Here is a 57,671-nt window from a genome sequence, read left to right as displayed (position 1 = left end):
ATCAACCATTTCCTTTCTCCTCATTCATATGAAAGTTGTAGTAATAATAAGGTTACTATTTAAATATCAACTATCAAATTTCGCTCATTTATAGAGTTATTCGTCTTTTTACGTCATTTCCCTATAAGGTCATCGACCTGGTAATGAGGTGAGTAAACCGCGACACGTCAACGTGGGAAAAAGCTCCTTGTAATGGTATCCCTATAATCAATGCCATCACCTTCAACAATAATGATAAAAATTAAAAAATTATCCACCCACGGATTTATGTTAATATTCCGTATACGCCAGCTCCCACAAACACAGCCAATAACTAATTGTGATTCGATTCACATTTAAACAATTTCAGCATAGACAAATTCCTTGAGTATTATACTGTAGCCTCGTGTCTTTCGAGGATAAGTGCATTATGAATATCTTACATATATGTGTGACCTCAAAATGGTTCAATATTGACAACAAGATTGTCGATCACCGCCCTTGATTTGCCCTTCTGTAACCATCACCAAAGCCAAACCGATTAGATTCAATGTGATCTATTTGTTTGCTATATCTTAATTTTGCCTTTTGCAAAGGCTGTCTCTCATTTATTTACTTGTTTTAGTAAATGATGGTCCTGGCATATATAACTGGCGAATTAATAGATATTGCAAATATCATATTCACAGGGATCACTGTAATTAAAATAAATGAAGGATTATGTAATGGAAAACTTTAAACATCTCCCTGAACCATTCCGCATTCGTGTTATTGAGCCAGTAAAACGTACGACTCGCGCTTACCGTGAAGAGGCAATTATTAAATCCGGTATGAACCCGTTCCTACTGGATAGTGAAGATGTGTTTATCGATTTACTGACCGACAGCGGCACCGGGGCAGTGACGCAGAGTATGCAGGCCGCGATGATGCGCGGCGACGAAGCCTACAGCGGCAGCCGCAGCTACTATGCGTTAGCCGAATCAGTGAAAAATATCTTTGGTTATCAATACACTATTCCGACTCACCAGGGCCGTGGTGCAGAGCAAATCTATATTCCAGTTCTGATTAAAAAACGCGAGCAGGAAAAAGGCCTGGATCGCAGCAAAATGGTGGCGTTCTCTAACTATTTCTTTGATACCACGCAGGGCCATAGCCAGATTAACGGCTGTACCGTGCGTAACGTCTATATCAAAGAAGCCTTCGATACGGGCGTGCGTTACGACTTTAAAGGCAACTTTGACCTTGAGGGATTAGAACGCGGTATTGAAGAAGTTGGCCCGAATAACGTGCCGTATATCGTTGCAACCATCACCAGTAACTCCGCAGGTGGTCAGCCGGTTTCACTGGCAAACTTAAAAGCGATGTACAGCATCGCGAAGAAATACGATATTCCGGTGGTCATGGACTCCGCACGCTTTGCCGAAAACGCCTATTTCATCAAGCAGCGTGAAGCAGAATACAAAGACTGGACTATCGAGCAGATCACCCGCGAAACCTACAAATATGCCGATATGCTGGCCATGTCCGCCAAGAAAGATGCAATGGTGCCGATGGGCGGCCTGCTATGCGTGAAAGACGACAGCTTCTTTGATGTGTACACCGAGTGCAGAACCCTTTGCGTGGTACAGGAAGGCTTCCCGACATATGGCGGCCTGGAAGGCGGCGCGATGGAGCGTCTGGCGGTAGGTCTGTATGACGGCATGAATCTGGACTGGCTGGCTTATCGTATCGCGCAGGTGCAGTATCTGGTCGATGGTCTGGAAGAGATTGGCGTTGTCTGCCAGCAGGCGGGCGGTCACGCGGCATTCGTTGATGCAGGTAAACTGTTGCCGCATATCCCGGCAGATCAGTTCCCGGCACAGGCGCTGGCCTGCGAGCTGTATAAAGTCGCCGGTATCCGTGCGGTAGAAATTGGCTCTTTCCTGTTAGGCCGCGATCCGAAAACCGGTAAACAACTGCCATGCCCGGCTGAACTGCTGCGTTTAACCATTCCGCGCGCAACCTATACCCAAACACATATGGACTTCATTATTGAAGCCTTCAAACATGTGAAAGAGAACGCGGCGAATATTAAAGGGTTAACCTTTACCTATGAGCCAAAAGTATTGCGTCACTTCACCGCAAAACTGAAAGAAGTTTAATTAATACATTCAGAGTGGCTATAAGGATGTTAGCCACTCTAACTCCCTACATCTTCAATAACAAAAATAGCCTTCCTCTAAAGGTGGCATCATGACTGATCAAGCTGAAAAAAAGCACTCTGCATTTTGGGGTGTTATGGTTATAGCAGGTACAGTAATCGGTGGAGGTATGTTTGCTTTACCTGTTGATCTTGCCGGTGCCTGGTTTTTCTGGGGTGCCTTTATCCTTATCATTGCCTGGTTTTCAATGCTTCATTCCGGGTTATTGTTATTAGAAGCAAATTTAAATTATCCCGTCGGCTCCAGTTTTAACACCATCACCAAAGATTTAATCGGTAATACCTGGAACATTATCAGCGGTATTACCGTTGCCTTCGTTCTCTATATCCTCACTTATGCCTATATCTCTGCTAATGGTGCGATCATTAGTGAAACGATATCAATGAATTTGGGTTATCACGCTAATCCACGTATTGTCGGGATCTGCACAGCCATTTTCGTTGCCAGCGTATTGTGGATAAGCTCGTTAGCCGCCAGCCGTATTACCTCGTTGTTCCTCGGGCTGAAGATTATCTCCTTTGTGATCGTGTTTGGTTCTTTCTTCTTCCAGGTCGATTACTCCATTCTGCGCGATGCCACCAGCACCACGGCGGGAACGTCTTACTTCCCGTATATCTTTATGGCTTTGCCGGTGTGTCTGGCGTCATTTGGTTTCCACGGCAATATTCCCAGCCTGATTATTTGCTATGGCAAACGCAAAGATAAGCTAATCAAAAGCGTGGTTTTCGGTTCGCTGTTGGCGCTGGTGATTTATCTCTTCTGGCTCTATTGCACGATGGGGAACATTCCGCGAGAAAGCTTTAAGGCGATTATCTCTTCAGGCGGCAACGTTGATTCGCTGGTGAAATCGTTCCTCGGCACCAAACAGCACGGCATTATCGAGTTTTGCCTGCTGGTGTTCTCTAACTTAGCTGTCGCCAGTTCGTTCTTTGGTGTCACACTGGGGTTGTTCGATTATCTGGCGGATCTGTTTAAGATTGATAACTCCCACGCCGGGCGTTTCAAAACCGTGCTGTTAACCTTCCTGCCACCCGCGTTGTTGTATCTGATCTTCCCGAACGGCTTTATTTACGGGATCGGCGGTGCCGGGTTGTGCGCCACCATCTGGGCAGTCATTATCCCCGCAGTGCTGGCAATCAAAGCTCGCAAGAAGTTTCCCAACCAGATGTTCACGGTCTGGGGCGGCAATCTTATTCCGGCGATTGTCATTCTCTTTGGTATAACCGTAATTTTATGCTGGTTCGGTAACGTCTTTAATGTGTTACCTAAATTTGGCTAATCCGTTTAAGAAGCCAGCGAAATAGCTGGCTTCTTGCCTGTCAGGAAATCACTTATGTCCAAATGGCAACTCGCCTGATTCTGCTTCACCACGTATGCTTTGCGTCACCTTACTATCAGGACGCTTTAGCCCATGTCCCGCTTTTTGATTTGTAGTTTTGCCCTAGTTTTACTTTATCCCGCCGGGATTGATATGTACCTCGTTGGTTTACCGCGCATCGCCGCCGATCTCAATGCCAGCGAAGCGCAGTTGCATATTGCGTTTTCCGTTTATCTGGCAGGTATGGCGGCAGCGATGTTATTTGCCGGTAAAGTGGCCGATCGTTCAGGGAGAAAGCCTGTCGCCATACCCGGCGCGGCGCTATTTATTATCGCCTCGGTGTTCTGTTCACTGGCTGAAACCAGCACGTTATTTCTTGCAGGGCGATTTCTACAGGGGTTAGGCGCAGGCTGTTGTTACGTGGTGACGTTCGCCATTTTACGTGACACACTGGATGATCGACGTCGGGCAAAAGTGCTGTCGTTACTCAACGGTATTACCTGCATCATTCCGGTGTTAGCGCCAGTGCTCGGACACCTGATTATGCTTAAATTCCCGTGGCAGAGTCTGTTCTGGACGATGGCAACGATGGGCGTCGCAGTACTGATGTTGTCTTTGTTTATTTTGAAAGAAACGCGCCCTGCCGCCCCCGCAGCTTCGGACAAACCACGAGAGAATAGCGAGTCGCTGCTTAACCGATTTTTCCTCAGCCGTGTTGTTATCACCACCCTCAGCGTTTCGGTGATCCTCACCTTCGTGAATACGTCGCCGGTATTGCTGATGGAAATCATGGGTTTTGAGCGCGGAGAATACGCCACCATAATGGCGTTGACCGCAGGGGTCAGCATGACCGTTTCATTCTCCACGCCATTTGCACTGGGGATCTTTAAGCCACGTACGTTGATGATCACCTCACAGGTGTTATTTCTGGCGGCAGGTATCACTCTTGCCGTTTCACCTTCCCATGCGGTTTCTCTGTTTGGTATCACACTGATTTGCGCCGGTTTCTCGGTAGGTTTTGGCGTAGCGATGAGTCAGGCGTTAGGGCCGTTTTCATTACGCGCGGGCGTAGCCAGCTCGACCTTAGGTATTGCGCAAGTTTGCGGTTCGTCACTGTGGATTTGGCTGGCAGCGGTGGTTGGTATCGGCGCATGGAATATGCTGATCGGGATTCTGATTGCCTGTAGCATAGTGAGCCTGTTGCTGATTATGTTCGTCGCGCCTGGACGCCCCGTTGCCGCTCATGAAGAAATCCATCACCACGCTTGATCTCAATTTACTGCTCTGCCTGCAACTGCTGATGCAGGAACGCAGCGTGACCAAAGCGGCTAAGCGGATGAACGTGACGCCTTCGGCGGTGAGTAAGTCGCTGGCAAAGTTAAGAGCGTGGTTTGACGACCCGCTCTTTGTGAACTCACCGCTGGGCCTGTCACCCACACCGCTAATGGTCAGCATGGAGCAAAATCTGGCGGAGTGGATGCAAATGAGCAATTTGCTGCTGGATAAACCGCACCACGAAACGCCGCGCGGTCTTAAGTTTGAACTGGCGGCGGAATCGCCGCTGATGATGATCATGTTCAATACGCTGACTAAGCAGATCTACCAGCGTTACCCCCAGGCGACGATCAAATTGCGCAACTGGGATTATGATTCACTGGATGCGATTACCCGTGGCGAAGTGGATATTGGTTTTTCCGGTCGCGAAAGCCATCCCCGTTCGCGGGAGCTGCTAAGCTCGCTGCCATTAGCCATTGATTATGAAGTGCTGTTTAGTGATGTGCCCTGCGTCTGGTTGCGCCAGGATCATCCGGCACTGCATGAAGCGTGGGATCTGGATACCTTTTTACGTTACCCACATATCAGCATTTGCTGGGAACAGAGCGATACCTGGGCGCTGGACAATGTGTTACAGGAGCTGGGGCGCGAACGCACGATTGCTATGAGTTTGCCGGAATTCGAGCAGTCACTGTTTATGGCAGCGCAGCCCGACAATCTGCTACTGGCGACCGCACCACGCTACTGTCAGTACTACAATCAACTCCACCAACTGCCGTTGGTTGCTCTACCTCTCCCGTTTGACGAAAGCCAGCAAAAAAAGCTGGAAGTCCCTTTTACCCTACTGTGGCATAAACGGAACAGCCATAATCCGAAAATCGTCTGGTTACGGGAAACCATTAAAAATCTTTACGCGTCGATGGCATAACCGAATCGTATGAAACGCAACCCTATTTCACAATAAAATGTAAAATAGTTGTAATAAGATTGTCTGAATCGAACTTTTAGCTGCTTTAGTCTGTCCATCATTCCAGTAAATGATTACTCTTGTATTCATAATGGACCATTAAGCATGGAGCGAAAAATGGCGACTCACTTTGCCCGAGGGATTTTAACGGAAGGACATCTGATTTCTGTTCGTCTCTCCTCCCAGTGTCATCAAGAAGCCCGAAATATTCCCCCTCATCGTCAAAGCCGTTTCCTGGCGTCCAGAGGTTTACTCGCAGAACTGATGTTTATGCTGTATGGCATCGGCGAATTACCGGAAATCGTCACCCTGCCGAAAGGAAAACCGGTTTTCAGTGATAAAAATTTGCCCTCGTTTTCTATTTCCTATGCCGGGAATATGGTTGGCGTGGCGCTAACAACCGAAGGTGAATGTGGCCTCGATATGGAACTGCAGCGTGCGACGCGCGGGTTTCATAGCCCACACGCGCTCGATAACCACACCTTTTCCAGCAATGAATCGCTATGGATCAGTAAACAAAACGATCCTAACGAAGCGCGGGCGCAACTCATCACGTTGCGCCGAAGCGTGCTAAAACTAACCGGTGATGTTTTGAATGACGATCCGCGCGATCTGCAGCTGCTGCCCATTGCCGGACGCCTGAAATGTGCTCATGTAAATCATGTAGAAGCGTTATGCGACGCGGAGGACGTGCTGGTGTGGTCCGTGGCGGTCACGCCCACAATTGAAAAGCTCAGTGTCTGGGAGTTAGATGGCAAACGCGGCTGGAAAAGCCTGCCGGATATTCACAGCCGCGCCAACAATCCTACCAGCAGGATGATGCGTTTTGCCCAACTCTCTACCATGAAGTCTTTTTCGCCAAATTGATAGACAACCACAGGAGTCATCATGTCTGAAAAATTGAAGGTGGTTACGTTACTGGGGAGCCTGCGCAAAGGCTCATTTAATGGCATGGTTGCACGTACCCTGCCGAAAATTGCTCCTGCTAGCATGGAAATCAATGCATTACCTTCCATTGCCGACATTCCCCTGTATGACGCTGATGTACAGCAGGAAGAAGGTTTTCCCGCAACGGTAGAAGCTATGGCGGAGCAGATCCGTCAGGCTGACGGTGTGGTGATCGTCACGCCGGAATATAACTACTCGGTACCGGGCGGGCTGAAAAATGCCATCGACTGGCTTTCCCGCCTGCCGGATCAACCGCTGGCTGGTAAACCGGTGTTGATTCAGACCAGCTCAATGGGCGTGATTGGCGGCGCGCGCTGTCAGTATCACCTGCGCCAGATTCTGGTTTTTCTCGATGCAATGGTGATGAACAAGCCGGAATTTATGGGCGGCGTGATTCAGAACAAAGTTGATCCGCAAACCGGAGAAGTGATTGATCAGGGTACGCTGGATCACCTGACCGGGCAATTAACCGCATTTGGTGAGTTTATTCAGCGAGTTAAGATCTAAATAAAAAACCCGCCAGCAATCATGCATGGCGGGTTTTTAACGCGCTATCGATTTTAGTGAGCGTCGATAAACACAATCTTCAGGATAAACAGCAGCGCAACGATGATTACGCACGGGCTTAGATCACGCAGACGTCCGGTACCGATTTTCATCACGCAGTAGGAGATAAAGCCCAGTGCGATACCTTCGGTAATCGAGAAGCTGAACGGCATCATCACGGCGGTAATAAACGCTGGAACGGATTCGGTAAGATCCTGCCAGTTCACGCGAGCAAGACTTGAGGTCATCAACACGCCAACGTAAATCAGCGCGCCAGCTGCGGCATATCCCGGCACCATTCCCGCCAGCGGCGACAGGAAGATAACCAGCAGGAACAGCAGACCAACAACCACTGCCGTCAGACCGGTACGACCGCCAACAGAAACGCCGGAAGAGGACTCAATATACGCCGTAACAGAAGAAGTACCGATAAACGAACCGGTCACGGAAGAGATACTGTCGACATACAGCGCCTGCTTCATGCGCGGGAATTTACCTTTCTCATCCGCCAGACCTGCTTTATCGGTCACGCCAATCAGCGTACCGGAGGAGTCAAACAGGTTGACCAGCATGAAAGAGAAAATCACCCCTGCCAAACCGAGGTTAAACGAACCGGCTAAATCGACATGACCCACTACTGTCATTACGCTCGGTGGCGCAGACACGATGCCGTTGTAGTGCACATCACCCAGCATCCAGCCCAGCAGCGTCGTCACCACAATAGAAACCAGCACCGCCGCGTGAATATTGCGCGAGGCCAGAATAGCGATGATGAAGAAGCCGAGGATACCCAGCAGCACGCTGTGAGAAGTCAGGTTACCGATGCTCACCAGCGTTTCGGGATTCGCGACAATCACGCCCGCGTTTTTCAGCCCCATCATGCCAATGAACAGGCCGATACCGCTGGTGATGCCCACACGCAGACTTACCGGAATGTTAGCAATCATCCAGTAGCGAATGCGGAAAACTGTCAGTAACAATAGACCAATCGCGCCCCAGAAGATTGCGCCCATCCCGACCTGCCACGGCAAGCCCATCGCCTGTACAACCACAAAAGCGAAGAATGCGTTCAGGCCCATTGCTGGTGCCAGTGCAACTGGCAGATTAGCAAACAGTCCCATCAGAATGCTGCCAAATGCAGCAATCAGACAAGTGGTGACGAAGACGGCGCTGGTGTCCATGCCAGCAACGCCAAGAATTTGCGGGTTAACAAAAACGATGTAAACCATCGTCAGGAAGGTGGTAAAACCGGCGATCACTTCGGTCCGAGCCGTCGTGCCATGTTCGCGCAGTTTAAACACGCGTTCCAGCATCCCCTGACCAGAAGCCTGGGTTGTGTGTTGTTGACTCATTATCTATTTCCGAACTAAGGAGGGAAAATCCGTCGCTATCGTATACCAAAATGAGACAATATGGACGGCTGAAGTTAACTTTTTTTCATTGTATTTGCTTATACGGCAACGATTGCGTTGTGCAAATTTGCATGACGAAAACGTTAAACTAATGATAAAGGAAAGACATGTCCCAGATAGAAGCGGTATTTTTCGACTGCGATGGTACGCTGGTCGATAGCGAGGTCATTTGCTCTCGCGCCTATGTCACGATGTTCAGGGAATTTGGCATTAACGTTGACCTGGAAGAGATTTTTACCCGTTTTAAAGGCGTAAAACTCTATGAAATCATCGATATCATCAGTAAAGAGCAGGACGTGACGATGGTCCAGGCCGATGCAGAGCACGTTTACCGCGCAGAAGTCACCCGCCTGTTTGATAGCGAACTAGAGGTCATCACGGGAGCGAACGAATTGCTGGCGAGCGTTAACGTGCCGATGTGCGTGGTTTCTAATGGCCCGGTGAGCAAAATGCAGCATTCGCTTGGTAAGCTCAATATGCTGCACTACTTCCCGGAAAAACTGTTCAGTGGTTACGACATTCAGCGTTGGAAGCCTGACCCGGCATTAATGTTCCATGCGGCAAAAACGATGAATGTGAACGTTGAAAACTGCATTCTGGTCGATGATTCCAGCGCCGGTGCGCAGTCAGGGATAGATGCCGGTATGGAAGTGTTTTACTTCTGCGCTGACCCGCACAATAAGCCGATCGTTCACCCGAAAGTCACCATCTTTACCGAGCTGGCGCAACTGCCTGCGCTCTGGAAGGCACGCGGCTGGGATATAGCGCGTTAATTGCTCCGAACTTTAACGCTTACACATCAGTCACGCTGGTTTGAGATAAAGACTACCAAGTGTCTGATGAGTAAGCGTATGTTTCCCTTTCAAAAATTTATGTCGTTATTCGTCCAGTCAATCACTCTCTGCTTAGCTAAGCCTGGGTTATATTTTTCACAATATCGGGATATTTATCGAACCATGTAATAATATTCAAGATTATTTCACTGAGTTTTTTATACTTTTTATATTTTTTCTCCCGACTATAATTTTGAACAATATCCTGGTAAGTTCGTATTTCATCATCTATTTTATCAATATCAATCTTAAAGTTATTTAATTTTCTTTGTATATCATTACGCGTCAAATTATCTTTGTTTTCACTAACTAGTTGTGCTTTCTCTTTCACAATTTTATTATGATCATTTGTTAATTCGTTAATTTTTTGCAATATGTCCTCGTAACCCTCATTGGACTCTTTTACTACCTGATAATATTGGATTAAACTTTCCTTGTTAATTTTAAATATACCTGCTAGATTTTGAAAATCGAAAGCAAAATTATTGAGTGCTGAGTCGTAAAATTCTTTAAAAGATTTTATTTTTTCTAGTTGATTTTTTAGCGCTTTAATGTTGTCTATATTAACATCGTCAAATAGGGGGACAAGATCTTTAAATTTAAAATTTAAATTTCTATCAAATTGGTTATGAGACTCTTGCCTTTCTTTTCGGATAAATCCTTCTGAATATTTAGGATCTTCTTGTGCATTTGACTGCGAAATTATTTCTTTTATGACAGATTCAACAAAGTTAATTCTGTCACTTCCTATCATATTGTTAATGATATGTTGTGCCCTACCATGCATATCTTTGAAAATAAAAAAATTAACTTTTTCAATATCAAAAGAAAATTCCTCTTTAAACGATCCTTTTTCATTATAGAGTGCGGACAAAAACGACTGTAATTCTGCAAATGCTTTTTCATATATTAGCCGAGTATTTGGCAAGGATTTTCTAAGTTCCACTATGTCTTTATATAGAGCATCTGCCTGACTTATGAAATTTGGTATTTGTTCTTTACTTATAGCTCCGTCTATATTCATATAAATGTATTTTTTATCGGTAAGACTACCTTGTGAATAAATTGTAGCAGAATCGATAGAACAGCCTTCGAGTCTGTCCTCTCTGTAACAATAGCCCAGTTCCGCCCCGCGCAAACGACTATTTTTAAAGAAAACGTTATTATTCTCTGTATTTTCATTGCTATATGAAGAGTTAATACCTTTATTAATATTGTCTGCACATTTAATAAAATTATCATCTAACTTAAGAGTTCTCGATCTTCTTTCAATGCGTTCAGAAAAATACTCAATGGGGTTAAACATATATTTACCTGAACCAGCTTCACCAAGACCACTGTTTATTTTAATATAGTTCAAAGTACAATTATTAAATACTAGCCCATGATCCCTCCCCCTGATGTAATTATTATTAGACTTGTTGAATGAGTTTGCCAAAAATTTCATTCCAGGAGCTTCAAGTCCTGTGATATCACAGTTATAAAAATGACTCAGAAGTATACTCGATCCAGGACAACTACCTCCCTGAATTGTACAGTCTTGAACAAAAGACTGCATAAAGAGATAAGCCCCTAATTTTTCTTGGATATTGACGGGTTGTTTAACGGTGTAGACTTGAGACGTCTCACAACTATATTGTTTTATTTCGCATTTAGAAATAAAACAACCTTTAAACATACCTATTATTGATTTTTCATTTCCTGACTCTGCAGTTTTTTCATTAGGATCATAAAAATGTATGTTGTTGAACTTACAATCTTCGAAATAACAATTTTCAAAAACTGGGCCTTCAAGGGTCGGAGTTTCTATATTTCCTAAAAAAGTTACATTTTTAAAACTACAATATTTTAATGAATTTAATACATCTTTAGGCAACGAAGTTAAATTGATAGTTGTATCAAAAATAGGGATTTTATTTTTAATAAGCGTCGTAAGTTTTACAGCATTATCAGAAAACTTTAATCTCTTCATGGGAGAATTATCAAAATGTAAATCATCAAGATAGTTATCAAGAGTGAATCTTTCAGAAAAAACTTGATGCTTATCGGCCTCATTTACAGTCTCCCCTGTGTAGAGATTAAAAGATCTACACACAACCACTTCATTATTTTCATTTGTGGTAAAATCTGTAGTAGTACTAAATCGCCATTGTTCTTCTGTTTTGGCCAGAGATTTAATATTTTTGAACATCTCCGCTTTATTATCATTTTTTGTCACAAAATCGTAAATTAAGCTTTTAACTTGTTTAATATGCGATCCGGGAAAAAGATCGAGAATAAACTCCCACAGTGTACGTTTTTTAAATAATGCCCCATTACCATCCAGAATATTTTCAATATCCTTAAAATTTACATCGTATTTCTTATTATTAATATCTAAAGTAACCTTGTCAGAATATCCGTTATGCTTATGCTTCTCATTTTTCACTTCTGAAAAGGGATTAGTATTTATAAGAACATCTGATCTTAATTTAGCAACCATAAATCCTCCGATGTGCAATATTGGGGTGTTTAAAAATAACGACATCTAGATTGTTAATTAACACTACCGCTAGCCAGGTTAGCAACAAGTGTTACTTATATTACCAGTGAATACTGTAAAAAATAGCTCATTTCCCTCGATTTAATCCAGGGTGTTTACCCTGGATTCCCAATTTTTAGGCATAACGAACCATCCCTCAGGTAAACCGCAATATCCGAAAATGAGCGATTTTTTATAGCTGGTTATATTGTCAATGTTAGAATAAAGAGATTTTATTAAATTTTATCAAGGTGATTTATGGATAATCTTATTGGCACACCACCAAACCACGCAGTTCCCCATAAGTATATAGACATGGAGCAAATGGAATATTTATGTCATATCAATCGTTTTTCTAAAATACCTGACGATTTTTTGATAACTGGTCAGAGAGAGGACCTTTTTACATATAAATATATTTTAGATGGCTCATTTTCAAATTTACAGCATTTACTTCCCAAAGGACAACTACAGAAGATACAACAGAGATTAAGTTCTCTTATGCATAAAAATAAGTTCCATTGTTTTCATATTTTTTTATTAAAACTATGCTCAATTGAAAATATTCCAGTCCCAAATGCCGATTACGCTTTCTTTGATGACGAAATGCCATTGACATTAACTGATGAACAGATCGAAAATATTTCTTTTTTAAACGCATATCACAAAGAAAAGAAAGAAAACAACGACATTGTTACATTTGATTTCATGAGCGCTGATCACCACCATAATTTTAGCACAACCATAGCTTTAACAAATGATAGCTTCCATATATCTTCAATAAACAACCATAACTCACAGGTTATATTCGATGAAAACATCCATTTACATCCCTATGAATTACCAGAATCATCACAATGGTGTTATCAGTTAATAAAAAACATGATTTCTTTACATTGCAGATATAATAACAATTTCAAAATAAAAAAAACCTTTTGTTTTGATTTTAAAAATAAATCTTTTTGTAATGCCAGGTTGCAATATATAACGTTTATTGCATGTTTATTTTCACATGCAAACATGAAATATTCGACATTTCATGATGTTAACCTTGATATGTGTGAGATAAAGAATTGCAATTTTGACAATTCAGAGATGAATTTCATTTCGTGCGTCGGGACAAATTTTAGCGGTTCTACATTTAACAATGTAAAAACAACAACAGCGCAACTAATTAAGACACCAACAAAGTGGACGAATAATACTCTAAAATATTGGTTCTCCAGTTGTAATAAACGTAATATCATCTTCACTTTTAATACAATATCTGATAGAAATATGAAATTAAAAGGTATCAAGGATATATTACTGTCGTTGGTTGACCAAAAAGTCAATATTTATAGTGTAAGGCAAGAGCTTCTGGATTTTCTTAATAATGATTTATATAAAAATAATGGAGAGATTCTCTCTTATAAAGAATCAATAATGTTGTTTTGTGCTGTGTAGCCGAAAAATAGATGATTCAGATTAACTACCGCACTCTATGTTGTGTTTATATCCATGTCAGGTAACAGGTCATTTGTGAATCCTGACACCAGACTATGACTATCGCCCAGGGATAATCCACAACCGCTGGAAGTAGTCTCATTTCTGCAGGATAAAACCGTAGAGTGCGATTGCGATGAATAATAAATACAGGCTTATTATTCCAGTCTTTTTTATTGCGTTGGTTGTTTCAAATGGCTCGGTTAGTAAAATGCACCATTCGCTCGGAAAACTCAACATGTTGCACTCTTATACGCCGTCTGGAAAAGGCGTAGGAGTGGTATAACCATTTAATCGCCTCCCAACGTCAACGCTTACACATCAGCGACACTGGTTTAATTAAAGCATACCAAATTTCTGATGAGTAAGCGTCTTTTCGTATAACCTCATTGTCACAGGAACGACTTGATCCGTTTATTTATTCGCCATGTTATTCAGTATCAATTTTCTTAATGGCTTTCACCATATTTTCATTTTCTTTTAGCCAACTCCTGATATTTTGAACTACATCATTAAGTGTATTTTCTTGTTGATACTCTTTCTCCAATCTCTCTGTTTCATCCTTAAGATGTAGAATCTCTTTACTTATATTTGGTATTTTTCCATCTATCACCTTTATTATCCCCTTAATCTCATTAATTCTTTCCGCATCTTTTTTATCTTTATTGTCTTTATTATTTAAGTAAAAATCCTCTTTAATCAATTGATCCTTAGTATCGACTAAATCATTTCTTTCGACAATAAGTTTGGCATATTTGTCTTTTATATCGCCATAATTTTCCTTATTATAGTCATTATTTTTCTCAATTACCCACCGTAAGTATTGCTCAATGCCAGAGAATAAATCGACTTTATCATCTACATATTTTGATACTTTTCTATAATCCCTATAATTTATTTTCGTTCTTTCCTTAAATTCATTCAATGCTAAAAAAATCTTTTGCATTTTATCAAAACTATCATCTTTATGATTTTTATTATATTCTTTGTAAATATTTCGCAAATCATTAAAATCAAAGTGGAAGTGAAATGTTTTGCTGTTTGAAATAGCAGAACGATTTATTTTTAAATAGTTACGTTGATCGTAAGGTCTTTGCCAAAAGAATCCAGTATAGAGCTTATGCATGAAATTCACTTTATCAATATCTATTTCATTGGCTATATCTTTTTCTATATTGTACAAAACTTTTAATATAATATACTGGATAGCTTCACCATTAAGTTGATATTTTTTTCCTTCATCATCAAGATTGAAGCGCCCCAGCTTGACCAACAAAGATTGTAAATATAATAGTTCCTTTTGGTAATGACTTTCCGCATCCTTGCCATAATTATTAAATTCTTCTACCCATGAATTAATTTCCATTAAATTTTTCATGAAATCTGAAATGCCATTTTCAGCTATAGCTCCTTTCATGTCCATATAAACAGGAATTCTAATCTGGGTGTTCGCAGCAAGATTACCACTTAACCAAGTGGTTAAATGATCAATAGCACAATCATCCAATTTAATTCCATTGATTGACTCGCCCAAACAAGTTTTAAGTAAATTGCAATTACTAAGTTTTAAATATTTATCTATATCATCAGCAACGTATTTATCATTTATATAACGACCGCCACTCATATTAGGGAAAAGATTAATGTAGATAAGGTCAGAAATGCGTTTATCCAGATTAAGTTTACCTCCATCCTTTTTGAAATACTCTCTGGGATCAAAATCCAGTAAATCTTTGCGAATTCCATTTCGCTTGTATGTCATATCAGAGGAGCTAAAATCACAATTATAAAAATGATTATCATATTTTAATTCACATTTATATTTGTGATAAAACGAAGTCCCTATGAAATCCATTTCAGCACCATTAAGCTTTGCTATTTTACAACATAACAAACTGCTTGCAATAACACTTGCATTTTTACACACTCCATCCTGAAGAGTACACTCATCTACAAATGACTGCATAAACAGATATGCACCAACTGGCTTACCCACATTGGGATCTTGATTTACAGAGTATATTTTTGATGTATCTATGTTAAAATTTTTTATTTCACATCGATACAGAAAACACTCTTTAAACACGCCGTAAATAGGTATTTCATTATTTGGTTTTACTCGATACCTGGAGCTAACAAGTGACACATTCTCAAAAATACAGTCCTCAAAAAAACAATTTCCAAATACTGAACCATTAAGATTTTCGTAAGATATAGCACCAGTGAATGTCACTTTTTTAAAGTTACAATATTTTAGAGATGCCAGGGCTTCTTTTTCCAGCGCAGATAAATCGATTGTGATATTTTCAAAGGGGATTTTATTTTTTAAATATACGCTAAGCTTTTCATTATCATTTGGGAACTGTATTTTCAGCATCCCTGATTGAAAAGCCTTCTGATCAAAATGAATATCATGCTTATAAATATCCAAGCTGAGTTCTTCAGAAAATAAAGAACGCATTGTGTTTTTTTCAGCATCATTATGATAATCTTGCGCATTAATATTTATATTAAATACTCTACTAACAATAATGTCTTTATTTTCATCTACAGTAAATTCTGTAGTCGTATTAAAGCGCCATTGTTGATCTTGATCGGCGAGAGATTTAACTCTATTAAACATCTCAACTTTATCATCAGTTTTCGTCACAAAATCTACAATGGCTTGTTTAGCCTCCTTAATATGAGACATGGGAAAAAGATCGAGTATAAACTCCCAAAGACTTCGTTTAAGAAAAGATTGACTATCACCAGCTAAAATATTTGTTATATCTTTATGAGTTACTGAATACTTACCCACATCATCAAGAGACAAACCAATTTTTCCTGAATATTTTTGCGTTCTATTTTTTTCATTCAGATTTTCATCTGGCATTTTAGTCAGAGTAGCAAATTTATCTGTAACTGTACTAAATGATGATATAGCCATAATCATTTCTCCTGAACACAATATTTATTCGCCCGCTCACAATACATAACCGTTTTGTATAAAAAAGAACACTTTGGTGTTGTTTTGATACGATTATGACTAAACCACCTATGGATACTGTAAAAAATCGCTCATTTTTTATGTTCCGATATAGGGCTTTTACCCTGGTTTTTTTGTTTTCTTTTCCATTTTCTGTGCGGGTAACGATATAAATGAAAGGAATAACAAAAAAATTTTATAACGGGGCACTACATTAAAAGTAAAATAATTCAAATGAAATAATATATTTGCATTGCACTGGGGAGAGTTTCGAGGTGAGTTTGTGTGGCAATATTTCAAGGAGAAAGTTTATCAGCCCGGTAACTATGTATGACCGGGCTGATTGCCAGATGCGGCGTAAAAGCCTTATCTGACCTACAGTTAGCGTTACTCTTTCGGGTCTTTTCCGGCCAGCAGTTTATCCAGCTCATCACCGCCTACGTGACGGAAATCCTGACCTTTCACGTAGTAGAAGATGTATTCACAAATATTCTGGCAGCGGTCGCCGATACGTTCGATTGAACGCGCACAGAACAGCGCGGTAAGGACGCTCGGAATGGTGCGCGAATCTTCCATCATGTAGGTCATCAGTTGACGAACAATACCTTCGTACTCCTGATCGACTTTTTTATCTTCCCGATAAATTCGCACCGCTTCGTCAATATCCATTCGCGCGAACGCGTCCAGCACGTCGTGCAACATCTGGATGGTATGACGGCCCAGCGACTCCAGACTTACCAGCAACGGCTGATGCTGCTGGGAGAATTTCTCCAGCGCAGTACGGCAGATTTTATCCGCCACGTCACCAATACGCTCCAGCTCGGCAATGGTTTTACTGATCACCATCACCAGACGCAGGTCGCTCGCCGTCGGCTGACGTTTGGCGATAATTCGCACGCAGGCTTCATCGATCGCCACTTCCATCATGTTGACGTTCTTGTCGCCTTCGATGACTCGCTTCGCCAGATCGCTGTCCTGGTTATGCATCGCGGTGATCGCATCAGAAAGCTGCTGCTCCACCATGCCGCCCATGGTCATCACCTGCGTGCGGATGCTTTCCAGTTCGGCGTTGAACTGGCCGGAAATATGTTTATTAAGATTGAGACTGTCCATAACGCACTCCTGAATCAACCGTAACGACCGGTGATGTAGTCTTCTGTTTGTTTCTTCGCTGGCTTGGTGAACAGATCGTCCGTGTTGCTGAACTCAATCAATTCGCCCAGGTACATAAACGCCGTGTGGTCGGAACAACGCGCCGCCTGCTGCATGTTGTGGGTGACGATCACTACGGTGTAATCCTGCTTCAGTTCGGTGATCAGCTCTTCAATACGCCCGGTAGAGATAGGGTCGAGCGCCGAACACGGTTCGTCGAGCAGCAGCACTTCCGGGCGAATGGCGATACCACGCGCAATGCACAGACGCTGTTGCTGACCACCAGAGAGAGAGTAACCGCTCTGGTGCAATTTATCTTTGGTTTCGTTCCACAATGCGGCTTTGGTCAATGCCCACTGCACGCGCTCGTCCATGTCGGCACGGGAGAGCTTCTCAAACAGACGCACGCCAAAGGCGATGTTGTCGTAAATGGACATCGGGAACGGCGTCGGTTTCTGGAACACCATGCCCACTTTCGCACGCAGCAGGGCGATATCCTGAGTGTTAGTCAGGATGTTGTCGCCATCGAGCAGAATCTCACCTTCCGCACGCTGCTCCGGATACAGTTCAAACATTTTATTGAAAGTACGCAGCAGCGTCGATTTACCGCAGCCGGACGGCCCGATAAACGCCGTAACCTGGTTTTTGGCGATATCCAGGTTGATGTTTTTCAGGGCATGGAATTTGCCGTAGTAGAAGTTCAAATTACGAACCTGAATTTTACTCGGGGCAGTTTCAACCATACTCATTGCAATCTTTTCCTCATCGTGCCTGATGCACTTCGCTAATCAGGCTTACCGTAGGCCGGATAAGGCGTTCACACCGCATCCGGCAAAGTGTTAACCGTGTTTATTCTTCGCAAAAACAACGCGCGCCAGAATGTTCAGCAGCAGGACGCACAGGGTAATAATCAACACCCCGGCCCAGGCCAGTTGCTGCCATTCTGCAAATGGGCTCATCGCAAACTTAAAGATCGTCACCGGCAGGTTGGCGATCGGCTGCATCATGTCCGTGCTCCAGAACTGGTTGGAGAGCGCAGTAAACAGCAGTGGCGCGGTTTCACCAGCAATACGGGCAATCGCCAGCAGGATACCGGTCATAATCCCGGACACCGACGCTTTTAGCGTAATCGCGGAGATCATCTTCCACTTCGGCGTACCCAGCGCATAAGCCGCTTCACGCAGGCTGTCCGGCACCAGTTTCAGCATGTTCTCGGTGGTGCGGATAACAATCGGTACCTGCAACAACGCCAGGGCAATCACGCCCGCCCAGCCGGAGAAGTGCTCCATTTGCGCCACCACGATGGTGTAAACAAACAGACCAACCACAATCGACGGCGCGGAGAGCAGAATGTCGTTAATGAAGCGAATAACTTCTGCCAGCCAGGATTTACGTCCATATTCCGCCAGGTAAATCCCCGCCATAATGCCCAGTGGCGTACCGAATACCGTGGCCCACAAAATTAACAGGCCGCTACCCGCCAGGGCGTTCGCCAGACCACCGCCTTCCGTATTTGGCGGCGGCGTCATTTCGGTGAACAGCGCCAGCGACATACCATCGATACCGCGAGTGATGGTGGACATTAAAATCCAGATCAGCCAAAACAAACCGAAAGCCATCGTCGCCATTGAGAGCGTCAGTGCAATACGGTTTTTGAGGCGGCGACGCGCCTGCATTTTGCGGCGGGATTCTGCCAGCGCCGCAGTGGTTTGCGTTTCAACCATAGCCATTAGCGTGCCCCCTCATTCTTAGCCAGGCGCATAATCATAAACTTCGATGCGGCGAGGACGATGAAGGTAATCACAAACAGGATCAGGCCCAGTTCCATCAGTGCAGCAACGTGCAGGCCGGATTCCGCTTCCGCAAATTCGTTCGCCAGCGCAGAGGTGATACTGTTGCCCGGCATGTACAGCGAGGCGCTGTCGAGCTGGTAGGTGTTACCGATGATAAAGGTCACCGCCATGGTTTCACCGAGCGCGCGCCCCAGCCCCAGCATGATGCCGCCGATAACCCCATTTTTGGTGAACGGAAGAACGATACGCCAGATAACTTCCCAGGTGGTGCAGCCGATACCGTAGGCTGACTCTTTCATCATCACCGGGGTTTGCTCGAATACATCGCGCATTACCGCTGCAATGTACGGAATAATCATGATGGCGAGGATCACGCCTGCCGCGAGGATGCCAATACCAAAGGCCGGGCCGGAGAACAGCGCGCCAACAATCGGGATATTCGACATGATATTGCCGACCGGCTCCTGGAAGTAAACGGCGAACAGTGGCGCGAAGATAAACAGGCCCCACATGCCGTACACGATACTTGGAATGGCTGCCAGCAGCTCAATGGCGATACCCAGCGGGCGCTTCAGCCAGCCAGGCGCAAGCTCGGTCAGAAACAGGGCGATACCGAAACTCACCGGGACGGCGATCAGCAACGCGATAAACGAGGTCACCAGAGTACCGTAGATCGGCACCAGCGCCCCGTAGATATCGTTCGGCGCATCCCACTCTTTGGTCCACAGGAAAGCCAGACCAAATTTCTGAATGCTCGGCCAGGAGGAGATGATCAGAGAGACAATAATGCCACCCAACATCAATAGCACAATCAGCGCCGCCAGTTTTACCAGCACGCTGAAAATTATGTCGCCCTTTTTACCCGGTGGGTTAAAAGCAGGCTTGGTTGCAGCCATAAGTTACTCTTCAGTTAAACGCGTTTACAAAGTCATTTTGTAATGCCGGATAAGCTGTTAATGCCTTATCCGGCATGGTGTTTTATTAGTACAGTGGCTTGCCGCTACTGTCTTTAATATTGGTCTTCCACGCAGCGCGAACTTGTTCAACTACGCTATCCGGCAGGCTGGCGTAATCCAGGTCGTTAGCCTGTTTAGCCCCGGTTTTGTACGCCCAGTCGAAGAACTTCAGCACTTCTACACCCTGCTCAGGTTTCTTCTGATCTTTGTGGACCAGAATGAAGGTGGTAGAAGTGATAGGCCATGCATCTTCGCCTTTCTGGTTGGTCAGATCCTGAGCGAATGTTTTGCTCCAGTCTGCGCCTTTTGCTGCATTAGCGAAGTTTTCTTCGGTCGGACTAACTGGTTTACCATCAGCGGAGATCAGTTTGGTGTACGCCAGGTTGTTCTGTTTAGCGTAAGCATATTCAACGTAACCAATTGCCCCCGGCAGACGCTGAACGAACGCGGCGATACCGTCGTTACCTTTACCGCCCAGACCGATCGGCCATTTTACGGTAGAGCCAGTACCAACGTTGTTTTTCCATTCTTCGTTCACTTTTGCCAGGTAGCTGGTGAAGACGAAGGAAGTCCCGGAGCCATCTGCGCGGCGCACTACAGCAATGTTCTGTGAAGGCAGTTTCAGACCCGGATTCAGTTTGGCGATGGCTTCATCATCCCACTTTTTGATTTTGCCCAAGTAGATGTCGCCGAGGGTTTTACCATCCAGCACCAGTTCGCCAGATTTTAGCCCCGGAATGTTAACCGCCAGCACCACGCCGCCAATTACGGTCGGGAACTGGAACAGACCTTCCTGAGCCAGTTTTTCGTCAGACAGCGGCGCGTCAGAAGCACCGAAATCAACGGTGTTGGCGATAATCTGTTTTACGCCGCCGGAAGAACCGATACCCTGGTAGTTAACTTTATTACCGGTTTCTTTCTGGTAAGTGTCAGCCCATTTGGCATACACCGGCGCAGGGAAGGTTGCACCTGCACCTGTCAGGCTTGCTTCTGCAAACACAGAGAAAGCGCTCATCGATAAGGTCGCGGCGACAACAGTTGCGACGGTGGTACGCATAACTTTCATAATGTCTCCTGGGAGGATTCATAAAGTATTGTTTGTTGGCTACGAGAAGCAAAATAGGACAAACAGGTGACAGTTATATGTAAGGTTTATGACAGTTTTATGACACAACGAGATTTATGCGTAATTTATTGATTTTTATAACCAGACAAAAAGAAAACTCATGTCATCTTTTTGTCATGTCATGTGCAAATAGGTTAGAAAGAGGTGTCTGATGACAACGGCGCGTGGAGCACCGCTGTCAGTTTGATTAGCGAACAATTTCGATGGTGATAGTTGCTGTAGCGGTAAATGTTCCTGGCGCGGGTCGTGCACCAGTGAGGCTCGCAGGCGCAGCAGAAAAAGTTACATTGCCAGCTTTCTCACCAATAACGCTTGTTGCTCCCATATCAGTTGGTAGTTCGCCACCGTTTACGTTGATTTCCCTGTTATTTTTATCGTAGACTTTTATCCCTACATTTGGGTTTGATGTTACAACCATCGAATTATCGCTACTGGGTTCAGTAGCATAAAAAGAGGTAGTGATATCATCCGTATTCATTATTCCTAAATACTCACACTTAATAGTGACAGTTTTGGTGATTTTATGCGCTGACACAGCACTCCCGACAACAGATGAAAAATCTGCGGCTGGAATAGTACTAAAATCAAAATTAATTGGCTGTAAACTATTAATTTCACAACTTTGTGGCGCAGTGATGTCTCCACGAACATAAACATCAGCCATCGGCTGCGAATAATCAATCGGTGTGTCACGGCTGATAGTTCCGTACAACTTCGCAACAAGCGTTGTGGGAATAGTTACCTTTCCCGCAAAGGGTTTTTTAATATAAAAATAAATCTTAGCCTTGGCACCACTAGAAATATCTAATGGCTCCTCTCTTCCACACTTATATACTGTAGTTACATCAGGATCATTAGCATGATACTCGAATGGTGCATTAACAAATCCGACCCCCAAAAGATCAATTGCTATACCCACATCCAGATGTGGATTAAGATTATAGTAATTTACATTAGAATGAACCCCAGCATAACTTAAAGCATCATTTATTTTTGCCGTGTAGTAAATATAGGGAAATTCACCGACCTTTCCTGTATTACAGTGACAATGTGCCGGATAAGACCCGCCATTAGTTACTGTTGTATTAAATGTGGTCCCCGCTTTATTCTGAGTTGCCGTAATAACATATCCAGGAAAATCAAGCACACTATGAAAAACGCCATTATCCGGAGTACAGATACCTTGAGGGGCCGCAAGAGTCGTACTCGTGTAAAAAATGGCGACAATAGAAAAACACCACAACAGAATATTATTTCTCATAAAAAACCTTTAATTACAGGTGACACTCTGCTCAATTAAACCATTCTCATTTTCTGGTACTGAAAGTGAGTAGCCAAAGGTACATTTCGTGACTGCGTCTCCTCCCCAGGATAAAGTGACCTGCCCTTTATCTGACAGACCCGAGAGATAAAGCTCACCAGAATCACCGACTATTCCTGAATCGGCGGTACTTGTGTTTTGAACTGAGGCAATGGCGCCAAAAGGTGCCGGTTTACCATTTGCATTTACCACTCTGAAGAGAACGCGGTAACCCACATGCGTCACAAACTCCGCTTTAACCACCGCGCCGCGGGTAGGAACCATCGTAACGACGGTATTATCGAGTTCAACATTCGACTTAGAGAAATAGTTGTCGCTGATCGCTACCCGGTTTTCATCATAAGGATTTAGCTGTGTCTTAACCGTGTAACCACGCCAGTCTGTTGCCGCCCCGCGCATATTATCAATTTCCAGACCTGCGGCTCCCGGTGCTTTAATAAGGGCAATGGTTTCACCCAGTTCCTGGCTAAACGTTATCCCTTCACTGTGCGCCAGAATGCCACCCCGGATACCATAATTGAGTCGCTGAGAATTTTGGCTGTAGTTATAACTGCCGTTTAACGTGCCGTAGGTACCGTCATAGGTCAGCGACATATTACCGCCTACTTGATCATCGCGGCTGTTATAGGACTGCATGAGATTCCAGGAGAGATTATTTTTCTCCAGCGCCGTACCGCTTAGGCCAAGTTGATGCGAGCTACCAGAATCATCATTTTGCGAAACCGAATAGGTGGCATAACTATTTCCCCACCAGCCCGATAATGGAACTGATAAAGAGAGCATGTAGATTTGTTCGCTGGTGTTATCATTGGCATAACTATTACTCGTCCCTTGCCGGGCCGTATTGGAATAACTCCATGAGACGTTCCACGAGAGGCGCTTCCAGCTACTGCTGTAACCAAATTGGATTAATCGTTCGACATCATCTGTGTGCCAATATTGCTGGCGGCTTAATGTCAGGTATAAGTTGCCATAATCTCTGCCCAGCGATTGCGTTAACGTTCCTTCCACACGGCTGCGACGGTTTCCGGTTTGCCAGAAATCTTCGGGACTATTTTGCCGGGATGCCCATTCATTGAGGGTATAGTAGCCTTCGGTGGAGTAACGATAGCCAACCAGGCGTAAGCTGGTGTCTGTATCGTCAAAACGTTTTGAATACAGAAAACGATATGACTGACCCGTTTCCGTATCATCATCTGCAAATTTCGCTCTGGCATGTGTCGCATCTAAAGAGATGGCTCCCAGAGCACCGAGATCTTTACCTACCCCCAAAGCAACAGAACCATACTTTTCAGCAGCCTGTACGCCACCATACAAGGTAAAACCGTGGGGCAAGCCATGAAGGATCTGTGCCTGAAGCACGTCAGGAGTAAAACCATCTTCATCGCGCAGTTCCCCCACGCTAACATCTACATCGGTCTGACCTTCACGTTTGAGAATAGCCAGCGACGCATAAGGCTGGGTGAATCGTTGTTCACTACCATCTTCTTCCTTGATAGTCACATCCAGGTCGCCGCCTGAGCTGGCAGTATTGAGGTCGGTGATTTCAAAGGCGCCTTGTGGCACGGCTGACTGATAAATTACGTAGCCGTTCTGTCGAATGATGACGGTGGCGTTGGATTTTGCAATCCCATGAACCACAGGCGCGAAGCCATTCTGGCTGGCGGGTAACATATCTTTATCAGTATAAAGTCGTGCACCACGGATTTGCGTGCTGTCGAAAATATCGCTCGCCGTCCACGTATCGCCGATCATAATCTGGCTTCTTAACGCAGCAATATCACGTTGTATCCAGGTACTGATAGAGTTGTATTCCGCACGACCATCGGTGGTGTTCAAGGTGCTGTAATTGCGGAGTCGCCACGGCCCAATATTGAGTCCGTTACGCAGGTTGAGATAACTGGTATCGGTCTCCTGTGAGCTGTAATCCGAGCGCAGAGTATGTGAACCGGAAAAATCGTAGTTGATAGTCAGTGCGTTAATTCCCTCATCCCAACGCGTGGGGCTTATGTAATCGTAAGCCATCGCATCCATATAGATCTGGGGAATGGTGATATTCAGTTGCAGCTTATCGCTGTCCAGTTGCCATGTTGAGCCTTCAATGCGTGGTGCAGGGTCAATACAGGCCTGGTCATCCACTTTATTGAGCGATTTCAGCGCGTCAACTTTTACACCAAAGGAAGTCAGCGTTTTTTTAACCGCGACAAAGCAGGCGTGCAGATCGGCATCAGGGTTATCCTGAACAAAAGTCACATCCTGCCGTTCGAACATTTTGCCATTGATAAAAATATCAACACTGTAGACGCCGGGAGGTATGTGATTCGCTTTGTTAAACTGGCGAATATCGACTCCGGATTGATGGTCTATTTCCAGCAGCGCCGGATTAAATATGCTGACCTCGGCCATCACACTTTGCGAGAAAACGAGACATGTCCCTGCCGTCAGACCAACTGCTATTCTGGTCGTAACCATAATTCGCCTATCCTTATGCAATGCTTACAACGCTTGCTTTAATGGTTCACTTATCGCACCGTAATCATTAATAAATCGCCAGGTCATTTGGCTACCCGAAGAATTAGCAGGCAACGGTAACGTGAGCGTCTCGAAAGGGCGGATCATGTTAAGAGGTACATCATGGCCATTAACAATGACATCCATCACGCTGATATGAATCGGGTTAGGGTTCTCAGCAATAAGATTTCGGCCTTCCCGATGCCACTTCACCTTTGGTGCGGCATCTTCGGGAATCATGCGGATAGATGCCGGTCTCCAGAACAGCTTAATTCGCGTTTTAACGGCGATTTCCAGCGAGTTCGCTTCTTTGCTGCTCGCAGAGGGTGGAATATTTTTGATATTTAGCCAGAAGACAGACTCTCGATCCTCTGGTAATGACAAACCTTTAGTGTGGACAATACGTAATATTTTTTCTTGCGCGGGTTCTAACCGTGATACCGGAGGAATAACAATAAATGGCGCTTTAGTTTTATCATCTTTATTAAACGGATCCACCCATGCCTGGATGAGATAAGGAATTTTTTCTTCCTTACTAAATACAGAAATAGATTTATCAGCATTATTACTCAAATAAACAACCCGTGTACCGCCAATGACAACACCTGCACAGGTCAATGTCGGCTGGAGGAAAAAGATGCTTAGAATAATAATCCTCAATAAATTACACGAAATTGTTGTTTTAAAGAGCCTGATTAAACAACTTTTTCTGGACATAACGACTCCCTGGCCAAAGCCAACTGAATAAAAAGGCCCTGTATTAATTATTTCTTATATTCGACGGTGAATTGTGAATCCGCGTTTGCTGTACCCGCCGTTACGGTCGCATTGGTAGCAACATAGCGTGCAATAAACTTCATTTCAGCCTTACCGTCAGCGTCGATTGTGCTATAAGCAGAGTCGTTATAAAGTTTAACCTGAGAATTATCCGCCCGGTTAAAAATACGAATACCGACGCCGGTTGCCGCAATCGCTTGTCCTGTACCGGTAAAATCGCCAGGTGTACCTGATGTCAGCGGTGTACCCACTTTCAGGTCACCGTCTCCGCCAGGTGCTTCAGTACCATCGAAACGGACGGCTGCCTGAGTATAGGTTGCTGGGCAATTTTCCAGTTTAATACTAAATTGCTGTGGTGACGCCAGGCTGCCTACTCCTGAAAACGCACTTTTACTGACCTTACCAAGAGGTACTGTTTGATCGGCGGTATCGGAAGTCACTTCGCATGTGCTATCGACAATTTCACCGACAAAGTGAACAACGCCATCTTCTGCAAGTGCATTTCCGGCTAACATTAAAGATGCCAGCGTAATTGCACCGCCAATAATATTACGTTTCATACAAACTCCATTGATATAATATATCCTTCAGTCTAAATCATAACTTAAATCAATAAGTGATTTTATGATTCAGAGGCATAGTACACCAAAGGGGTATTTTTATCTAAAAATAATATTAATTATGCGAAATTAAATATAAATTTATTATATAAATATTATTAAAACAGTAAAAAATCAAGTGCGTAATAGGACATCACCAATAATTCAGAATATATTTATATTAATTTGTGCATCAATAATAAACCGTTGATACACTTTATAAAAAAGGCCGCCCGTCGGCAGCCCTTTTATATCAATGATGAAAATTACTCAACCGTTACCGATTTTGCCAGATTACGCGGCTGGTCAACGTCAGTGCCTTTAATCAGCGCAACGTGATAGGCCAGCAGCTGCAGCGGAACGGTGTAGAAGATCGGTGCAATCACCTCTTCCACATGCGGCATCTCGATGATGTGCATGTTATCACTGCTCACAAAACCAGCATCCTGATCGGCGAAGACGTACAGTTGACCACCACGCGCACGAACTTCTTCAATGTTGGATTTCAGTTTTTCCAGCAGTTCGTTGTTCGGTGCGACGACGATAACCGGCATATCCGCGTCAATCAGCGCCAGCGGACCGTGTTTCAGTTCGCCTGCTGCGTAGGCTTCCGCATGAATATAAGAGATCTCTTTCAGCTTCAATGCGCCTTCCAGCGCGATTGGGTACTGATCGCCACGGCCCAGGAACAGCGCGTGGTGTTTGTCAGAGAAATCTTCTGCCAGAGCTTCAATGCGTTTGTCCTGAGACAGCATCTGCTCAATACGGCTCGGTAACGCCTGCAGACCATGCACGATATCATGCTCAATGGAGGCATCGAGACCTTTCAGGCGAGACAGCTTCGCCACCAACATCAACAACACGGTTAACTGAGTGGTGAATGCTTTGGTGGACGCCACGCCAATTTCCGTACCCGCATTGGTCATCAGCGCCAAATCGGATTCACGTACCAGCGAAGAGCCAGGAACGTTACAGATTGCCAGCGATCCAAGGTAACCCAATTCTTTTGACAGACGCAGACCCGCCAGGGTATCCGCGGTTTCACCGGACTGCGACAGAGTGATCATCAGGCTGTTACGACGCACGGCTGATTTGCGATAGCGGAATTCAGAGGCGATTTCAACATCGCACGGAATACCTGCCAGCGCTTCAAACCAGTAGCGGGAAACCATACCGGAGTTGTAAGAAGTACCACAGGCGAGGATCTGAATATGCTCAACCTTCGACAGCAGTTCGTCGGCGTTCGGTCCCAGCTCGCTCAAATCAACCTGACCGTGGCTGATGCGCCCGGTAAGAGTGTTTTTGATCGCGTTCGGCTGTTCGTAGATCTCTTTCTGCATGTAGTGGCGGTAAATACCTTTATCGCCCGCGTCATATTGCAGATTGGATTCGATATCCTGACGTTTCACTTCCGCGCCAGTTTTATCGAAGATGTTTACCGAACGGCGAGTGATTTCCGCAATATCGCCTTCTTCAAGGAAGATAAAGCGACGGGTCACTGGCAACAGCGCCAACTGGTCAGAAGCGATAAAGTTTTCGCCCATACCCAGGCCAATCACCAGCGGACTACCAGAACGTGCCGCCAGCAGGGTATCCGGGTGACGGGAGTCCATGATCACTGTACCGTACGCACCACGCAGTTGCGGGATAGCACGCAGAACAGCCTCACGCAGAGTACCGCCCTGTTTCAGTTCCCAGTTCACCAGGTGTGCAATCACTTCGGTGTCGGTTTCAGAAACGAAGGTATAGCCACGTGCTTTTAACGCTTCACGCAGCGGTTCATGGTTTTCGATGATGCCGTTATGCACCACCACAATGTGTTCAGAAACATGCGGATGCGCATTCACTTCTGAAGGTTCGCCGTGCGTCGCCCAGCGAGTGTGAGCAATCCCGGTGCCGCCATGCAGAGGATGTTCTTCCGCTGCCTGGGCCAGCATCTGGACTTTACCGAGGCGACGCAGGCGGGTCATATGACCTTCTGCATCTACAACCGCCAGACCGGCAGAGTCATATCCGCGGTATTCCAGACGACGTAAACCTTCAAGAAGGATTTCTGCTACATCACGTTGCGCGATCGCGCCAACAATTCCACACATAGTTTTTGATTCCGATTTATATCGTTGTCGGTCAACCTGTATGCCCGTTTTTCGGGCGCCCCGAGCCTTTGTAGAGAGTGGGGTTATTTTTATAGTTACTGCTTGTGGGCGGGAGATTATGTTATCTCCTCACCCCATATGGCCGGATTACCCAGCCAGAATTACTTTTTCTTTACCGGACGACGCCAGCCTTCTTTTTGCGACTGCGGCACACGGCTGATTGCCAGAGCATTTTCGCCAACATTACGCGTCACAGTTGTACCCGCAGCAATGGTTGCGCCTTTGCCTACCGTTACCGGGGCCACCAGCTGAGTATCGGATCCAACAAACACATCGTCGCCAATAATGGTTTTAAATTTATTGGCACCATCGTAGTTGCAGGTAATGGTTCCTGCGCCGATGTTGACGTTATCGCCAATTTCCGCATCCCCCAGGTAAGTCAGATGACCTGCTTTCGAGCCTTTACCCAGACGCGCTTTTTTCATCTCAACGAAGTTACCGACGTGTGCGCCTTCCAGCAACTCAGTACCAGGACGCAGACGGGCAAACGGGCCAATGGTACAGGCCGCTGCCAGATTCGCATCTTCCACAACGGTATACGGGCTAATTTCGCAATCATCGCCAATCACGCTGTTTTTAATCACGCAACCGGTGCCGATTTTCACGCGATGACCGAGAGTCACGTTGCCCTCGATGATAACGTTAGTATCAATTTCAACATCGCGCCCGTGAGTAAGCGTACCGCGCAGATCAAAACGCGCCGGATCGCGCAGCATAACGCCTGCTAACAGCAGCTTTTCAGCTTGTTCGGACTGATAAACGCGCTCCAGTCGGGAGAGTTGCAAGCGATTATTCACGCCTTCTACTTCGCTTAAACGTTGCGGATGAACGGCAACAATTTCACGTCCTTCCTGATACGCCAGCGCAATAATGTCGGTGATGTAGTATTCGCCCTGCGCATTATTATTGGTCAGCTTCGCCAGCCAGCGTTTCATATCTGCGCCGTTGGCGATCAGAATGCCGGTGTTGATCTCCTGAATCTGACGCTGCTCGTCGGTGGCATCTTTGTGCTCAACAATGCCGGTAACTTTGCCGTTTTCACGGGTGATACGTCCATAACCGGTCGGATCATCCAGTTTCACCGTCAGCAGACCAATGCCACCCTGCGGTTTAGCATCACGCAGGCGCTGGAGTGTTTCAACAGAGATCAGCGGCACGTCGCCGTAGAGCATTAAAATGTCTTCGTCATCGGCAAAAAAAGGTGCGGCTTGCTGCATTGCATGGCCCGTACCCAGCTGTTCTGCCTGAAGCACCCAGTTCAGGTTATCGTCTTTCAGCGCCTGTTTAAGCAGATCGCCGCCGTGACCGTACACCAGGTGAACGTGCGCTGCGCCTAATTCATTCGCAGCATCAATGACATGCTGAACCATCGCTTTCCCGGCAAGGGTATGCAGCACTTTCGGAAGATCGGAATACATGCGCGTGCCTTTACCTGCGGCAAGGATCACTACGCTCATAGCATTATTCAACATACGCGTCCTGACTGTAATTTGAGAACGAATTTAAACCGCTTCACCTTGAAAAAACTACATTTTTTTCATCGTGAAATGGACAGAGGATAAATTGTTCAATAACGGATTATCCCCGCTGACGAAAGCGCCATTTTCGACCATCGTCACGCCTTTTGTCTGCAGAAAATTAAGGCAGTACCTTCATTTAAGCGTCAGGTGGATGTTTTTGCTCTTATTTCGATCAATGAATAAACGGGAAAACCAGCGAATAATTTCGCTGGTTTATACAAGCAGGGTTAATCGCGGGACATGAAAATGCGCAGAACATACCAGAACATGGTAGCGATAGAGGCGAAGAGATGTAGCGCCGCGCCTGCCGGACGATCGGTAGGATAATGATGAATAATATTAGACGTGTCGTACAGCACGAAGCCAGCACACAACAGCACCATTGCCGCCGAGAACCAGACGCCCAGTGAGAATCCCATAAAAATGCTCGCGATAATGGCACCGAAAGCGATAAAGCCCGCCATGGTTAAAAACGAACGCATGAAAGAGAAATCTTTTTTGGTCGTGAAGGCAGTGAATGTCAGACCACCCACAAGCAGTGCTGTGGTGATGCCCGCCGCGCCAATAATTGCTGGATTAATATACGCTGCCAGTGTCAGTAAAGGTGCAAAAATTAACGCTTCTGCCAGTACGTATATCCCCAGTCCAATCAGTTGGGTCTGATTAGACTCCACATTATCTGCCAGACGAGTCGCCAGCATGCTGACCAGAATAAAAGCACCCAGCACCACCAGCCAACCAAACTGACCACTGTTCATCAGCACCCTAAGCATCATTTTGCCAAGCCCACTAAAGATAAACAGCGCGCTGAGAATGATGAACCCGACAACTGCCCCAGCCAGATGCATATAAGCACGGCGGATAAAGGTGGCGCGATCGGTCATCACAACCGGTTGGACACCTTCAAAAGACGTTTTAAAAGACATAGATATGATCCCTCATATAATTATAGAAATAATAATAACAACAGGGACGATATCACTATGGAGAAAAGGTGACAATTAACGACTTAACAAGACGCTAACTTTTTGATGAATAATATAATTTTTGTATCAATCAGCAAAATACATATAAAAAAGCCAGCCTGTTTCCAGACTGGCTTTTGTGCTTTTCAAGCCGGTGTTACATCGCTTTTTTGGTCAACTCGATAACGCGCAACTGCGCGATCGCTTTGGCCAGTTCCGCAGACGCCTGAGCGTAATCTACGTCGCCGTGAGAGCTGCTAATGTGCTCTTCAGCCTTACGTTTCGCTTCCATGGCTCGCGCTTCGTCGAGATCCTGGCCGCGAATTGCGGTGTCGGCCAGAACGGTCACGTTGCCAGGCTGCACTTCAAGAATGCCGCCAGACAGATAGATAAACTCTTCGTGACCGTGCTGTTTCACGATGCGAATCATACCAGGCTTAATGGCGGTGAGCAGCGGTGCGTGGCCCGGGTAAATGCCCAGTTCACCTTCGCTACCCGTTACCTGGATTTTCTCGACCAGACCAGAGAACATTTGTTGCTCTGCGCTGACGACGTCCAGGTGGTAAGTCATTGCCATATCACCCTCCGATTAAGGCGTTAAAGTTTTTTGGCTTTTTCCACTGCTTCTTCGATGGAACCGACCATGTAGAACGCCTGCTCCGGCAGGTGATCGTATTCGCCTTCCATGATGCCTTTAAAGCCACGGATGGTGTCTTTCAGGGAGACGTATTTACCCGGAGAACCGGTGAATACTTCTGCCACGAAGAACGGCTGGGACAGGAAGCGCTGGATCTTACGAGCGCGCGCTACCACCAGTTTGTCTTCTTCAGACAGTTCATCCATACCCAGGATGGCGATGATGTCTTTCAGTTCCTGATAACGTTGCAGGATGGACTGAACGCCACGCGCGGTGTCGTAGTGTTCCTGACCAACCACCAGCGGGTCCAACTGACGGCTGGTAGAGTCCAGCGGGTCAACGGCCGGGTAGATACCCAGAGACGCGATCTGACGGCTCAGTACCACGGTTGCGTCAAGGTGCGCAAAGGTGGTTGCCGGAGACGGGTCAGTCAAGTCATCCGCAGGTACGTATACCGCCTGTACGGAGGTGATAGAACCAGTTTTGGTGGAGGTGATACGTTCCTGAAGAACGCCCATCTCTTCCGCCAGAGTCGGCTGATAACCTACCGCTGAAGGCATACGGCCCAGCAGTGCGGATACTTCCGTACCGGCCAGGGTGTAACGATAGATGTTGTCAACGAACAGCAGAACGTCACGACCTTCGTCACGGAATTTCTCAGCCATGGTCAGGCCGGTCAGTGCAACGCGCAGACGGTTTCCCGGCGGCTCGTTCATCTGGCCATATACCAGGGATACTTTGTCGATAACGTTGGAGTCGGTCATTTCGTGGTAGAAGTCGTTACCCTCACGAGTACGTTCACCTACGCCCGCAAACACAGAGTAACCGGAGTGCTCGATCGCGATGTTACGAATAAGCTCCATCATGTTTACGGTTTTACCTACACCCGCACCACCGAACAGACCGACTTTACCGCCCTTAGCGAACGGACACATCAGGTCGATAACTTTGATACCGGTTTCCAGCAGTTCCTGAGAGTTTGACAGCTCTTCGTAGGAAGGTGCTGCGCGGTGAATCGCCCAACGCTCTTCTTCACCGATCTCGCCTTTCATGTCGACCGGTTCACCCAGTACGTTCATGATACGGCCCAGAGTCGCTTTACCTACCGGGACTTCGATCGGGTGTTCGAGGTCTTTTACATCCAGACCGCGACGCAGACCGTCGGAGGAACCCATTGCGATGGTACGCACGATACCGCCGCCGAGCTGCTGCTGAACTTCCAGCACCAGACGCTCATTACCATTTTGCACCTCAAGAGCATCGTACACGCGCGGTACGGCATCCTGAGGGAATTCGACGTCAACTACGGCGCCGATTACCTGGACAATCTTTCCAGTAGCCATCTTAAATCCTCTACGAAATAACCTGTTTAAACCGCGGCGGCCCCCGAGACGATCTCGGTGAGTTCCTGAGTAATGCTGGCCTGACGAGCTTTGTTGTATACCAACTGCAGCTCTTTAATCAGGCTGCCGCCATTGTCGGTCGCGGCTTTCATCGCCACCATACGGGCGGCCTGCTCGCTGGCCAGGTTTTCAACCACGCCCTGATAAACCTGAGATTCGACATAACGACGCAGCAGGGTATCCAGCAACGCCTTCGGATCGGGTTCGTACAGGTAATCCCAGGATTTATGTTTCAGATCATCATCATCTGATGCCGGTAACGGCAACAGCTGGCTGATGGTCGGAACCTGAGACATGGTGTTAATAAATTTGTTGCTGACAATGTAAAGCTTGTCCAGACGGCCTTCGTCGTAGGCCTGCAACATCACTTTTACCGGACCGATCAGTTCGGACAGGGAAGGGTTATCCCCCATGCCGGTGACCTGGGCAACAACATTGCCGCCCACGGAGTTGAAGAACGACACGCCTTTCGAGCCGATCATTGCGAGGTCGCATTGAACGCCTTTGTCGGTCCAGGTCTTCATTTCCGCCAGCAGTTTTTTGAACAGGTTAATGTTCAAACCACCGCACAAACCACGGTCGGTCGACACCACCAGGTAGCCTACGCGTTTAACGTCGCGGTCTTCCAGGTATGGGTGCTTATATTCCAGATTACCGTGTGCAAGGTGACCAATCACTTTGCGCATGGTTTCTGCATAAGGACGGCTGGCCGCCATGCGATCCTGCGATTTACGCATTTTGGAAGCGGCGACCATCTCCATCGCTTTAGTGATCTTTTGCGTGTTCTGGACGCTTGCGATCTTACTACGTATCTCTTTTGCGCCGGCCATGAGCTTCTCCTCAATGCCTTGCGGCCTGCCCTAAGGCAAGCCGCCAGACGTTACCAGGATTGGGTTGCTTTGAAGGAATCGAGGATGCCTTTCAGCTTGCCTTCGATTTCGTCGTTGTAGCCACCGGTCTGGTTGATCTCTTGCATCAACGGAGCGTGATCACGGTCGACGTAAGCCAGCAGAGCGGCTTCGAAGCTGCCGATTTTCGACAGTTCAACATCCGCCAGGTAACCACGTTCTGCTGCGAACAGAACCAGAGACTGTTGCGCTACGGACATCGGCGCATACTGTTTCTGTTTCAGCAGTTCGGTCACTTTCTGACCGTGGTCAAGCTGCTTACGTGTTGCATCGTCAAGGTCGGATGCAAACTGAGAGAACGCTGCCAGTTCACGATACTGTGCCAGAGCGGTACGGATACCACCGGACAGTTTTTTCATGATCTTGGTCTGTGCTGCACCACCAACACGGGATACGGAGATACCCGGGTTAACCGCAGGACGAATACCGGCGTTGAACAGGTTGGTTTCCAGGAAGATCTGACCATCGGTAATGGAGATTACGTTAGTCGGAACGAACGCAGAAACGTCACCCGCCTGAGTTTCGATAATCGGCAGCGCGGTCAGAGAACCGGTTTTCCCTTTCACTTCACCTTTGGTGAAGGCTTCAACGTATTCGGCGTTAACACGCGCAGCACGCTCCAGCAGACGAGAGTGGAGGTAGAATACGTCGCCCGGGAATGCTTCACGTCCTGGCGGACGACGGAGCAGCAGGGAGATCTGACGGTAAGCAACAGCCTGTTTAGACAGGTCATCGTAAATGATCAGCGCATCTTCACCGCGGTCACGGAAGTATTCGCCCATTGCGCAACCGGCATACGGCGCCAGGTATTGCAGTGCAGCGGATTCAGACGCGGTTGCTACCACAACGATGGTGTTAGCCAGTGCGCCGTGCTCTTCCAGTTTACGTACCACGTTAGAAATAGTGGACGCTTTCTGGCCGATAGCGACATAGATACATTTGATACCGGAATCGCGCTGGTTAATGATGGCATCGATTGCCAGTGCGGTTTTACCGGTCTGACGGTCACCGATGATCAATTCACGCTGACCACGACCGATTGGGATCATGGAGTCAACGGCTTTATAACCGGTCTGTACCGGCTGATCTACGGACTGACGTTCGATAACGCCCGGGGCGATAGCTTCTACAGCAGAAAAGCCGTCGTGATCCAGCGGACCTTTACCGTCGATTGGTGCACCCAGAGTGTTAACCACACGGCCCAGCAGGCCACGGCCAACCGGAACTTCCAGGATACGGCCAGTACACTTAACTTTCATGCCTTCGGCAAGGTCAGCGTACGGCCCCATAACAACCGCACCTACAGAGTCACGCTCGAGGTTCAGTGCGATAGCGTAACGGTTACCCGGCAGGGAGATCATTTCACCCTGCATACAATCGGCCAGGCCGTGGATGCGGATAACACCGTCACTTACAGAAACAATAGTACCTTCGTTGTGAGCTTCACTCACAACATTGAACTGAGCAATGCGCTGCTTGATCAGTTCGCTGATTTCGGTGGAATTCAGTTGCATGCTCCAGTCCCCTTAAGACTGCAAGACGTCTGCAAGGCGCTCAAGACGACCGCGTACGCTGCCATCAATGACCATATCACCCGCTCGGATGATAACGCCTGCCATTACAGACTTATCGATTTTGCAATTCAGCTTAACTTTGCGTGACAGACGTTTTTCCATCGCAGCAGAAATTTTCGCGAGCTGTTGTTCACTCAACGCGGCAGCGGAAATGACGTCTACCTCAGCGGTAGCCTCACTCACAGCACGCAGGTGAATAAACTGCTCCAGAACATCCGGGAGCGCGTTAAGACGACCATTTTCAGCCATAACCCGAATCAGGTTCTGACCGTTTTCGTCCAGTTGCTCACCACAAACTGCGATAAACGACTCGGCGAGCGTTTCTGGCGCAAGCGCGCCAGAGAGAAGCTCTGCCATTTGTTCGTTTTTGGTTACCTCGGCGGCAAACGCCAGCATGTCCTGCCAGCGTTCTACACTTTGGTGTTCGACGGCAAAGTCAAAAGCTGCTTTGGCGTAGGGGCGAGCTACCGTAATAAATTCAGACATCAGCCCCTCCCTCCTTACAGTTCAGCGACAAGTTTATCCACGATGTCGCTGTTAGCAGCTTCATCCACGGAACGTTCGATGATCTTCTCGGCGCCAGCAACAGCCAGGATAGCAACTTGCTTACGCAGCTCTTCACGGGCACGTTTACGCTCGGCTTCAATTTCCGCCTGCGCCTGGGCCACGATTTTAGTACGTTCCTGCTCTGCTTCAGCTTTAGCTTCGTCCAGAATCTGCGAGCGGCGTTTGTTCGCCTGCTCGATGATTACCTGGGCTTCCGCTTTCGCTTTTTTCAGCTGGTCGGTCGCGCTGGCCTTTGCAAGGTCAAGGTCCTTATGTGCTCGTTCTGCGGAAGCAAGGCCGTCAGCAATTTCTTTTTGACGTTTTTCGATGGCTGCCATTAATGGCGGCCATACGTACTTCATGCAGAACAGAACGAACAGGACAAACGCGATGGCCTGGCCGAGGATTGTTGCGTTAAGATTCACAGCACAATGCCTCTATTTAGTTAACGTTCTGATATTGCTCTTTAAATAAAAGCAACGCTTACTACGCGACAGCGAACATCACGTACAGACCCAGACCTACAGCGATCATCGGGATAGCATCCACCAGACCCATAACGATAAAGAACTGAGTACGCAGCAGAGGAATCAGATCAGGTTGACGCGCTGCGCCTTCCAGGAATTTACCCCCGAGGATGCCGATACCGATCGCAGCACCGATTGCCGCCAGACCCATCATCACAGCGGCAGCCATGTACAGCAGATCCATATTCAGGTTTTCCATGACAGTCTCCAGTTTGTTTCAGTTAAAACGTAGTAGTGTTGGTAAATTAATGTTCTTCAGACGCCATCGACAGATAGACGATCGTCAGAACCATGAAGATGAAGGCTTGCAGCGTAATGATCAGGATGTGGAAAATGGCCCACGGCACATTCAGGATCCACTGTGACCACCACGGCAACAGACCAGCAATCAGAATGAAAATCAGCTCACCGGCATACATGTTACCGAACAGTCGCAAACCGAGTGAAACTGGTTTGGACAGCAGGCTTACCCCTTCAAGGATTAAGTTGACAGGAATGAACGCCCAGTGATTGAACGGCTGCAGCGTCAACTCTTTCGTGAAGCCGCCGATGCCTTTCATTTTGATGCTGTAGAACAGAATCAGGATAAATACGCCCAGTGCCATAGACAGCGTTACGTTCACGTCCGCAGACGGAACCACACGCAGTGCCGGCAGCCCCAGTACATGTTCAGCGATGTACGGCAGCAGATCGATAGGCAGTAAGTCCATCAAGTTCATCAGGAATACCCAGACGAAAATCGTCAGGGCCAGCGGAGCAATCAGCTTGCTCTTGCCATGGTACATGTCTTTCACGCTACCATTAACAAAGCCGATCACCAGCTCAATCGCGGTCTGAAACTTACCTGGCACGCCGCTGGTCGCCTTTTTGGCTACACTACGGAATAAAACCAGGAACAACAGACCCAGCACCACCGAGAAGAACATGGAGTCAATATTGATTGTCCAGAAGGTGGCTGGGGGGTTATGCGGATCCACCAGCGAGAATGTACGCAGGTCCAGCTGAAGGTTATTCAGGTGGTGTCCTATGTAATCCTGCGGCGTCATATTTTCTGAAGCCATGATGCCTTTTACCCTTTGTTGTTAATTACAGCCGGTGCCAGTATCTGAACCACCAGCACCAAAACCCACGTAACGATCAGCGGCAAGAATACCGCCTTTAAAACCGCCAACGCCACCACCAGTAACACCAACATCGCCAGAACTTTAAAAGCTTCGCCAAATGCGAATGTCCAGGCCACCCGGCCTTTCGCTGGTGTATGTGCCTGGTGACGCCAGGCAAATATCATAAACAAAACGTTAGGCAGAAAGACTGCCAGGCCTCCACTTAATGCAGAGACGCCCCAGAAGGGGTCTTTGAGGCTGAACAGCAATCCACTTGCTATCACCACCAGTAACTGAACGAGCAGAAGCTTCCGAGCAACGTTTCGACTCACGAGCGACACAGACATCACGTTTTTCACTCCTGCTCCCTTCGAGGTATGCCGCGTGTCGTATAAAACTTTCTTTAAGGCTTAGAGTCAAGCATCAAAAAGCGGTCAAATTATACGGTGCGCCCCCGTGATTTCAAACAATAAGTAGCCAAAAGGTGAATAAATGTTTAAATATTTTTCCAGTGCATACAATTGCGACTTTTCTGCTAACGCTGTTCGATCATGAAAAACTGTAAATAACGCGTAAACACTGGCGATAAAGCGTGCTTCAGATCACATATTGAGCATGTTCGCGCACAGCATATTTATTTACTTGGCAAATGATGCCATTGCAAGTTTATGATATTTAAGTCCAAAAACAGACACTCTTTTAATAAGTGACATTTACACAACAAAAACCACCCATTGACATTTTTAATAATGTTTTAACAGATGATTATGGTTCTTAGCGCCGATTTTTAGCAGCCTGATATTTTCACTGCTGACTTATTTTCTGCTTACCCAAAAAAGCCACGTTAGCTCGTTGATGCAAAAGAGTGAACGTGGCGTTAAATGTAACCAGTTATATCAGTAGAAAACCTGGTTGTTGTTAACAGTCTAACCGGTCATTTTTTTATGTTTTTTTTGATAAAAATTAAATTTTATTTGCTTTAATCACCACCAGATGACGTTCGCCATCCAGGGCCGGAACGTGAAGTTTAACCACTGATTCGACCTGATATTCTTCGGGCAACAAAGCGATTTCATCTTCCGGTATTTGGCCTTTCAGGGCGTAGAAACGACCTTGCTCACCAGGAAGATGGTGGCACCAGCTCACCATATCGTTCAGAGAGGCAAAGGCGCGGCTAATTACGCCATCAAATGGCGGCTCAGAAGGAAACTCTTCTACCCTGCTCTGTACTGGCTCAATATTCTCCAGTTTAAGCTCATGTTGCACCTGACGAAGGAAACGAACGCGTTTACCAAGGCTATCCAACAACGTGAAATGGGCTTCAGGACGCACGATAGAGAGTGGAATGCCAGGCAGTCCTGGTCCGGTGCCGACATCGATAAACCGATCACCTTGCAGATACGGTGCCACCACAATGCTATCGAGAATATGGCGTACCAGCATCTCATTAGGATCGCGGACCGAAGTCAGGTTGTACGCTTTATTCCATTTATGCAGCATATTCACGTAGGCAATTAGCTGGTTTTTCTGGTGATCGGTAAGCGAAATTCCTGCGTCTTTCAGCAGAGAGGAGAGTTTGTTGAGCACGGTGATTACCTGTTCTTGATGCGTAGCCCGGTAAGCGGGTGCTTACCAGGCATTTTTAATGCGTTATGCGCTACGACGCAGCATACCCTGTTTTTTTAGCCACACCAGCAGAATGGAGATGGCAGCAGGCGTGACGCCAGAAATACGCGAAGCCTGACCGATAGAAGCCGGTTTGTGATCGTTAAGTTTGGCGATCACTTCGTTAGAAAGACCGGATACCTGGCGGTAATCCAGCGTCGCTGGCAGCAAGGTATTCTCGTTACGCTGCTGCTTTTCGATCTCATCTTGCTGGCGCGCGATATAACCTTCGTATTTAACCTGAATCTCAACCTGTTCCGCCGCCTGTTCGTCTGTCAACGCAGGGGCAAACGGCGTCAGCGTGGTTAATTTTTCATAAGTCATTTCCGGACGACGCAGCAGATCTTCACCACTGGCTTCACGGGAAAGCGGCGCAGTCAGGTGAGCATTCACTTCGGCTGCAGCTTCCGCCGACGGGGTTACCCAGGTCGATTTCAGACGCTGACGCTCACGCTCGATATTCTCAAGTTTCTCGTTAAAGCGTGCCCAACGTTCGTCATCCACCAGGCCCAGTTCACGACCAATTTCAGTCAAACGCAGATCCGCATTATCTTCGCGCAGCATCAGACGATATTCTGCGCGCGAGGTAAACATACGATACGGTTCTTTGGTTCCTAAAGTGCACAGGTCATCAACCAGTACGCCGAGATACGCCTGAGAACGCGCCGGAGCCCAACCTTCTTTGTCAGCAGACAGACGGGCAGCGTTAAGACCGGCCAGCAAACCTTGCGCAGCGGCTTCTTCATAACCGGTAGTGCCGTTAATCTGACCAGCAAAGAACAGCCCCTGGATAAACTTGCTCTCCAGCGTCGGTTTCAGGTCGCGTGGATCGAAGAAGTCATACTCAATGGCATAACCCGGACGCACGATCTTCGCGTTTTCCATCCCCTGCATGGAGCGGACGATTTGCATCTGCACATCGAACGGCAGGCTGGTGGAGATACCGTTCGGATAAATTTCGTTAGAGGTCAGCCCTTCCGGTTCAAGGAAGATCTGATGCTGATTTCTGTCGGCGAAGCGCATGACTTTGTCTTCGATCGACGGGCAGTAGCGTGGGCCGACACCTTCGATCACCCCTGCGTACATTGGGCTACGATCGAGGTTACTGCGGATCACATCATGGGTTTTCTCGTTGGTATGAGTGATATAACACGGCACCTGCTGTGGATGCTGGGACGCATTGCCCATAAACGAGAATACCGGCATTGGGTTATCGCCATGCTGTTGTGCCAGCACGCTGAAGTCGATAGTACGCGCATCAATACGCGGCGGTGTCCCGGTTTTCAGACGACCAACGCGCAGCGGCAGTTCACGCAAACGGCGAGAGAGCGGAATGGACGGCGGATCACCAGCACGGCCACCGCTGTAGTTATCCAGACCGATATGAATTTTACCGTCGAGGAACGTCCCAACGGTGAGCACGACGGCTTTGGCACGGAACTTCAGTCCCATTTGGGTAACAGCACCGACCACGCGATCGTTTTCGACAATAAGATCTTCAACCGCCTGCTGGAAGATCATCAGGTTCGGTTGGTTCTCCAGCGCCGTACGTACCGCCTGACGGTAGAGCACACGATCCGCCTGAGCTCGGGTAGCGCGAACTGCCGGTCCCTTGCTTGCGTTTAGTATCCTAAACTGGATACCCGCCTGATCGATCGCTTTCGCCATCAGACCGCCGAGTGCATCCACTTCTTTTACCAGATGTCCCTTCCCAATACCGCCGATTGCCGGGTTGCAGCTCATCTGCCCCAGAGTGTCGATATTGTGTGTCAAAAGCAGAGTCTGTTGACCCATACGCGCCGCGGCCATCGCGGCCTCGGTGCCTGCATGACCCCCGCCAATGATGATGACGTCAAAAGGATCCGGATAAAACATGGTGATTGCCTCGCATAACGCGGTATGAAAATGGATTGAAGCCCGGGCCGTGGATTCTACTCAACTTTGTCGGCTTGAGAAAGACCTGGGATCCTGGGTATTAAAAAGAAGATCTATTTATTTAGAGATCTGTTCTATTGTGATCTCTTATTAGGATCGCACTTCCCTGTGGATAACAAGGATCCGGCGTTTAAGATCAACAACCTAGAAAGGATCATTAACTGTGAATGATCGGTGATCCTGGACCGTATAAGCTGGGATCAGAATGAGGGGTTATACACAACTCAAAAACTGAACAACCGTTGTTCTTTGGATAACTACCGGTTGATCCAAGCTTCCTGACAGAGTTATCCACAACAGATCGCACGATCTGTATACTTATTTGAGTAAATTAATCCACGAGCCCAGCCATTCTTCTGCCGGATCTTCCGGAATGTCGTGATCAAGGATGTTGATCTTCAGTGTTTCGCCTGTCTGTTTTGCACCGGAATTTTTGAGTTCTGCCTCGAGTTTATCGATAGCCCCACAAAAGGTGTCATATTCACGACTGCCAATACCGATAGCGCCAAAGCGGACCGCAGAAAGATCGGGCTTCTGTTCCTGCAATGCTTCATAGAAAGGAGAAAGGTTGTCCGGAATATCTCCGGCACCGTGGGTTGAGCTGATAACCAGCCAGATCCCCGAGGCAGATAAATCTTCCAACAGCGGACCGTGCAGCGTTTCGGTGGTAAAACCCGCCTCTTCCAGCTTTTCAGCCAGGTGTTCTGCCACATATTCGGCACCGCCGAGGGTGCTGCCGCTGATAAGAGTGATATCTGCCATAAACCGCCACCTTTATTAAGAGTGGCGTATTGTACGCTGTGAACGCGTTGGGATCTACCTGTGGAAAAGTATGGGATTAAAAAAGCTGATCATGGCTTAATGGTACGCATGATCGGGTTTTGCAGGACGATCAGTGTCTCGGTGGACTGAATTTCATCAATTGTTTGGATCTTGTTGATAAGTACATGCTGGAGAGCATCGATCGAACGGCACATCACTTTGATAAAGATGCTGTAGTGGCCAGTTGTGTAATAGGCTTCAGTGACTTCATCGAGGCTTTCCAGCTTTGCCAGCGCGGAAGGATAGTCTTTGGCGCTCTTTAATATAATGCCGATAAAGCAGCCTACGTCATAACCGAGCTGCTTCGGGCTGACATCAATACGTGCCCCGGTAATGATCCCCGCCTGCTTCATTTTCTCTACTCGAACGTGAATTGTCCCCGGACTGACGCCAAATTGTTTCGCCAGTTCGGCGTAAGCGGTGCGCGCATTGCCCATTAATGCTTCCAGGATGCCACGGTCCAGATTGTCGATCAGATAATTTTCCATAGGATTTTCTTATGCGGATTGATGATTCATTCTATTTTAGCCCTCTTTTTTAATGAATCAAAAGTGCATGAAGCTTTTTATTGAATGATTATTGCATATGTGTCGGTTTTTGTTGCTTAATCATAAGCAACAGGACGCAGGAGTATAAAAAATGAAAACCGCTTACATTGCCAAACAACGTCAAATTAGCTTCGTGAAATCTCACTTTTCTCGTCAACTGGAAGAACGTCTGGGGCTGATTGAAGTCCAGGCGCCGATTCTTAGCCGTGTGGGGGATGGCACGCAGGATAACTTGTCGGGCTGTGAAAAAGCGGTGCAGGTAAAAGTGAAAGCTCTGCCTGATGCCCAGTTCGAAGTGGTTCATTCACTGGCGAAGTGGAAACGTCAGACCTTAGGGCAACACGACTTCAGCGCGGGCGAAGGGCTGTACACGCACATGAAAGCCCTTCGCCCCGATGAAGACCGTCTTTCCCCGTTGCACTCGGTCTATGTTGACCAGTGGGACTGGGAACGCGTAATGGGCGACGGCGAGCGTCAATTCTCGACTCTGAAAAGCACGGTAGAGGCGATCTGGGCGGGAATTAAAGCAACCGAAGCTGCGGTTAGCGAAGAGTTTGGCCTGGCACCGTTCCTGCCGGATCAGATCCACTTCGTACACAGCCAGGAGTTACTGGCTCGTTATCCGGATCTCGATGCCAAAGGACGTGAGCGGGCGATTGCGAAAGATCTTGGCGCGGTATTCCTCGTCGGGATTGGCGGCAAGTTGAGTGATGGTCATCGCCACGACGTGCGCGCACCGGATTATGATGACTGGAGCACCCCGTCAGAGCTGGGCCATGCGGGTCTGAACGGCGATATTCTGGTATGGAACCCGGTACTGGAAGATGCGTTTGAGCTTTCTTCCATGGGGATCCGCGTGGATGCCGATACGTTGAAACATCAGCTGGCGCTGACCGGGGATGAAGATCGTCTGCAGCTGGAGTGGCATCAGGCGCTGCTGCGCGGTGAAATGCCGCAGACCATTGGCGGCGGTATTGGCCAGTCTCGTTTGACCATGCTGCTGTTGCAACTGCCACATATCGGTCAGGTTCAGTGTGGTGTATGGCCTACTGCTGTTCGCGAGAGCGTCCCTTCTCTGCTGTAATAATTTATCGCCGCCAGCGTCTGAGCAGGCGGCTTCGCATCCCGGTATCAAAGCGCCAGATATGATCGAAAATGCGCATGATGCCGGGTTTGCCGTGCGCTGACATCGCCACGGCATGAAAGCGATGCTGATGTACCCGCTGCAACTCTTTCACTTTGCTCGTCACGTCGTCAGGCAACCGCTGGGCGATAAAATCAGAAATCACCACCGCATCGGCGTCAAACCACTCCCGACTTTGCAAGCGTTCCATAATGGCGCGAAAACAACTGGCAAGATCGGTGCCACCACGAAACTGCTGACTTAAAAAGCGGATCGCTTGCTCAATACCTTGTGGGCCTGAAAGCTCATAACGGACGATCTCGGTGGAAAATAACATAATAAAGCAGCGACGATTTTCAGCGAGGGCTATGCGCATCAATGCCAGACAGAACGCTTTCGCACACTGTTCATTAAAGCCGCCCATTGAGCCGGAAGTATCCACGCAGACAATAAACGGTCCGCGCGGCTGTTCGTCGTAATCTTTATGAACTACCGGGCGTTCGATAACTTTTTCACGCCACGACTCACCGTGAAGGCGATAGGTGAGCAATTGTTTTTCCACCAGCCGACGGTAAAACTCATACTCCAGTTCCGTTATCCCCAGCGTCGCCAGTTCCGGTGGTAGAAGGCGTAAAATATCATCGCTTTGTTGCAGTCCATCAACCTGCTCAGGAACGGTCGCCGGTTCGCGCACCATGGTACGGAAGGTTTCCATCTGCGCATCGTTGCGCGGTATTGATTTGGCTTCCCGGGAACGCCCCAACTGTTCTGCCAGGCGTTTCAGTTCCGGCTGTTCGTTAAGAAATTCACCGTATTTCACAATCAACTGATAGTCGCCACGTTTAAGCTGACCGGCGCTCATATCCCACAGACGACCAGCTGCGGTATTGTTATCTGCGAGAATCGGTTCAAGTTGCCCGCTCAGCGTCATGCGTTCCTGAACTTCACTCAACAGTTGTTCGCGTTCTTCTTCTAATAGCTGTTGATTTAACGTCGTTGCTTGCACGATCAGACTTAAACGCCAACGCTGGAGAAAAAGTGTGTGTAACGCTGAAGTGATCGTGCTGTTAGCATCAACCAACTGTCGGGCTTGTTCTGCCCATGGGGAATTCAGACGATGCAGTAAGTCCAGGATCTGTGGTAGCTGCACAATAAACTGCGGCGTGGAGAGGAGCTGGCTTTCCTGATAGCACATCACCTCTTCGGTGAGTTCCGGCGGGACTCGGGCATCTTTCAGCCGACTGCGCAGCGCCTCACGCCAGCGGGGAACATCATCAGTGATTGCCGCCTTCAGTCGTGGGAATTTTTCAAAGAAGACTGCCAGCTGCGGTGAGGCCAGCAGCGCGATGATCATCTCTTCGATCAATCCCTCTTCGCTGACGGCCAGCATCACATTAAGCGTATCCAGCGTTAGCATTGTTGTGCCTGGCGAATCTGGGTGCCGACATCCTGTAGGCTGGCTTCAATGCGACCTAACCAGTCGCCAGGGATAAACAGACATTTTTGCTGTTCGCTGAATAAAGCGTGTTGCTTGCGCCAGTCGCTTTCAAGCTCTTCCAGTTGTTGTTTTATTTCACCTGGCAGACCTTCAGCCGATGAACCGGGAAGTGCCAGCGTACTGCCTTGTAAACTTACATCGCGTACGACAAGATGTTGGGCGCTATCAACTTCCAGATTCAGTTTCTGGGCAAAGCCGATACCGTTCAGTTTGCCGCGAATTTCACCACCTCTGCTCAGCCACTGTTCCAGCGCGCTACGCTCAAAGGAGATATGAACCACTTCCATATCATGCAGTTTTAACGGTTTTTGCAGCAGCAGAGTCAGAGTGGAAGCAGTAACGTTAACAGGGAGTTGATACTGCTGACGACGGCTGAAAATGCCGCCCAGACGAATTACCGTTAAGGCTGTTTTATCGCTTTGTTGCTGCTGTAGTTGCAGGTGACGTTGCACAATCGCGCCCAGGCGGGTCAACATCCCTTGCTGTTGCCAGGCATGACCGGTCATCAATACATCAATTTGTTGTTGTATCAAATTCAGGCTTTGCGCGTCATACCACAGGCAATCTTTCAGCAAAATGAGATCTACCGGGGCAACAGCACTGCGACCGCTAAAAAAGGCGCTGGCCTGCAATAAGCGGATCGCTTTTTTCCAGCGACGATCCGAGACATAAGGCGCATCCGGTAATTTATCCAGTTGCTGGCGCAGCATAAAAATCAGCTCAAATACATGATCGGGCAGCGTAATTTCACCAATCTCTTTCTGCCAGCGTTCATATTCTTCATCAGTGACCTGCAAGGAGGCAGGAACCGGATTGTCATTTTCATCCTGTTGACTGGTCAGCATGGAGCGGAAATTCGCTTTATCCTGCACTTTATCTAACCACAGACGAATCAGCATGCGGTCATATAACGCTTCCAGACTGCTGTCTGCTTCCGGCAGCTCGTTGGAGGCCGCCACCAGCAGACGCATCGGGATTTTTTCTACGTGTGCACCGTTGCGGAACTGGCGCTCGTTAATGGCGGTGAGCAAGGTATTAAGAATTGCCGGGCCCGCTTTCCAGATCTCATCCAGAAAGACGATTTCTGCTTCCGGCAGGTAACCGCTGGTTAAACGTTCATAGCGCCCTTCATCTTTTAGCGCCTGAATAGAAAGGGGACCAAAAACTTCTTCCGGCGTGGAGAAGCGGGTCATCAGATATTCAAACGCGCGGGCATTCTGAAAGGCGAATTTTAAGCGCCGGGCGATCAAACTTTTGGCAATGCCTGGCGGGCCAAGGAGGAACACACTTTCACCACTTAATGCCGCTAATAAACACAAGCGGATGGCGTGGCTACGTTCATAAAGCCCCTTTTCCAACGAACTGCTCAGGCGGGAAATTCTTTCCGCTAATAAATGAGGGTGAGCCATAATGAAGTGGCGTCCTTTCGTCAAAAGTTCTGCGTAAATTGCGAGTATAGACGTTTCTTACTGGTGGCTAAAATAGTCTCAAAAGAGGTCTATTTTTCTTTGAGCCAGGTTAATGTGGCCGCATTTAGGAGTACGATTTTGTCGTTAATCGTGCATACTGTGCGCTTTTTTGTGGGCCAAGGGACTAAGCACACATTTCATATTTCAACGAAAGACTAGTCTATGAGCACTGATAATAAGCAATCGTTGCCCGCGATTACCCTCGCGGCGATTGGAGTTGTCTACGGCGATATTGGTACCAGCCCGTTATATACACTTCGTGAATGTTTGTCCGGCCAGTTTGGTTTTGGCGTTGAACGCGATGCCGTGTTTGGCTTTTTATCGCTGATCTTCTGGCTGCTAATCTTTGTGGTTTCCATTAAATATCTCACCTTCGTGATGCGGGCAGATAACGCCGGGGAAGGGGGCATTCTGACGTTGATGTCGCTTGCCGGGCGCAATACGTCGGCGCGAACCACATCAATGCTGGTGATTATGGGATTAATCGGCGGCAGCTTTTTCTATGGTGAAGTCGTCATTACACCCGCTATTTCGGTGATGTCTGCCATTGAAGGTCTGGAAATCGTCGCCCCGCAGCTGGATACCTGGATAGTTCCCCTCTCAATCATCGTTCTCACTTTACTATTTATGATTCAAAAACATGGCACGGCTATGGTCGGTAAGCTGTTTGCGCCGATCATGCTGACCTGGTTTTTGATTCTGGCAGTACTGGGGTTACGTAGCATTATTGCTAACCCGGAAGTGCTGCATGCGCTGAATCCGATGTGGGCGGTGCATTTCTTCCTTGAATACAAAACGGTTTCTTTTATTGCATTAGGGGCAGTGGTGCTGTCGATTACGGGGGTCGAGGCGCTGTATGCTGATATGGGGCACTTTGGTAAGTTCCCGATTCGTCTGGCGTGGTTCACCGTCGTATTGCCTTCCTTAACTCTTAATTACTTCGGTCAGGGAGCGCTGTTGTTAAAGAACCCGGAAGCAATTAAGAACCCGTTCTTCCTGTTGGCACCGGACTGGGCGCTGATCCCGCTGCTGATCATCGCCGCACTGGCGACGGTAATTGCCTCGCAGGCAGTTATCTCTGGCGTCTTCTCATTGACGCGTCAGGCCGTACGTCTGGGATATTTGTCGCCGATGCGCATTATTCACACCTCCGAAATGGAGTCTGGGCAAATCTATATTCCGTTTGTGAACTGGATGCTCTATGTCGCGGTCGTGATTGTGATCGTCAGCTTTGAGCACTCCAGCAACCTGGCGGCGGCGTACGGGATTGCGGTGACCGGAACCATGGTACTGACGTCTATTCTCTCAACTACCGTGGCACGTCAGAACTGGCACTGGAATAAGTATTTTGTTGCGCTGATCCTGATTGCTTTCCTTTGTGTTGATATTCCATTGTTCACCGCTAACCTCGATAAACTGCTCTCCGGCGGCTGGTTGCCACTGAGTCTCGGTACGGTAATGTTTATCGTGATGACTACCTGGAAGAGCGAGCGTTTCCGCTTGCTGCGGCGGATGCATGAACATGGCAACTCTCTGGAGGCGATGATTGCTTCGCTGGAGAAATCACCGCCCGTTCGCGTGCCTGGGACCGCGGTGTATATGTCACGTGCAATCAACGTCATTCCCTTTGCGCTGATGCATAACCTTAAACATAACAAGGTATTGCATGAGCGGGTGATTCTGTTAACTCTGCGCACCGAAGACGCGCCTTATGTCCATAACGTCCGTCGGGTACAGATTGAACAACTGTCGCCCACTTTCTGGCGCGTGGTGGCAAGTTATGGTTGGCGAGAAACGCCAAACGTGGAAGAAGTATTCCACCGCTGCGGTCTGGAAGGATTAAGTTGCCGGATGATGGAAACCTCCTTCTTTATGTCGCATGAATCACTGATCCTCGGCAAACGTCCGTGGTATTTGCGTTTGCGCGGCAAGCTGTATTTGCTGTTGCAACGTAATGCGCTGCGCGCACCGGATCAATTTGAAATCCCGCCAAACAGGGTTATCGAACTGGGTACTCAGGTCGAAATTTAACGCCAGACGCCTCCTTTCTCCATAAGGGGGCGTTTTTGTTTTCATGGTTAATCACCATGTAAAACGTTTCGATGTTGATCACATTTCCGTAACGTCACGATGGTTTTCCCAACTCAGTCAGGATTAAACTGCGGGTCAGCGAAACGTTTCGCTGATGGAGAAAAAAATGAAAAAAGGCACCGTTCTTAATTCTGATATTTCTTCGGTGATCTCCCGTCTGGGACATACCGATACGTTGGTGGTGTGTGATGCTGGTTTACCCATCCCCAAAAGTACAACGCGTATCGATATGGCATTAACCCAGGGGATACCTTCTTTTATGCAGGTGCTGGGCGTCGTCACAAATGAAATGCAGGTCGAGGCTGCCATTATCGCGGAAGAGATCAAACAACATAATCCGCAACTCCACGAAACGTTGCTCACTCACCTTGAGCAGCTGCAACAACACCAGGGAAATACCATTGAAATTCGTTACACCACGCATGAACAATTCAAACAACAAACCGCAGAAAGTCAGGCGGTAATTCGCAGCGGAGAATGTTCTCCGTATGCGAATATCATTCTCTGTGCTGGCGTGACGTTCTGAGGCCGTCATGGAAGCATTACTACAGCTTAAAGGCATTGATAAAGCCTTTCCGGGCGTAAAAGCCCTCTCGGGCGCCGCGTTAAATGTCTATCCGGGGCGTGTAATGGCGCTGGTGGGTGAAAACGGCGCGGGTAAATCCACCATGATGAAAGTGCTTACTGGTATCTATACGCGTGATGCCGGTACGCTTTTATGGCTGGGGAAAGAAACAACGTTTACCGGGCCGAAATCCTCCCAGGAAGCCGGCATTGGAATCATCCATCAGGAACTGAACCTGATCCCGCAGTTAACCATTGCCGAAAATATTTTCCTCGGCCGTGAGTTTGTTAATCGCTTTGGCAAAATTGACTGGAAAACCATGTATGCCGAAGCGGATAAATTGCTGGCTAAACTTAACCTGCGTTTTAAAAGTGACAAGCTGGTGGGCGATCTTTCCATCGGTGACCAGCAAATGGTTGAAATTGCCAAAGTGCTGAGCTTTGAGTCGAAAGTCATCATTATGGATGAACCGACCGATGCGCTGACCGATACCGAAACCGAATCCCTGTTCCGCGTCATCCGCGAGCTGAAATCGCAAGGCCGCGGTATTGTCTATATCTCCCACCGCATGAAAGAAATCTTCGAGATTTGCGATGACGTTACCGTTTTTCGTGATGGGCAATTTATTGCTGAGCGCGAAGTGGCATCACTGACCGAAGATTCGCTGATTGAGATGATGGTGGGCCGCAAGCTGGAAGATCAATATCCGCACCTGGACAAAGCGCCGGGAGATATCCGCCTGAAAGTCGATAATCTCTGCGGACCTGGCGTTAACGATGTCTCTTTTACTTTACGCAAAGGCGAAATTCTTGGCGTCTCTGGTTTGATGGGCGCAGGTCGTACCGAACTGATGAAAGTGCTCTACGGCGCACTGCCGCGCACCAGCGGTTACGTCACCCTGGATGGGCATGAAGTCGTTACCCGTTCACCGCAGGATGGCCTGGCAAACGGCATTGTGTATATCTCTGAAGACCGTAAACGTGACGGTTTAGTGCTGGGTATGTCAGTCAAAGAGAATATGTCGCTGACTGCGCTGCGTTACTTTAGCCGTACTGGCGGCAGTTTGAAGCATGCCGATGAACAGCAGGCAGTGAGTGATTTTATTCGTCTGTTTAATGTGAAAACGCCGTCGATGGAACAGGCAATTGGTTTGCTCTCCGGTGGCAATCAGCAAAAAGTGGCGATTGCCCGTGGACTGATGACACGCCCCAAAGTGTTGATTCTTGATGAACCTACCCGTGGCGTAGATGTTGGTGCGAAAAAAGAGATCTATCAACTGATTAACCAGTTCAAAGCCGATGGCTTGAGCATCATTCTGGTGTCATCGGAGATGCCAGAAGTATTAGGCATGAGCGATCGCATCATCGTCATGCATGAAGGGCATCTCAGCGGGGAATTTACTCGTGAGCAGGCCACCCAGGAAGTGTTAATGGCTGCCGCTGTGGGCAAGCTTAATCGCGTGAATCAGGAGTAAAAAAATGACAACCCAGACTGTCTCTGGTCGCCGTTATTTCACGAAAGCGTGGCTGATGGAGCAGAAATCGCTTATCGCTCTGCTTGTGCTGATCGCGATTGTCTCGACGTTAAGCCCGAACTTTTTCACCATCAATAACTTATTCAATATTCTCCAGCAAACCTCGGTGAACGCCATTATGGCGGTCGGGATGACGCTGGTGATCCTGACGTCGGGCATCGACTTGTCAGTAGGTTCTCTGTTGGCGCTGACTGGCGCAGTAGCTGCATCTATCGTCGGCATTGAAGTCAATGCGCTGGTGGCTGTCGCTGCCGCTCTCGCGTTAGGTGCCGCTATTGGTGCGGTAACCGGGGTGATTGTAGCGAAAGGTCGTGTCCAGGCGTTTATCGCTACGCTGGTTATGATGCTTTTACTGCGCGGCGTGACCATGGTTTATACCAACGGTAGCCCAGTGAATACCGGCTTTACTGAGAACGCCGATCTGTTTGGCTGGTTTGGTATTGGTCGTCCGCTGGGCGTACCTACGCCAGTCTGGATCATGGGAATTGTCTTCCTCGCGGCCTGGTACATGCTGCATCACACACGTTTGGGGCGTTACATCTACGCGCTGGGCGGCAACGAAGCGGCTACGCGTCTTTCTGGTATCAACGTCAATAAAATCAAAATCATCGTCTATTCTCTTTGTGGTCTGCTGGCATCGCTGGCCGGGATCATTGAAGTGGCGCGTCTCTCCTCCGCACAACCCACTGCGGGAACTGGCTATGAGCTGGATGCTATTGCTGCGGTGGTTCTGGGCGGTACGAGTCTGGCGGGCGGAAAAGGTCGCATTGTTGGGACGTTGATCGGCGCATTAATTCTTGGCTTCCTTAATAATGGATTGAATTTGTTAGGTGTTTCCTCCTATTACCAGATGATCGTCAAAGCGGTGGTGATTTTGCTGGCGGTGCTGGTAGACAACAAAAAACAGTAATAACGACTACAGGACATCTTGAATATGAACATGAAAAAACTGGCTACCCTGGTTTCCGCTGTTGCGCTAAGCGCCACCGTCAGTGCGAATGCGATGGCAAAAGACACCATCGCGCTGGTGGTTTCCACGCTTAACAACCCGTTCTTTGTATCGCTGAAAGATGGCGCGCAGAAAGAGGCGGATAAACTCGGCTATAACCTGGTGGTGCTGGACTCCCAGAACAATCCGGCGAAAGAGCTGGCGAACGTGCAGGACTTAACCGTTCGCGGCACCAAAATTCTGCTAATTAACCCGACCGACTCCGACGCAGTGGGTAATGCTGTGAAGATGGCTAACCAGGCGAACATCCCGGTTATCACTCTTGACCGCCAGGCCACGAAAGGTGAAGTAGTGAGCCACATTGCTTCTGATAACGTACTGGGCGGCAAAATCGCGGGTGATTATATCGCGAAGAAAGCGGGTGAAGGTGCCAAAGTTATCGAGCTGCAAGGCATTGCCGGTACCTCCGCAGCTCGTGAGCGTGGCGAAGGTTTCCAGCAGGCCGTTGCTGCTCACAAGTTTAATGTTCTTGCCAGCCAGCCAGCGGACTTTGACCGCACCAAAGGTTTGAACGTAATGCAGAACCTGTTGACCGCTCATCCGGATGTTCAGGCTGTGTTCGCGCAGAATGATGAAATGGCGCTGGGCGCGCTGCGCGCACTGCAAACTGCCGGTAAATCGGATGTGATGGTCGTCGGATTTGACGGTACACCGGATGGCGAAAAAGCGGTGAATGATGGCAAACTAGCAGCGACTATCGCTCAGCTACCCGATCAGATTGGCGCGAAAGGCGTCGAAACCGCCGATAAAGTGCTGAAAGGCGAGAAAGTTCAGGCTAAGTATCCGGTTGATCTGAAACTGGTTGTTAAGCAGTAGTTTTAATCAGGTTGTATGACCTGATGGTGACATAAATACGTCATCGACAGATGAACGTGTAAAATAAAGAAAAGCAGGGCACGCGCCACCCTAACACGGTGGCGCATTTTATGGACATCCCGAATATGCAAAACGCAGGCAGCCTCGTTGTTCTTGGCAGCATTAATGCTGACCACATTCTTAATCTTCAATCTTTTCCTACTCCAGGCGAAACCGTAACCGGTAACCACTATCAGGTTGCATTTGGCGGCAAAGGCGCGAATCAGGCAGTGGCTGCTGGGCGTAGCGGTGCGAATATCGCGTTTATTGCCTGTACGGGTGATGACAGCATTGGTGAAAGCGTTCGCCAGCAGCTCGCCACTGATAACATCGATATTTCTCCGGTGAGCGTGATCAAAGGCGAATCAACAGGTGTGGCGCTAATTTTTGTTAATGGCGAAGGTGAGAATGTCATTGGTATTCATGCCGGCGCTAACGCAGCCCTTTCCCCTGCGCTGGTGGAGGCGCAACGTGAGCGTATTGCTAACGCATCGGCATTATTAATGCAGCTGGAATCACCACTCGAAAGTGTGATGGCAGCGGCGAAAATCGCCCATCAAAATAAGACTATCGTTGCGCTTAACCCAGCTCCGGCTCGTGAACTTCCTGACGAACTGCTGGCTCTGGTGGACATTATTACGCCAAATGAAACGGAAGCAGAAAAGCTCACCGGTATTCGTGTTGAAAATGATGAAGATGCAGCGAAAGCGGCGCAGGTACTGCATGAAAAAGGTATCCGTACTGTACTGATTACTTTAGGAAGTCGTGGTGTATGGGCTAGCGTGAATGGTGAAGGTCAGCGCGTTCCTGGATTCCGGGTGCAGGCTGTCGATACCATTGCTGCCGGAGATACTTTTAACGGCGCGTTAATCACGGCGTTGCTGGAAGAAAAACCGTTGCCGGAGGCGATTCGTTTTGCTCACGCCGCCGCAGCGATTGCCGTAACACGTAAAGGCGCACAACCTTCCGTACCGTGGCGTGAAGAGATCGACGCATTTTTAGACAGGCAGAGGTGACGCTTGGCTACAATGAAAGATGTTGCCCGCCTGGCGGGCGTTTCTACCTCAACAGTTTCTCACGTTATCAATAAAGATCGCTTCGTCAGTGAAGCGATTACCGCCAAAGTTGAAGCGGCGATTAAAGAACTCAATTACGCGCCATCAGCTCTGGCGCGTAGCCTCAAACTCAATCAAACACATACCATTGGCATGTTGATCACTGCCAGTACCAATCCTTTCTATTCTGAACTGGTGCGTGGCGTTGAACGCAGCTGCTTCGAGCGCGGCTATAGTCTTGTTCTTTGCAATACCGAAGGCGATGAGCAGCGGATGAATCGTAATCTGGAAACGCTGATGCAAAAGCGCGTTGATGGCTTGCTGTTACTGTGCACCGAAACGCATCAGCCTTCGCGTGAAATCATGCAACGTTATCCGACAGTGCCTACCGTGATGATGGACTGGGCACCGTTCGATGGCGACAGCGATCTTATACAGGATAACTCGTTGCTGGGCGGAGACTTAGCAACGCAATATCTGATCGATAAAGGTCATACCCGTATCGCCTGTATTACCGGCCCGCTGGATAAAACTCCGGCGCGCCTGCGGTTGGAAGGTTATCGGGCGGCGATGAAACGTGCGGGTCTCAACATTCCTGATGGCTATGAAGTCACTGGTGATTTTGAATTTAACGGCGGGTTTGACGCTATGCGCCAACTGTTATCACATCCGCTGCGTCCTCAGGCCGTCTTTACCGGAAATGACGCTATGGCTGTTGGCGTTTACCAGGCGCTATATCAGGCAGAGTTACAGGTACCGCAGGATATCGCGGTGATTGGCTATGACGATATCGAACTGGCAAGCTTTATGACGCCACCATTAACCACTATCCATCAACCGAAAGATGAACTGGGGGAGCTGGCGATTGATGTACTCATCCATCGGATAACCCAACCGACCCTTCAGCAACAACGATTACAACTTACTCCGATTCTGATGGAACGCGGTTCGGCTTAGATTTACGCTGTCTTTTGATCAAATTATTACCATCGGTTGTTTTCAGAAGCATGAACATTGCTGCTGAAGCAACAGTAATAATGCCCATTGTGATAAACGTATAGTGGAATTGTTCGACAGTCGTTGTGCCTTCCATCCCTTCATAAACGCGAAGGACGGCCGCACTTACAGCAACGCCTAAACTGATAGACAGTTGCTGCGTGACCGCCAGAACACTGTTACCGCTGCTGGCGTTGTCATCGGTCAGATCGGCAAGTGTGATGGTATTCATCGCGGTAAATTGCGTCGACATAGCCATCCCTAATATAAACAACGGCAAGATCAGCATCCATATCGCCATTGCTGGTGATTGCAAAGAGAACTGAGCGATCATTAGCCCAATAATTACCGTGATCCCCACTAACGTATGGCGATAGCCCAGACGACGTAAGACTTGGGTAACCATCGATTTTGCAATAATGGAACCTAACGCTGTCGGTGCCATCATACAGCCGGCAATAAACGCCTGATAACCAAATCCTACCTGTAACATCAATGGCATAAGGAACGGTACACAGCCGGTCCCCAGACGGGTTGCAATATTGCCTACTATTCCGATCGAGAAAGTGCGGGTTTTAAATAAATCTAATGAAATTAATGGGTTTAGCGTGCGTCGTGCATGGAGAATATAGAGAAGCAGTAACCCGATGCTGGTGACAATTACCGTCAAGGCTATCCAACTGGCGACAATCTTTTCACCGAATAGCTCTATTCCGCTTGAGAAGAGAACAAGGCTGAGGCCAAACAGCAAAAAGCCAGTGATATCGAATCTGCGTCGTGCGGTGGTGAAATTGGGCATATGTTTGCGCGCGTAAAGAAGGCCGGCAATACCTATGGGGATATTGATTAAAAATATCCAGTGCCAGGTTGCCCAGGTGACCAGCACGCCGCCAAGTACGGGGCCTAAAATTGGCCCCACCAGACCCGGCATGGCGACAAAATTCAATACAGGAAGAAGCTCATTACGAGGATAAGCACGCAGTAAGGCCAGCCGAGCAACAGGCATCATCATTGCGCCACCTATCCCCTGAATAACCCGGAAGACAACCAGCTGTGGTAGCGAGTTAGAAAGTGCGCAGGCCAGAGAACCCAATGTGAACAGACTCACGGCAAGGGTAAATATGCGACGCGTACCGAAGCGATCGGCTAGCCATCCGCTTACCGGAATAAGCATCGCCACCGTCAGCGTGTAACTGATGATGGCTGATTGCATCGCGAGAGGAGAACGATTAAGGCTATGAGCGATTGCGGGTAAGGCGGTATTCAGAATAGTGGCATCAAGTGCCTGCATGAAGAAGGCCATCGCCGCGATCCACGGCAAACCCGCCATACTGCGCTTCTTTTTATCGCTCATTCAATGTCCTGTTATCGGGGTGTCACTTATCAGGTGAGCGTAGCAGCGCCTGACAAGCTTTAAATGCCGCGTCGCCATCGCTTTGGATAATCGCATCAACAATCGCCTGGTGCAGATCCAGCTTTATCACTGTGTCGCTGGTAATTGACGTGAAGTAAGTGTGATAAACCGAATGGAAGAGCGAGGCGAATGAGGTCAAAAACGGATTGGCGCTCATTTCATAGATATGCTCATGCCAGGCCATATCGACCTCAATCCAGCGTTCACGGCGAAAGTTCTCTTTTAATGCCACCATTTCGGCCATTAACGTATTGAGATGCGCCTTCTGTTCCGCGGTGCCAACCGTTGCAGCCAGTAGGCAAGCTTGCGGCTCCAGACAGATACGCATAACCAGAAAGTGATCGATGACCTGATGAAAGTTCTCTTCTGTCATCCACCAGGTAAGCAATTCCTGATCAAGAAAATTCCAGTTTGATTGTGGCATGACCCGGGTACCAATTCGTGGTCGCGGTAAAACCATCCCTTTTGCCGTTAACGTTTTAACCGCTTCGCGTACCGCTGTACGACTCACTCCAAATTGCTCGCCCAGCTCAATCTCACCAGGCAAAATGGTGCCGGGTTCATATTCACCTTTTAAGATCCGTTGCGCCAGCTTCTCAGCCAGAACATACGAAAGGTTTTTCTGTGCAGCTAACTGTTGTGCGCTTAAAGGCATTACTAATCTTCCTTTTTCTTTTTATTCCTCCTTAGTATGCCACCAGGAAGTGTGATTACGGTTGCAAAAACGGCAAATTGCTTGTTTTATGGCACATTAATGGGGCTTTTGCTGAAAAAATGCGCGGTCGGAAAATTATTTTAAATTTCCTCTTGTCAGGCCGGAATAACTCCCTATAATGCGCCACCACTGACACGGAACAACGGCAAACACGCCGCCGGGTCAGCGGGGTTCTCCTGAGAATCTCGACAGAGAAAAGCAAAAAAATGCTTGACTCTGTAGCGGGAAAGTGTATTATGCACACCCCGCGCCGCTGAGAAAAAGCGAAGCGGCACTGCTCTTTAACAATTTATCAGACAATCTGTGTGGGCACTCGAAGATACGGATTCTTAACGTCGCAAGACGAAAAA

Annotated in this window: 50 protein-coding genes (1 of these 50 running past the window's edge); 17 read left to right on the top strand and 33 right to left on the bottom strand. The window is 47.7% G+C overall.

Features of this window, described 5'->3' with window-relative positions:
* Nucleotides 1–9 carry the beginning of a ShET2/EspL2 family type III secretion system effector toxin gene (locus BGE37_RS15835; protein ID WP_105288200.1) on the bottom strand. The gene continues 2,163 nt to the left of window position 1, outside the view, so only the first 9 of its 2,172 coding nucleotides appear in the window; it begins with the start codon at nucleotides 7–9; its stop codon lies beyond the left edge, outside the window.
* A 400-nt stretch (nucleotides 10–409) separates the two neighbouring features.
* On the opposite strand from BGE37_RS15835, the gene tnaC reads away from it, so the two are divergent.
* The 7 genes from tnaC (at nucleotide 410) to yieF (ending at nucleotide 7,195) form a co-directional block, all read left to right on the top strand.
* Nucleotides 410–484, top strand: coding sequence for a tryptophanase leader peptide (tnaC, locus tag BGE37_RS15830; RefSeq protein WP_001364348.1), 75 nt, complete (start codon nucleotides 410–412; stop codon nucleotides 482–484).
* Between the two features lie 220 nt (nucleotides 485–704).
* Entirely contained in the window at nucleotides 705–2,120 is a 1,416-nt protein-coding gene (gene tnaA, locus BGE37_RS15825) for a tryptophanase (RefSeq protein WP_001365206.1), read from the top strand.
* Between the two features lie 91 nt (nucleotides 2,121–2,211).
* On the top strand, nucleotides 2,212–3,459 hold the full coding sequence (tnaB, locus tag BGE37_RS15820; protein WP_000131908.1) for a low affinity tryptophan permease TnaB: 1,248 nt from the start codon (nucleotides 2,212–2,214) through the stop codon (nucleotides 3,457–3,459).
* Nucleotides 3,460–3,591: 132 nt separating this feature from the next.
* Complete coding sequence (gene mdtL, locus BGE37_RS15815; protein WP_105288199.1) at nucleotides 3,592–4,767, top strand: multidrug efflux MFS transporter MdtL; 1,176 nt, start codon at nucleotides 3,592–3,594, stop codon at nucleotides 4,765–4,767.
* A complete protein-coding gene (gene yidZ / locus BGE37_RS15810) occupies nucleotides 4,742–5,701 on the top strand; it encodes an HTH-type transcriptional regulator YidZ (RefSeq protein WP_105288198.1) in 960 nt (319 codons plus the stop codon). The genes mdtL and yidZ overlap by 26 nt, the downstream gene beginning before the upstream one ends.
* A 156-nt stretch (nucleotides 5,702–5,857) precedes the next feature.
* Nucleotides 5,858–6,607, top strand: a complete 750-nt coding sequence (locus BGE37_RS15805) for a 4'-phosphopantetheinyl transferase family protein (protein WP_001355068.1) — start codon at nucleotides 5,858–5,860, stop codon at nucleotides 6,605–6,607.
* A gap of 21 nt (nucleotides 6,608–6,628) precedes the next feature.
* Complete coding sequence (gene yieF / locus BGE37_RS15800) at nucleotides 6,629–7,195, top strand: class I chromate reductase YieF (RefSeq protein WP_001291118.1); 567 nt, start codon at nucleotides 6,629–6,631, stop codon at nucleotides 7,193–7,195.
* Nucleotides 7,196–7,248: 53 nt separating this feature from the next.
* On the opposite strand, the gene adeP is transcribed toward yieF, so the two are convergent.
* Nucleotides 7,249–8,586, bottom strand: coding sequence for an adenine permease AdeP (gene adeP / locus BGE37_RS15795; protein ID WP_032304110.1), 1,338 nt, complete (start codon nucleotides 8,584–8,586; stop codon nucleotides 7,249–7,251).
* A gap of 167 nt (nucleotides 8,587–8,753) precedes the next feature.
* Here adeP and yieH point away from each other — a divergent pair, with 167 nt between their 5' ends.
* Nucleotides 8,754–9,419 (top strand): 6-phosphogluconate phosphatase, encoded by a 666-nt coding sequence (gene yieH, locus BGE37_RS15790; protein WP_105288197.1) that lies wholly within the window; start codon nucleotides 8,754–8,756, stop codon nucleotides 9,417–9,419.
* Nucleotides 9,420–9,555: 136 nt separating this feature from the next.
* Here yieH and BGE37_RS15785 read toward each other — a convergent pair whose 3' ends face one another.
* A complete protein-coding gene (locus BGE37_RS15785; RefSeq protein WP_105288196.1) occupies nucleotides 9,556–11,961 on the bottom strand; it encodes a type III effector in 2,406 nt (801 codons plus the stop codon).
* A gap of 297 nt (nucleotides 11,962–12,258) precedes the next feature.
* Here BGE37_RS15785 and BGE37_RS15780 point away from each other — a divergent pair, with 297 nt between their 5' ends.
* Nucleotides 12,259–13,446, top strand: coding sequence for a pentapeptide repeat-containing protein (locus tag BGE37_RS15780; protein ID WP_105272122.1), 1,188 nt, complete (start codon nucleotides 12,259–12,261; stop codon nucleotides 13,444–13,446).
* A 469-nt stretch (nucleotides 13,447–13,915) separates the two neighbouring features.
* Here BGE37_RS15780 and BGE37_RS15775 read toward each other — a convergent pair whose 3' ends face one another.
* The 26 genes from BGE37_RS15775 to asnC all read right to left on the bottom strand — a co-directional run bounded on the left by BGE37_RS15775 (nucleotide 13,916) and on the right by asnC (nucleotide 42,937).
* The gene (locus BGE37_RS15775) at nucleotides 13,916–16,414 is read right to left on the bottom strand and encodes a type III effector protein (protein ID WP_123057335.1); all 2,499 of its coding nucleotides are present in this window, start codon (nucleotides 16,412–16,414) and stop codon (nucleotides 13,916–13,918) included.
* A 426-nt stretch (nucleotides 16,415–16,840) separates the two neighbouring features.
* Nucleotides 16,841–17,566, bottom strand: a complete 726-nt coding sequence (gene phoU / locus BGE37_RS15765) for a phosphate signaling complex protein PhoU (protein WP_000377789.1) — start codon at nucleotides 17,564–17,566, stop codon at nucleotides 16,841–16,843.
* Between the two features lie 14 nt (nucleotides 17,567–17,580).
* Nucleotides 17,581–18,354, bottom strand: a complete 774-nt coding sequence (gene pstB, locus BGE37_RS15760; protein WP_000063126.1) for a phosphate ABC transporter ATP-binding protein PstB — start codon at nucleotides 18,352–18,354, stop codon at nucleotides 17,581–17,583.
* Between the two features lie 90 nt (nucleotides 18,355–18,444).
* Complete coding sequence (gene pstA, locus BGE37_RS15755; protein WP_001252002.1) at nucleotides 18,445–19,335, bottom strand: phosphate ABC transporter permease PstA; 891 nt, start codon at nucleotides 19,333–19,335, stop codon at nucleotides 18,445–18,447.
* A complete protein-coding gene (gene pstC / locus BGE37_RS15750) occupies nucleotides 19,335–20,294 on the bottom strand; it encodes a phosphate ABC transporter permease PstC (protein WP_000741620.1) in 960 nt (319 codons plus the stop codon). Before pstC ends, pstA begins: the two co-directional genes overlap by 1 nt.
* An 85-nt stretch (nucleotides 20,295–20,379) precedes the next feature.
* Entirely contained in the window at nucleotides 20,380–21,420 is a 1,041-nt protein-coding gene (gene pstS / locus BGE37_RS15745; RefSeq protein ID WP_000867152.1) for a phosphate ABC transporter substrate-binding protein PstS, read from the bottom strand.
* A gap of 247 nt (nucleotides 21,421–21,667) precedes the next feature.
* Nucleotides 21,668–22,741 (bottom strand): fimbrial protein, encoded by a 1,074-nt coding sequence (locus BGE37_RS15740; protein WP_032185530.1) that lies wholly within the window; start codon nucleotides 22,739–22,741, stop codon nucleotides 21,668–21,670.
* 9 nt (nucleotides 22,742–22,750) lie between these two features.
* A complete protein-coding gene (gene lpfC-O113 / locus BGE37_RS15735) occupies nucleotides 22,751–25,273 on the bottom strand; it encodes a long polar fimbrial usher protein LpfC-O113 (RefSeq protein WP_105288194.1) in 2,523 nt (840 codons plus the stop codon).
* Between the two features lie 24 nt (nucleotides 25,274–25,297).
* The gene (gene lpfB-O113 / locus BGE37_RS15730) at nucleotides 25,298–26,029 is read right to left on the bottom strand and encodes a long polar fimbrial chaperone LpfB-O113 (protein ID WP_105288193.1); all 732 of its coding nucleotides are present in this window, start codon (nucleotides 26,027–26,029) and stop codon (nucleotides 25,298–25,300) included.
* Nucleotides 26,030–26,076: 47 nt separating this feature from the next.
* A complete protein-coding gene (lpfA-O113, locus tag BGE37_RS15725; protein ID WP_032185533.1) occupies nucleotides 26,077–26,649 on the bottom strand; it encodes a long polar fimbria major subunit LpfA-O113 in 573 nt (190 codons plus the stop codon).
* 305 nt (nucleotides 26,650–26,954) lie between these two features.
* Entirely contained in the window at nucleotides 26,955–28,784 is a 1,830-nt protein-coding gene (glmS, locus tag BGE37_RS15720) for a glutamine--fructose-6-phosphate transaminase (isomerizing) (RefSeq protein ID WP_000334093.1), read from the bottom strand.
* 161 nt (nucleotides 28,785–28,945) lie between these two features.
* On the bottom strand, nucleotides 28,946–30,316 hold the full coding sequence (gene glmU / locus BGE37_RS15715; RefSeq protein ID WP_088541960.1) for a bifunctional UDP-N-acetylglucosamine diphosphorylase/glucosamine-1-phosphate N-acetyltransferase GlmU: 1,371 nt from the start codon (nucleotides 30,314–30,316) through the stop codon (nucleotides 28,946–28,948).
* A 275-nt stretch (nucleotides 30,317–30,591) separates the two neighbouring features.
* Nucleotides 30,592–31,290: a Bax inhibitor-1/YccA family protein gene (locus BGE37_RS15710; RefSeq protein WP_000008757.1), complete on the bottom strand. Its 699-nt coding sequence runs from the start codon at nucleotides 31,288–31,290 to the stop codon at nucleotides 30,592–30,594.
* Nucleotides 31,291–31,486: 196 nt separating this feature from the next.
* Complete coding sequence (locus BGE37_RS15705) at nucleotides 31,487–31,906, bottom strand: F0F1 ATP synthase subunit epsilon (protein WP_001251965.1); 420 nt, start codon at nucleotides 31,904–31,906, stop codon at nucleotides 31,487–31,489.
* 20 nt (nucleotides 31,907–31,926) lie between these two features.
* Nucleotides 31,927–33,309 carry a F0F1 ATP synthase subunit beta gene (atpD, locus tag BGE37_RS15700; RefSeq protein WP_000190506.1) on the bottom strand — a complete coding sequence of 461 codons (1,383 nt, stop codon included), beginning with the start codon at nucleotides 33,307–33,309 and terminating at the stop codon, nucleotides 31,927–31,929.
* A gap of 26 nt (nucleotides 33,310–33,335) precedes the next feature.
* Nucleotides 33,336–34,199 carry a F0F1 ATP synthase subunit gamma gene (atpG, locus tag BGE37_RS15695; RefSeq protein WP_000896498.1) on the bottom strand — a complete coding sequence of 288 codons (864 nt, stop codon included), beginning with the start codon at nucleotides 34,197–34,199 and terminating at the stop codon, nucleotides 33,336–33,338.
* Nucleotides 34,200–34,249: 50 nt separating this feature from the next.
* On the bottom strand, nucleotides 34,250–35,791 hold the full coding sequence (gene atpA, locus BGE37_RS15690) for a F0F1 ATP synthase subunit alpha (RefSeq protein WP_001176745.1): 1,542 nt from the start codon (nucleotides 35,789–35,791) through the stop codon (nucleotides 34,250–34,252).
* 12 nt (nucleotides 35,792–35,803) lie between these two features.
* Nucleotides 35,804–36,337 carry a F0F1 ATP synthase subunit delta gene (gene atpH, locus BGE37_RS15685; RefSeq protein ID WP_001288587.1) on the bottom strand — a complete coding sequence of 178 codons (534 nt, stop codon included), beginning with the start codon at nucleotides 36,335–36,337 and terminating at the stop codon, nucleotides 35,804–35,806.
* A gap of 14 nt (nucleotides 36,338–36,351) precedes the next feature.
* Nucleotides 36,352–36,822, bottom strand: coding sequence for a F0F1 ATP synthase subunit B (atpF, locus tag BGE37_RS15680; protein WP_001052219.1), 471 nt, complete (start codon nucleotides 36,820–36,822; stop codon nucleotides 36,352–36,354).
* A 61-nt stretch (nucleotides 36,823–36,883) separates the two neighbouring features.
* A complete protein-coding gene (atpE, locus tag BGE37_RS15675; protein ID WP_000429386.1) occupies nucleotides 36,884–37,123 on the bottom strand; it encodes a F0F1 ATP synthase subunit C in 240 nt (79 codons plus the stop codon).
* 46 nt (nucleotides 37,124–37,169) lie between these two features.
* Nucleotides 37,170–37,985 (bottom strand): F0F1 ATP synthase subunit A, encoded by an 816-nt coding sequence (gene atpB / locus BGE37_RS15670; protein WP_000135618.1) that lies wholly within the window; start codon nucleotides 37,983–37,985, stop codon nucleotides 37,170–37,172.
* 8 nt (nucleotides 37,986–37,993) lie between these two features.
* Complete coding sequence (gene atpI / locus BGE37_RS15665) at nucleotides 37,994–38,374, bottom strand: F0F1 ATP synthase subunit I (protein WP_000116699.1); 381 nt, start codon at nucleotides 38,372–38,374, stop codon at nucleotides 37,994–37,996.
* A 616-nt stretch (nucleotides 38,375–38,990) separates the two neighbouring features.
* The gene (gene rsmG / locus BGE37_RS15660) at nucleotides 38,991–39,614 is read right to left on the bottom strand and encodes a 16S rRNA (guanine(527)-N(7))-methyltransferase RsmG (protein WP_000932851.1); all 624 of its coding nucleotides are present in this window, start codon (nucleotides 39,612–39,614) and stop codon (nucleotides 38,991–38,993) included.
* Between the two features lie 63 nt (nucleotides 39,615–39,677).
* Nucleotides 39,678–41,567, bottom strand: a complete 1,890-nt coding sequence (mnmG, locus tag BGE37_RS15655) for a tRNA uridine-5-carboxymethylaminomethyl(34) synthesis enzyme MnmG (protein WP_097482620.1) — start codon at nucleotides 41,565–41,567, stop codon at nucleotides 39,678–39,680.
* A 378-nt stretch (nucleotides 41,568–41,945) separates the two neighbouring features.
* Nucleotides 41,946–42,389 carry an FMN-binding protein MioC gene (gene mioC / locus BGE37_RS15650; protein WP_000763742.1) on the bottom strand — a complete coding sequence of 148 codons (444 nt, stop codon included), beginning with the start codon at nucleotides 42,387–42,389 and terminating at the stop codon, nucleotides 41,946–41,948.
* Nucleotides 42,390–42,478: 89 nt separating this feature from the next.
* Complete coding sequence (gene asnC, locus BGE37_RS15645; RefSeq protein ID WP_000432970.1) at nucleotides 42,479–42,937, bottom strand: transcriptional regulator AsnC; 459 nt, start codon at nucleotides 42,935–42,937, stop codon at nucleotides 42,479–42,481.
* Between the two features lie 151 nt (nucleotides 42,938–43,088).
* Between asnC and asnA the strand changes: the two genes are divergently transcribed.
* Nucleotides 43,089–44,081 carry an aspartate--ammonia ligase gene (asnA, locus tag BGE37_RS15640; protein WP_105288192.1) on the top strand — a complete coding sequence of 331 codons (993 nt, stop codon included), beginning with the start codon at nucleotides 43,089–43,091 and terminating at the stop codon, nucleotides 44,079–44,081.
* Between the two features lie 4 nt (nucleotides 44,082–44,085).
* On the opposite strand, the gene viaA is transcribed toward asnA, so the two are convergent.
* Nucleotides 44,086–45,537, bottom strand: coding sequence for an ATPase RavA stimulator ViaA (viaA, locus tag BGE37_RS15635; RefSeq protein WP_105288191.1), 1,452 nt, complete (start codon nucleotides 45,535–45,537; stop codon nucleotides 44,086–44,088).
* Nucleotides 45,531–47,027 (bottom strand): ATPase RavA, encoded by a 1,497-nt coding sequence (gene ravA / locus BGE37_RS15630; protein WP_001353548.1) that lies wholly within the window; start codon nucleotides 47,025–47,027, stop codon nucleotides 45,531–45,533. Before ravA ends, viaA begins: the two co-directional genes overlap by 7 nt.
* 222 nt (nucleotides 47,028–47,249) lie before the next feature.
* Between ravA and kup the strand changes: the two genes are divergently transcribed.
* The 7 genes from kup (at nucleotide 47,250) to rbsR (ending at nucleotide 55,153) form a co-directional block, all read left to right on the top strand.
* Nucleotides 47,250–49,118 carry a low affinity potassium transporter Kup gene (gene kup / locus BGE37_RS15625; protein ID WP_000102332.1) on the top strand — a complete coding sequence of 623 codons (1,869 nt, stop codon included), beginning with the start codon at nucleotides 47,250–47,252 and terminating at the stop codon, nucleotides 49,116–49,118.
* A gap of 166 nt (nucleotides 49,119–49,284) precedes the next feature.
* Complete coding sequence (rbsD, locus tag BGE37_RS15620) at nucleotides 49,285–49,704, top strand: D-ribose pyranase (protein ID WP_105288190.1); 420 nt, start codon at nucleotides 49,285–49,287, stop codon at nucleotides 49,702–49,704.
* A 7-nt stretch (nucleotides 49,705–49,711) separates the two neighbouring features.
* On the top strand, nucleotides 49,712–51,217 hold the full coding sequence (gene rbsA, locus BGE37_RS15615; protein WP_000387771.1) for a ribose ABC transporter ATP-binding protein RbsA: 1,506 nt from the start codon (nucleotides 49,712–49,714) through the stop codon (nucleotides 51,215–51,217).
* A gap of 4 nt (nucleotides 51,218–51,221) precedes the next feature.
* Nucleotides 51,222–52,187, top strand: coding sequence for a ribose ABC transporter permease (gene rbsC, locus BGE37_RS15610; protein WP_000211858.1), 966 nt, complete (start codon nucleotides 51,222–51,224; stop codon nucleotides 52,185–52,187).
* A 24-nt stretch (nucleotides 52,188–52,211) separates the two neighbouring features.
* Nucleotides 52,212–53,102 (top strand): ribose ABC transporter substrate-binding protein RbsB, encoded by an 891-nt coding sequence (gene rbsB / locus BGE37_RS15605; protein ID WP_001056273.1) that lies wholly within the window; start codon nucleotides 52,212–52,214, stop codon nucleotides 53,100–53,102.
* 125 nt (nucleotides 53,103–53,227) lie between these two features.
* Nucleotides 53,228–54,157, top strand: a complete 930-nt coding sequence (gene rbsK, locus BGE37_RS15600; protein WP_001361088.1) for a ribokinase — start codon at nucleotides 53,228–53,230, stop codon at nucleotides 54,155–54,157.
* A gap of 3 nt (nucleotides 54,158–54,160) precedes the next feature.
* Nucleotides 54,161–55,153 carry a ribose operon transcriptional repressor RbsR gene (gene rbsR / locus BGE37_RS15595; RefSeq protein ID WP_000224470.1) on the top strand — a complete coding sequence of 331 codons (993 nt, stop codon included), beginning with the start codon at nucleotides 54,161–54,163 and terminating at the stop codon, nucleotides 55,151–55,153.
* Here the strand turns inward: rbsR and mdtD are convergent.
* Nucleotides 55,119–56,546, bottom strand: a complete 1,428-nt coding sequence (gene mdtD, locus BGE37_RS15590; protein ID WP_001280843.1) for a multidrug transporter subunit MdtD — start codon at nucleotides 56,544–56,546, stop codon at nucleotides 55,119–55,121. The genes rbsR and mdtD overlap by 35 nt on opposite strands.
* A gap of 22 nt (nucleotides 56,547–56,568) precedes the next feature.
* Complete coding sequence (locus tag BGE37_RS15585; protein WP_001131177.1) at nucleotides 56,569–57,261, bottom strand: FadR/GntR family transcriptional regulator; 693 nt, start codon at nucleotides 57,259–57,261, stop codon at nucleotides 56,569–56,571.
* Between the last annotated feature and the right edge of the window lie 410 nt (nucleotides 57,262–57,671).

This window comes from Escherichia sp. MOD1-EC6300 (genome assembly GCF_002965045.1).
Classification (GTDB): domain Bacteria; phylum Pseudomonadota; class Gammaproteobacteria; order Enterobacterales; family Enterobacteriaceae; genus Escherichia; species Escherichia coli_F.
The sequence above is the reverse complement of the archived record's forward strand: the minus strand, read 5'-3'. Positions and strand labels throughout refer to the sequence as shown.

Excerpts from the sequence above, each read along its gene's own strand:
- tnaA (WP_001365206.1), top strand. The coding sequence starts at position 705 with ATGGAAAACTTTAAACATCTCCCTGAACCATTCCGCATTCGTGTTATT.
- tnaB (WP_000131908.1), top strand. The coding sequence starts at position 2,212 with ATGACTGATCAAGCTGAAAAAAAGCACTCTGCATTTTGGGGTGTTATG.
- mdtL (WP_105288199.1), top strand. The coding sequence starts at position 3,592 with ATGTCCCGCTTTTTGATTTGTAGTTTTGCCCTAGTTTTACTTTATCCC.
- yidZ (WP_105288198.1), top strand. The coding sequence starts at position 4,742 with ATGAAGAAATCCATCACCACGCTTGATCTCAATTTACTGCTCTGCCTG.
- BGE37_RS15805 (WP_001355068.1), top strand. The coding sequence starts at position 5,858 with ATGGCGACTCACTTTGCCCGAGGGATTTTAACGGAAGGACATCTGATT.
- yieF (WP_001291118.1), top strand. The coding sequence starts at position 6,629 with ATGTCTGAAAAATTGAAGGTGGTTACGTTACTGGGGAGCCTGCGCAAA.
- adeP (WP_032304110.1), bottom strand. The coding sequence starts at position 8,586 with ATGAGTCAACAACACACAACCCAGGCTTCTGGTCAGGGGATGCTGGAA.
- yieH (WP_105288197.1), top strand. The coding sequence starts at position 8,754 with ATGTCCCAGATAGAAGCGGTATTTTTCGACTGCGATGGTACGCTGGTC.
- BGE37_RS15785 (WP_105288196.1), bottom strand. The coding sequence starts at position 11,961 with ATGGTTGCTAAATTAAGATCAGATGTTCTTATAAATACTAATCCCTTT.
- BGE37_RS15780 (WP_105272122.1), top strand. The coding sequence starts at position 12,259 with ATGGATAATCTTATTGGCACACCACCAAACCACGCAGTTCCCCATAAG.
- BGE37_RS15775 (WP_123057335.1), bottom strand. The coding sequence starts at position 16,414 with ATGGCTATATCATCATTTAGTACAGTTACAGATAAATTTGCTACTCTG.
- phoU (WP_000377789.1), bottom strand. The coding sequence starts at position 17,566 with ATGGACAGTCTCAATCTTAATAAACATATTTCCGGCCAGTTCAACGCC.
- pstB (WP_000063126.1), bottom strand. The coding sequence starts at position 18,354 with ATGAGTATGGTTGAAACTGCCCCGAGTAAAATTCAGGTTCGTAATTTG.
- pstA (WP_001252002.1), bottom strand. The coding sequence starts at position 19,335 with ATGGCTATGGTTGAAACGCAAACCACTGCGGCGCTGGCAGAATCCCGC.
- pstC (WP_000741620.1), bottom strand. The coding sequence starts at position 20,294 with ATGGCTGCAACCAAGCCTGCTTTTAACCCACCGGGTAAAAAGGGCGAC.
- pstS (WP_000867152.1), bottom strand. The coding sequence starts at position 21,420 with ATGAAAGTTATGCGTACCACCGTCGCAACTGTTGTCGCCGCGACCTTA.
- BGE37_RS15740 (WP_032185530.1), bottom strand. The coding sequence starts at position 22,741 with ATGAGAAATAATATTCTGTTGTGGTGTTTTTCTATTGTCGCCATTTTT.
- lpfC-O113 (WP_105288194.1), bottom strand. The coding sequence starts at position 25,273 with ATGGTTACGACCAGAATAGCAGTTGGTCTGACGGCAGGGACATGTCTC.
- lpfB-O113 (WP_105288193.1), bottom strand. The coding sequence starts at position 26,029 with ATGTCCAGAAAAAGTTGTTTAATCAGGCTCTTTAAAACAACAATTTCG.
- lpfA-O113 (WP_032185533.1), bottom strand. The coding sequence starts at position 26,649 with ATGAAACGTAATATTATTGGCGGTGCAATTACGCTGGCATCTTTAATG.
- glmS (WP_000334093.1), bottom strand. The coding sequence starts at position 28,784 with ATGTGTGGAATTGTTGGCGCGATCGCGCAACGTGATGTAGCAGAAATC.
- glmU (WP_088541960.1), bottom strand. The coding sequence starts at position 30,316 with ATGTTGAATAATGCTATGAGCGTAGTGATCCTTGCCGCAGGTAAAGGC.
- BGE37_RS15710 (WP_000008757.1), bottom strand. The coding sequence starts at position 31,290 with ATGTCTTTTAAAACGTCTTTTGAAGGTGTCCAACCGGTTGTGATGACC.
- BGE37_RS15705 (WP_001251965.1), bottom strand. The coding sequence starts at position 31,906 with ATGGCAATGACTTACCACCTGGACGTCGTCAGCGCAGAGCAACAAATG.
- atpD (WP_000190506.1), bottom strand. The coding sequence starts at position 33,309 with ATGGCTACTGGAAAGATTGTCCAGGTAATCGGCGCCGTAGTTGACGTC.
- atpG (WP_000896498.1), bottom strand. The coding sequence starts at position 34,199 with ATGGCCGGCGCAAAAGAGATACGTAGTAAGATCGCAAGCGTCCAGAAC.
- atpA (WP_001176745.1), bottom strand. The coding sequence starts at position 35,791 with ATGCAACTGAATTCCACCGAAATCAGCGAACTGATCAAGCAGCGCATT.
- atpH (WP_001288587.1), bottom strand. The coding sequence starts at position 36,337 with ATGTCTGAATTTATTACGGTAGCTCGCCCCTACGCCAAAGCAGCTTTT.
- atpE (WP_000429386.1), bottom strand. The coding sequence starts at position 37,123 with ATGGAAAACCTGAATATGGATCTGCTGTACATGGCTGCCGCTGTGATG.
- atpB (WP_000135618.1), bottom strand. The coding sequence starts at position 37,985 with ATGGCTTCAGAAAATATGACGCCGCAGGATTACATAGGACACCACCTG.
- atpI (WP_000116699.1), bottom strand. The coding sequence starts at position 38,374 with ATGTCTGTGTCGCTCGTGAGTCGAAACGTTGCTCGGAAGCTTCTGCTC.
- mnmG (WP_097482620.1), bottom strand. The coding sequence starts at position 41,567 with ATGTTTTATCCGGATCCTTTTGACGTCATCATCATTGGCGGGGGTCAT.
- mioC (WP_000763742.1), bottom strand. The coding sequence starts at position 42,389 with ATGGCAGATATCACTCTTATCAGCGGCAGCACCCTCGGCGGTGCCGAA.
- asnC (WP_000432970.1), bottom strand. The coding sequence starts at position 42,937 with ATGGAAAATTATCTGATCGACAATCTGGACCGTGGCATCCTGGAAGCA.
- asnA (WP_105288192.1), top strand. The coding sequence starts at position 43,089 with ATGAAAACCGCTTACATTGCCAAACAACGTCAAATTAGCTTCGTGAAA.
- viaA (WP_105288191.1), bottom strand. The coding sequence starts at position 45,537 with ATGCTAACGCTGGATACGCTTAATGTGATGCTGGCCGTCAGCGAAGAG.
- ravA (WP_001353548.1), bottom strand. The coding sequence starts at position 47,027 with ATGGCTCACCCTCATTTATTAGCGGAAAGAATTTCCCGCCTGAGCAGT.
- kup (WP_000102332.1), top strand. The coding sequence starts at position 47,250 with ATGAGCACTGATAATAAGCAATCGTTGCCCGCGATTACCCTCGCGGCG.
- rbsD (WP_105288190.1), top strand. The coding sequence starts at position 49,285 with ATGAAAAAAGGCACCGTTCTTAATTCTGATATTTCTTCGGTGATCTCC.
- rbsA (WP_000387771.1), top strand. The coding sequence starts at position 49,712 with ATGGAAGCATTACTACAGCTTAAAGGCATTGATAAAGCCTTTCCGGGC.
- rbsC (WP_000211858.1), top strand. The coding sequence starts at position 51,222 with ATGACAACCCAGACTGTCTCTGGTCGCCGTTATTTCACGAAAGCGTGG.
- rbsB (WP_001056273.1), top strand. The coding sequence starts at position 52,212 with ATGAACATGAAAAAACTGGCTACCCTGGTTTCCGCTGTTGCGCTAAGC.
- rbsK (WP_001361088.1), top strand. The coding sequence starts at position 53,228 with ATGCAAAACGCAGGCAGCCTCGTTGTTCTTGGCAGCATTAATGCTGAC.
- mdtD (WP_001280843.1), bottom strand. The coding sequence starts at position 56,546 with ATGAGCGATAAAAAGAAGCGCAGTATGGCGGGTTTGCCGTGGATCGCG.
- BGE37_RS15585 (WP_001131177.1), bottom strand. The coding sequence starts at position 57,261 with ATGCCTTTAAGCGCACAACAGTTAGCTGCACAGAAAAACCTTTCGTAT.